At 71.4% G+C, this 45,842-nt stretch carries 37 protein-coding genes and 2 pseudogenes (1 of these 39 cut by a window edge); 30 read left to right on the top strand and 9 right to left on the bottom strand.

Annotated features, from left to right (window positions below):
* Nucleotides 1–1,328 precede the first annotated feature (1,328 nt).
* Together IG86_RS0112015 and IG86_RS0112010 are read left to right on the top strand one after the other, a co-directional pair.
* On the top strand, nucleotides 1,329–2,408 hold the full coding sequence (locus IG86_RS0112015; RefSeq protein ID WP_030896677.1) for an alpha/beta hydrolase: 1,080 nt from the start codon (nucleotides 1,329–1,331) through the stop codon (nucleotides 2,406–2,408).
* A gap of 59 nt (nucleotides 2,409–2,467) precedes the next feature.
* Nucleotides 2,468–3,196 (top strand): trypsin-like serine peptidase, encoded by a 729-nt coding sequence (locus tag IG86_RS0112010; protein WP_234316118.1) that lies wholly within the window; start codon nucleotides 2,468–2,470, stop codon nucleotides 3,194–3,196.
* 29 nt (nucleotides 3,197–3,225) lie between these two features.
* Here the strand turns inward: IG86_RS0112010 and IG86_RS0112005 are convergent, their stop codons facing one another.
* The 3 genes from IG86_RS0112005 to IG86_RS0111995 form a co-directional block, all read right to left on the bottom strand.
* Nucleotides 3,226–4,170, bottom strand: a complete 945-nt coding sequence (locus tag IG86_RS0112005) for an EamA family transporter (RefSeq protein ID WP_030830790.1) — start codon at nucleotides 4,168–4,170, stop codon at nucleotides 3,226–3,228.
* Nucleotides 4,171–4,214: 44 nt separating this feature from the next.
* Nucleotides 4,215–5,045 (bottom strand): isocitrate lyase/PEP mutase family protein, encoded by an 831-nt coding sequence (locus tag IG86_RS0112000; protein WP_051785097.1) that lies wholly within the window; start codon nucleotides 5,043–5,045, stop codon nucleotides 4,215–4,217.
* Nucleotides 5,046–5,219: 174 nt separating this feature from the next.
* Nucleotides 5,220–6,332, bottom strand: coding sequence for a threonine synthase (locus tag IG86_RS0111995; protein WP_030896674.1), 1,113 nt, complete (start codon nucleotides 6,330–6,332; stop codon nucleotides 5,220–5,222).
* A gap of 197 nt (nucleotides 6,333–6,529) precedes the next feature.
* Between IG86_RS0111995 and IG86_RS0111990 the strand changes: the two genes are divergently transcribed.
* From IG86_RS0111990 to IG86_RS0111950, 8 genes are all read left to right on the top strand, one after another.
* Entirely contained in the window at nucleotides 6,530–8,104 is a 1,575-nt protein-coding gene (locus tag IG86_RS0111990; RefSeq protein WP_030896673.1) for a S8 family peptidase, read from the top strand.
* Nucleotides 8,105–8,281: 177 nt separating this feature from the next.
* Nucleotides 8,282–9,448, top strand: coding sequence for a DUF4190 domain-containing protein (locus IG86_RS0111985; RefSeq protein ID WP_030830802.1), 1,167 nt, complete (start codon nucleotides 8,282–8,284; stop codon nucleotides 9,446–9,448).
* 137 nt (nucleotides 9,449–9,585) lie between these two features.
* Nucleotides 9,586–10,338, top strand: a complete 753-nt coding sequence (locus tag IG86_RS0111980; RefSeq protein WP_030830805.1) for a GntR family transcriptional regulator — start codon at nucleotides 9,586–9,588, stop codon at nucleotides 10,336–10,338.
* A 483-nt stretch (nucleotides 10,339–10,821) separates the two neighbouring features.
* A complete protein-coding gene (locus IG86_RS0111975) occupies nucleotides 10,822–11,007 on the top strand; it encodes an SPOR domain-containing protein (RefSeq protein WP_030664389.1) in 186 nt (61 codons plus the stop codon).
* Between the two features lie 39 nt (nucleotides 11,008–11,046).
* On the top strand, nucleotides 11,047–11,511 hold the full coding sequence (locus IG86_RS0111970; RefSeq protein WP_051785096.1) for a (deoxy)nucleoside triphosphate pyrophosphohydrolase: 465 nt from the start codon (nucleotides 11,047–11,049) through the stop codon (nucleotides 11,509–11,511).
* A gap of 154 nt (nucleotides 11,512–11,665) precedes the next feature.
* Nucleotides 11,666–12,106: an ATP-binding protein gene (locus IG86_RS0111965; protein ID WP_030830817.1), complete on the top strand. Its 441-nt coding sequence runs from the start codon at nucleotides 11,666–11,668 to the stop codon at nucleotides 12,104–12,106.
* Between the two features lie 205 nt (nucleotides 12,107–12,311).
* Complete coding sequence (locus IG86_RS0111960) at nucleotides 12,312–14,933, top strand: SpoIIE family protein phosphatase (protein WP_208864256.1); 2,622 nt, start codon at nucleotides 12,312–12,314, stop codon at nucleotides 14,931–14,933.
* Between the two features lie 129 nt (nucleotides 14,934–15,062).
* Nucleotides 15,063–16,292, top strand: coding sequence for a hypothetical protein (locus IG86_RS0111950; protein WP_157854809.1), 1,230 nt, complete (start codon nucleotides 15,063–15,065; stop codon nucleotides 16,290–16,292).
* Here the strand turns inward: IG86_RS0111950 and IG86_RS0111945 are convergent.
* The 6 genes from IG86_RS0111945 to IG86_RS0111920 form a co-directional block, all read right to left on the bottom strand.
* Entirely contained in the window at nucleotides 16,289–17,008 is a 720-nt protein-coding gene (locus tag IG86_RS0111945; protein WP_030830827.1) for a PspA/IM30 family protein, read from the bottom strand. The genes IG86_RS0111950 and IG86_RS0111945 overlap by 4 nt on opposite strands.
* Nucleotides 17,009–17,065: 57 nt before the next feature.
* Nucleotides 17,066–19,207 (bottom strand): TPM domain-containing protein, encoded by a 2,142-nt coding sequence (locus IG86_RS0111940; protein ID WP_078905870.1) that lies wholly within the window; start codon nucleotides 19,205–19,207, stop codon nucleotides 17,066–17,068.
* A 65-nt stretch (nucleotides 19,208–19,272) separates the two neighbouring features.
* A complete protein-coding gene (locus IG86_RS0111935) occupies nucleotides 19,273–20,043 on the bottom strand; it encodes a succinate dehydrogenase/fumarate reductase iron-sulfur subunit (protein WP_030830833.1) in 771 nt (256 codons plus the stop codon).
* Nucleotides 20,040–21,950, bottom strand: a complete 1,911-nt coding sequence (locus IG86_RS0111930) for a fumarate reductase/succinate dehydrogenase flavoprotein subunit (protein WP_030830837.1) — start codon at nucleotides 21,948–21,950, stop codon at nucleotides 20,040–20,042. Before IG86_RS0111930 ends, IG86_RS0111935 begins: the two co-directional genes overlap by 4 nt.
* A 1-nt stretch (nucleotide 21,951) precedes the next feature.
* A complete protein-coding gene (locus IG86_RS0111925) occupies nucleotides 21,952–22,776 on the bottom strand; it encodes a hypothetical protein (RefSeq protein ID WP_030830840.1) in 825 nt (274 codons plus the stop codon).
* A 112-nt stretch (nucleotides 22,777–22,888) separates the two neighbouring features.
* Nucleotides 22,889–23,107, bottom strand: coding sequence for a hypothetical protein (locus IG86_RS0111920; protein WP_030830843.1), 219 nt, complete (start codon nucleotides 23,105–23,107; stop codon nucleotides 22,889–22,891).
* Between the two features lie 348 nt (nucleotides 23,108–23,455).
* Between IG86_RS0111920 and IG86_RS0111915 the strand changes: the two genes are divergently transcribed.
* From IG86_RS0111915 to IG86_RS0111820, 20 genes and pseudogenes are all read left to right on the top strand, one after another.
* Nucleotides 23,456–25,789 carry an ABC transporter family substrate-binding protein gene (locus IG86_RS0111915; protein ID WP_030896662.1) on the top strand — a complete coding sequence of 778 codons (2,334 nt, stop codon included), beginning with the start codon at nucleotides 23,456–23,458 and terminating at the stop codon, nucleotides 25,787–25,789.
* A 334-nt stretch (nucleotides 25,790–26,123) separates the two neighbouring features.
* Nucleotides 26,124–28,028 carry a translational GTPase TypA gene (typA, locus tag IG86_RS0111910; protein ID WP_030664340.1) on the top strand — a complete coding sequence of 635 codons (1,905 nt, stop codon included), beginning with the start codon at nucleotides 26,124–26,126 and terminating at the stop codon, nucleotides 28,026–28,028.
* 472 nt (nucleotides 28,029–28,500) lie between these two features.
* Entirely contained in the window at nucleotides 28,501–30,156 is a 1,656-nt protein-coding gene (locus tag IG86_RS0111905; protein ID WP_234348842.1) for a peptide ABC transporter substrate-binding protein, read from the top strand.
* 231 nt (nucleotides 30,157–30,387) lie between these two features.
* Entirely contained in the window at nucleotides 30,388–31,281 is an 894-nt protein-coding gene (locus tag IG86_RS0111900; protein WP_234308675.1) for an ABC transporter permease, read from the top strand.
* A gap of 23 nt (nucleotides 31,282–31,304) precedes the next feature.
* Nucleotides 31,305–32,231, top strand: a complete 927-nt coding sequence (locus tag IG86_RS0111895; RefSeq protein ID WP_030830858.1) for an ABC transporter permease — start codon at nucleotides 31,305–31,307, stop codon at nucleotides 32,229–32,231.
* 9 nt (nucleotides 32,232–32,240) lie between these two features.
* Nucleotides 32,241–33,332, top strand: a complete 1,092-nt coding sequence (locus IG86_RS0111890) for an ABC transporter ATP-binding protein (RefSeq protein WP_078905869.1) — start codon at nucleotides 32,241–32,243, stop codon at nucleotides 33,330–33,332.
* Nucleotides 33,325–34,322, top strand: a pseudogene (locus tag IG86_RS38605) (ABC transporter ATP-binding protein). Before IG86_RS0111890 ends, IG86_RS38605 begins: the two are co-directional and overlap by 8 nt.
* A 339-nt stretch (nucleotides 34,323–34,661) precedes the next feature.
* The gene (locus tag IG86_RS0111875; protein ID WP_051785093.1) at nucleotides 34,662–35,162 is read left to right on the top strand and encodes a DUF2690 domain-containing protein; all 501 of its coding nucleotides are present in this window, start codon (nucleotides 34,662–34,664) and stop codon (nucleotides 35,160–35,162) included.
* A gap of 52 nt (nucleotides 35,163–35,214) precedes the next feature.
* Nucleotides 35,215–35,640 (top strand): DUF2690 domain-containing protein, encoded by a 426-nt coding sequence (locus IG86_RS0111870; RefSeq protein WP_051785092.1) that lies wholly within the window; start codon nucleotides 35,215–35,217, stop codon nucleotides 35,638–35,640.
* A 14-nt stretch (nucleotides 35,641–35,654) separates the two neighbouring features.
* Entirely contained in the window at nucleotides 35,655–36,068 is a 414-nt protein-coding gene (locus IG86_RS0111865; protein WP_051785091.1) for a DUF2690 domain-containing protein, read from the top strand.
* Nucleotides 36,069–36,128: 60 nt separating this feature from the next.
* Nucleotides 36,129–37,193, top strand: a complete 1,065-nt coding sequence (locus IG86_RS0111860) for a peptidoglycan recognition protein family protein (RefSeq protein ID WP_030896655.1) — start codon at nucleotides 36,129–36,131, stop codon at nucleotides 37,191–37,193.
* 55 nt (nucleotides 37,194–37,248) lie between these two features.
* Complete coding sequence (locus IG86_RS0111855) at nucleotides 37,249–38,259, top strand: penicillin-insensitive murein endopeptidase (RefSeq protein ID WP_051785090.1); 1,011 nt, start codon at nucleotides 37,249–37,251, stop codon at nucleotides 38,257–38,259.
* Between the two features lie 53 nt (nucleotides 38,260–38,312).
* Nucleotides 38,313–38,594 (top strand): annotated as a pseudogene (locus tag IG86_RS45315) (peptidoglycan-binding domain-containing protein); the annotation flags it as partial.
* On the top strand, nucleotides 38,568–39,233 hold the full coding sequence (locus IG86_RS45490; protein ID WP_385873646.1) for a peptidoglycan-binding domain-containing protein: 666 nt from the start codon (nucleotides 38,568–38,570) through the stop codon (nucleotides 39,231–39,233). The pseudogene IG86_RS45315 and the gene IG86_RS45490, both read left to right, overlap by 27 nt.
* 136 nt (nucleotides 39,234–39,369) lie before the next feature.
* Complete coding sequence (locus tag IG86_RS0111845; protein WP_051785089.1) at nucleotides 39,370–40,356, top strand: helix-turn-helix domain-containing protein; 987 nt, start codon at nucleotides 39,370–39,372, stop codon at nucleotides 40,354–40,356.
* A 53-nt stretch (nucleotides 40,357–40,409) separates the two neighbouring features.
* The gene (locus tag IG86_RS0111840) at nucleotides 40,410–41,336 is read left to right on the top strand and encodes a GNAT family N-acetyltransferase (RefSeq protein WP_030896646.1); all 927 of its coding nucleotides are present in this window, start codon (nucleotides 40,410–40,412) and stop codon (nucleotides 41,334–41,336) included.
* A gap of 107 nt (nucleotides 41,337–41,443) precedes the next feature.
* Nucleotides 41,444–43,075 carry a peptide ABC transporter substrate-binding protein gene (locus tag IG86_RS0111835; protein ID WP_030896645.1) on the top strand — a complete coding sequence of 544 codons (1,632 nt, stop codon included), beginning with the start codon at nucleotides 41,444–41,446 and terminating at the stop codon, nucleotides 43,073–43,075.
* Nucleotides 43,076–43,145: 70 nt separating this feature from the next.
* Complete coding sequence (locus IG86_RS0111830) at nucleotides 43,146–44,069, top strand: ABC transporter permease (RefSeq protein ID WP_030830893.1); 924 nt, start codon at nucleotides 43,146–43,148, stop codon at nucleotides 44,067–44,069.
* On the top strand, nucleotides 44,062–45,081 hold the full coding sequence (locus IG86_RS0111825; RefSeq protein WP_030830895.1) for an ABC transporter permease: 1,020 nt from the start codon (nucleotides 44,062–44,064) through the stop codon (nucleotides 45,079–45,081). Before IG86_RS0111830 ends, IG86_RS0111825 begins: the two co-directional genes overlap by 8 nt.
* 12 nt (nucleotides 45,082–45,093) lie before the next feature.
* A protein-coding gene (locus tag IG86_RS0111820; RefSeq protein WP_030830898.1) for an ABC transporter ATP-binding protein crosses the window boundary here: on the top strand, nucleotides 45,094–45,842 show its 5' portion. It continues 235 nt past the right edge of the window; the window shows 749 of its 984 coding nt (coding positions 1–749); it begins with the start codon at nucleotides 45,094–45,096; its stop codon lies off the right edge, out of view.

Genomic DNA, 45,842 nt, shown 5'->3' with positions numbered 1-45,842 from the left:
GGTGTGGGGGAGCGGAAGCTCTGGCGAGCGGGGGCATGCCGTGCGGGGAGGCTTCGGGGGCGGGGGTTCGCGTTGGTCGGGATCAGGGACGGTTTGGGGGTTTCCCGTCAGTCCCATCGTCTCTCCGCGTCGGGCCGGCCCGTCAAGGGCGCTCCTTCGTCGCGTCGCTTCGCGATGTCGCTGCGCTCCACCCTTGACCGCCCGTCCCGCCACGGAAATCCGAAAGACTGCCGGGAAGCCCCCAAAGGAACGGGCAGGGTGTTCCGTTTCCGAGACGGGGCGGTCAGCGATGCGCGGGCGGAGCCCGGGGCGCCCCAAATCGCTACGCGCGCCTGCCCGGTGGCGTCTGCGAGCCCCTTGGGCTGGACATAAGCCGCCCCAAATCGCTACGCGCTCCTGACGGACGGCGTCTGCGAGTCCCTTGGGCTGGGCATAGGCCGCCATCGATCGCTACGCGCTTCTCGCTGACGGCGTCCGGCCCTTGTCGGGGGCTGATGCGGGCGATATCGGGGGCGGGAGGGCGATTCATCGGCTCAGCCGATGCCAACGTGGCGGAAGGTTTCTGCGGCTTGCGACCAGCCCCGGACGGCTTGCGGACGCGTGATGGAGGAGCGGGCAGCGATCGATGGCGGCTTATGTCCAGCCCAAGGGTCTCGCAGGCGCCGTCCTTCAGGAGCGCGTAGCGATTGGTGGCGGCTTATGCCCAGCCCCAGACGGACCGCGGACGCGTGATCGAGAAGCGCGTAGCGAACGATGGCGGCCTATGTCCAACCCAAGGGGCCCGCAGGCGCCGTCTCGCGGGAGCGCGTAGCGATTACCGGCCCGTTCCTTTGGGGGCTTCCCGGCAGTCTTTCGGATTTCCGTGGCGGGACGGGCGGTCAAGGGTGGCCGAAGGCCATCGCGTAGCGACGCGACGAAGGAGCGCCCTTGAGGGGCCGGTCCGACGCGGAGAGACGATGGGACTGACGGGAAACCCCCAAACCATCCCTGATCCCGCCCGGTGGCTTCCGCTCTCCCGGCCCCCCTCCTCTTTCCGGCGCCGGCCGGGCGGCTCCCGCCCAGCACGGCTCCCGCCCCGAGCGGCTCCCGCCCAGCACGGCTCCCGCCCAGCACGGCTCCCGCCCCGCACAGCTCCCGCCCGCCGAAGCTCCCGCGCCCGTCCTGCTCCCGTCGGGCGTCTCATGCCCCCGTGGCGTGGTGCTCGCCACGTCACCCCCGTCCCAGGCAACCCGCGCCGTCGTTCATACCTCTGTAAAGGGTGTAAGGGGGACCGATCGGTCCGGCCCGCGCTCCGAGGTGAGCGCCGGAGAAGGAACGGGACAACAACCGTGCAGCATGACCAGCAAGGCGAGGGCGGCCCCATGACCACGGGCCGCCGTCGCCCCCACCGCCTGCGCCTGCTTCTGATCAGCGGCGGTCTCGCGCTCACCCTCGCCGGGGGCGCGGCAGCGTACAAGTTCGGCCTCTTCTCGGACATAGGGGATCCGGTTTCCTTCGGCAAGGTCCAGGAGAAGACGGCCACCGCCTCCGAGGCCCTGCCGGAGGTGCTCATGCCCACCGGCCCCGCGGCCTCGTTCGTCCGGACCAGCCGCCTGCCCGACGGCACCCAGATCGGCAAGGCCACCCTCACCGGCAAGAAGTCCGGCTTCACGGGCGACGTGTGGGTGTGGGTGCCGAAGGAGTACGACGACCCGAAGTACGCCCAGAGCGGCTTCCCGGTCCTGATCTCCCTGCCCGGTGGCCGCGGCTACCCCACGAACTACTGGGGCACGGGGCCCGGCCTCGGCCTCCAGCAGGCGGTCAGCGACGGCGCCAAGTCGGGCAAGAGCCTGCCCTTCATCCTGATCATGCCGGTGACCAACGCGGACACCAAGCACCACTTCGACGGATCGGACATCCCCGGCCAGCCCAAGATGGGCACCTGGATGGCCGATGACGTCCCCGATTTCGCGAAGGCCAATTTCCGGACCTTCACCTCCCGCGACGGGTGGGCCTTCATGGGCTCCTCGGCCGGCGGGTTCAACGGCTTCAAGCAGCTCCTGAAGTACCCCGACCGGTTCAAGGCGGCCATCGCCAGCGGGACCGACATCGTCCCCGACTCCCCGCTCTGGAACGGGAACACGCAGGCCATGGACGAGAACAACCCCGAGAAGCTCGCCGCGAAGCTGATCGACGCCGGCGGCCCCGAGGTCTACGTCAACTTCCAGATCGGGACCAAGGAGACCGGCCGCGAGCAGGCCGAGAAGTTCATGAAGGAGTACGGCAAGGGCCCCGTGCACACCTCGCTCCAGGTGATCCAGGATGGTGAGCACAACGGAAAGTCGTACGTGCGCGGCATGAGGGAGGGCTCCCTGGAGTGGATCAGCAAGGTGATGAAGGGACCGACACCCGCTCCCGGCGTGCGATGAGCACGGTGGCGAAGGGGGCATCGGCGGCTGCCGCCGCGGGGATCGCCGCGGTGTGTGCCATGGCCTTCATGAAGGCCCCCGGCGAGCGGCCGGTGCTTCCCTTCCCCACCGTCGGCGTACTCATGGCGGGTGGCGAGCACTGGTGCACGGCCAGCGTCGTCGACAGCCCGAAGGGCAACGTCGTCGCCACCGCCGCGCACTGCGTCGCCCCCGCCGGCGAGGACGGGCAGCCCGGCGAGGTCGCCCACGACGGCCTGGCCATCGGCGAGCTCTCCTTCGCCCCGGCCTTCTCCGGTGAGGGCGACGGGACCCAGCCCCTGGGGGTGTGGAAGGTCAAGGCGATCCACGTCGACGACCGCTGGACCAAGTGGGGCGAGGACACCGCCGACTTCGCCTTCCTCACCATCGAGCCGGACGACGACGGGCGCAGCGTCCAGGAGGCCGTCGGCGGCCGCGCCGAGGCCCCCAGGCCCGAATGGACCTCCGGCTACGAGCGGGACGTCACCGTCGTCGGCTACCCGGAGTCCGAGCACAACCCGCAGAACAGGCCCGTCTCCTGCACCACGCAGACCCGCCACGACGAGGAGGACCCCGACATGCTCTACATGAGCTGCGCGGGCTTCTGGACGGGCACCAGTGGCAGCCCGTGGATCGCCGACCGGGGCGGGCCGGACCCCGCCGGGCACCTGATCGGGGTGCTGAGCGGCGGGGACACCGACGTGGACTCCACGGCCGCGCTGTTCGACGAGCGGGCGAAGGCGCTGTACGAGCGGGCCGCGAGGGGCTGAGCGCGCCCCGTCGCCCCGGCCCGCCGCCGCTACTGCTTCTTCTTCCTGCGCTCCGTGCTGACGATCACGACCACCGCCGCGACGACCACCGCGCCGCCGACGACGATCGGCCAGGTCAGGGCCTCGTCGAGGATCAGCGAGCCGAGCGCGACGGCGACGACCGGATTGACGTAGGCGTACGTGGCCACCAGGGACAGCGGCGCGGCCTGGAGGAGCCACACGTACGCGGTGAAGGCGACGAGCGAGCCGAAGAGGACGAGGTAGCCCAGGGCCAGCCAGGAGGCGGTGGAGAAGGACGCCGGGTCCAGACCGCGGTGTTCGCCGCGCAGCATGCCGACGACCACGCCCCCGATCCCGCCGGCGAGCATCTGGTAGGCGCTGCCCGTGAAGGGGTTGCCCGGCAGGGGCAGCTTCGAGGCGGAGAAGGAGCCCAGCGACCACAGCACCGACCCCGCCACCACCAGCAGCACACCCGACAGCCGTACGGCGCCGCTGAGTCCGGGACTGGTCAGTACCGCGAGACCCGCGAGGCCGACGAGGACCCCGGCCAGGGTGCGGGCCGGGGGCCGGTCCCCGGTGGCCGTGCGCAGCACCACCACCCACATGGGCACCGCCGCCACCAGCAGTGCGGCCAGCCCGGACGGCACGGAGGTCTCGGCGAGCACGACCAGGCCGTTGCCGCCGAGGATCAGCAGCAGGCCGACCAGGACGGCCGAGCCGAGCTGCGCGCGGGTGGCCCGGAGCGCGGCCGTCCCGTAGCGCCAGGCGACCACGGCGGCGAGCAGTACGCCGGCGGTGATGAACCGGGCTCCGGCGGACAGGAAGGGCGGCATCGTCTCGACGACGATCCGGATGCCGAGGTAGGTCGAGCCCCACACGACGTAGACGAGGGCCAGCGCGGTCCAGACCGCGCCGGTGAGCCTGCCGTGCGGGGTGAGCGTGGGCCTGCCGTCCACGGGGGTTGAGGTGCTCATGCCCGGATCCTATGGTCGTTGGCCCATGCAGACATCTGGTCGTCTCACCCCTTGAGCAGGTCGTTCAGCTCGCCGTACGGGAGCGAGTGCGCGAGCGCCCCGTACGTCCCGCCGGTGGCCAGCTCCTCGGCGGCGCGGCGGACCACGGCGTACGCGGCCTCGGCCACCCAGGAGCCGAGGCTGACGCGGGAGACGCCGAGCGCGCCGCAGGCGGCGACGGTCGGGGCGTCGGGGCCGAGCAGGATGTTGAGGGGTGCGTCGATGCCCTTGGCCAGCTCGGCCACGGTGGCCGGGTCGAGGACGCCGGGCACGAAGACGCCGCTGGCTCCGGCCCGGAGGTAGGAGGCGGCGCGGGCGAGCGTCTCGTCGAGGCGGGCGGCGGGCTCGCCCAGGCCCTTGAGGTAGGTGTCGACGCGGGCGTTGATGTAGAGCGGGACCCCGGCGGAGTCGGCGGCGGCGCGGGCGGCGGCCAGGCGCTCGGCCTGTTCGGCGGGGTCGCGGGTGCCGTCCTCGATGTTGATCCCGACCGCGCCGGCGGCGATGACGCCGGCGACGGTCTCGCCGACGGCGGCCGGGTCGGTGCCGAAGCCGCCCTCGATGTCGGCGGTGACCGGTACGGACACGGCGGCGGTCACGCGGGCGATCAGGTCGAGGGCGCGGTCGCGTGCGAGGGCGTCGCCGTCCGGGGAGCCGAGGGACCAGGCGACGCCCGCGCTGGTGGTGGCGACGGCGGGGGCGCCGGTCGCCTCCACGATGCGGGCGCTGGCGACGTCCCAGGCGTTCGCGAGGGCGAGGGGAGCGGTGGGGGTGTGCAGCGCGGTGAAGGCGGTGGCCTTGGCGGCGAGGCCGATGGGGGTGCGGGTGTGGGTGCTCATGGGGTCAGTTGAGCAGACGGGGTGGGGCGGGGGCTCGCGGATTTCCGACCTCGGCGTTGACGTTCTTGCCCTGCCGTTCGTCGCCGGGTGCGGCGCCGTTGCGGGGGCGCCGCCCCCGAGCCCCCGCGCCCCGAACGCCGGCGGGGCCGGGGTGAGCGGCGGGGCTGGGAGAGATTACGGCGCCAGGCCCGTCTTCGCCCCCGCGCCGCAGAGGGGGATGACTGCCGTGCGGCCCTGCAAGGGGTCGGTGGGGGAGGTGGGGGAGACCGCCGCCCAGCAGGCCGCGGCCGTCGGTTCGACGAAGAGGCCGCGGCGGGCCAGGTCGCGCTGGGCCTCTCGCAGCCGGGCGTCCGGGACCGTCACGAAGGTGCCGCCCGACGCCCGGACGGCGGCCAGGATCTGGCGGGCGCGCGGCGGCGCCGGGATCGCGATCCCTTCGGCCAGGGTCGGCCGCTGTTCCACCGGGGTGGCGTCCTCCGCGCCCGCCGCGAACGCCTGCGCGAGCGGGGCCACCGCCTCCGACTGGACCGCGATCAGGGCCGGCGGGCGCACCCCGCGCCGGGCCAGTTCCTGCGTCGCCAGCGCGGCACCGAGCAGCAGGGTGCCGTTGCCCACCGGTACCACCAGCGCCTCCGGCAGCCGCCTGCCCATCTCCTCCCACACCTCGTACACGTAGGTCTTCGTCCCGTGCAGGAAGTACGGGTTGAACACGTGGCTGGCGTAGAAGACGCCGGGGGCGTCCGCCTCCTTGCGGGCGGCCAGGGCGGCGGCCTCGCGGCCGCCCGGGACCACGCGCACGACCGCCCCGTGCGCCCGCATCTGTTCGGTCTTCTTCTCCGACGTCCCCTCGGGAACGAAGATTTCGCAGTCGAGTCCGGCACGTGCGCAGTACGCCGCCACCGACGTCCCCGCGTTGCCGCTGCTGTCCGCCACGACCCGCTGCGGCGCCAGCCGCCGGGCGAGTTCGACGAGCATCACGGCGCCCCGGTCCTTGAAGGACAGCGTCGGCATCAGGTAGTCGAGCTTGGCGTGAATCCGCTCCCCCAGCGGGATCAGCGGAGTGTGCCCCTCCGCCAGGGAGATGGAGAACGCCCCCGGCAGCGGCAGTACCGGCCCGTACCGCCACAGGGAGTTCGGACCGGCGGACGGTTCGAGCACCGCGTCCGGGTCCGGCGTGAAATCGAGGTCCCAGGGGCCGCCGCACAGAGGGCACCCCCAAGGCGCGGTCCGGACGTCCGCGCGTGTACCGTCCTCGGAGCAGACGTAACCGGGGGGTGCGTGCGTCATGTGCGGAGCGCCTTTGCTCGGGCATGGCCGTCGTATGGCACGGATGTTACGCGTTCGTCGTCCTCCAGAGGGCCGCGCCGAGGGTGGGTCAACCTTTCGGAGGCGGCAGCCCGTTGGGCCATCTGCTTTGTCATGGTCACGCTTGTGCGTGGCCCCGCTGCCCCTGCAGTGCACCACCTAGGAGGAGGACCCGTCACATGCCAGTGATGCGTCATACGCGCCGGAAGATCGTCGGTATCAGCGCGACCGCGGTCGTCGCCCTCGCGCTGGGCGCGGCCGCCGCACTGCCCGCCTCGGCCGTCGGCAGCGATGCGCGCGGCGTGGTCCAGAACGCCGGCGCCCCGGGGACCGTGCCCAACAGCTACATCGTGACCCTCAAGGACACCGCGCCCCGCTCGACCAGCGCGAGCGGCAAGCTCGTCGCCAAGAAGTACGGCGCGAAGATCGACCGGACCTACAGCGCGGCCCTCAACGGCTACTCCGTCGAGGTCTCCCAGGCCCAGGCCGAGAAGCTCGCCGCAGACCCGGCGGTCCAGTCGGTCGTGCAGAACCGCACCTTCACCGTCAGCGCCACCCAGCCGAACCCGCCGTCCTGGGGCCTGGACCGCGCCGACCAGCGTGCGCTGCCGCTGAACCAGAGCTACACCTACCCGGACAAGGCGGGCGAGGGCGTCACCGCGTACGTCATCGACACCGGTGTCCGCATCACGCACCAGGACTTCGGCGGCCGTGCCTCCTACGGCTACGACGCCATCGACAACGACTACACGGCGCAGGACGGCCACGGGCACGGTACGCACGTCGCCGGCACCGTCGCGGGCGGCGCGTACGGCGTGGCCAAGAAGGCCAAGATCGTCGGCGTCCGCGTGCTCGACAACACCGGCTCCGGCACGACCGCGCAGGTCGTCGCGGGCATCGACTGGGTGACCCGCAACGCCGTCAAGCCGGCCGTGGCCAACATGTCCCTCGGCGGCGGCGCGGACACCGCGCTCGACACGGCCGTGCGCAACTCCATAGCCTCCGGCATCACCTACGCCGTGGCCGCGGGCAACGAGTCGGCCAACGCCTCCACCAAGTCCCCGGCGCGCGTCGCCGAGGCCATCACCGTCGGCGCCACCACCAACACCGACGCCAAGGCGAGCTACTCCAACTACGGCCCCGCCCTGGACATCTTCGCGCCGGGCTCCGCCATCACCTCCGCGTGGGGCACGGGCGACAGCGCGACCAACACCATCAACGGCACCTCGATGGCCACTCCGCACGTCGCGGGCGCGGCCGCCGTCTACCTCTCGCAGAACCCGTCCAGCACCCCGGCCCAGGTGACCACCGCGCTGATCGGATCCGCCACCCCGGACAAGGTGACCGGCCCCGGCACCGGTTCGCCGAACCGCCTGCTGTACGTCACCGCACTGGGCCCCGTCCCGCCGGGCAAGCGCTTCGACAACACCACCGACCACGCGATCAACGACAACGCGACCGCCGAGTCCTCGATCGCCGTCAGCGGAGTCGTCGGCAACGCCCCGACGACGCTGAAGGTCCCGGTCGACATCAAGCACACCTACATCGGTGACCTCAAGATCGACCTGGTCGCGCCCGACGGCAGCGTGTACACCCTGCACAACCGCTCGGGCGGCGACGCCGACAACATCGTCCGGACCTTCACCGTGAACGCCTCCTCCGAGGCGGCGCCGAACGGCACGTGGAAGCTCCGGGTGAACGACAACGCCAACGGCGACACCGGCAAGATCGACTCCTGGGCGCTCCAGTTCTGAGGAGCGGGCCGGGGGCAGTGACCGAGCCGTGAGGAAACAGCGGGGGCGACCGAGTGACGGTCGCCCCCGCTGCGTACTATTCGCGCATCCGTTCGCGCCCTCCGCGGTGCCTCCCGGCGCCCCGCGATGCCCAGCCACCCGCGATGCCCTCTGCCACCTGCGATGGAGTACGACCCCTTGAGCATCCCGCCGAGCCCTCCTCCCGGACCGGGCCACTCCTGGCCGCCGCCGACACCGCGGCCGGGATGGGGACCGCCGCCGGGTTACGGGTCGCAGCCGCCGGCGCTCAACGGCTTCGCGCTCGCCTCGCTCCTGGCCGGGCTCCTGTGCTTCCCGCCGCTCGGCGTCGCCTTCGGCATCGCGGCCCTCGTGCAGATCGCGAGGAAGGGCGACCGGGGCAAGGCCCTGGCGATCACTGGGCTCGTGGTGTCCGTCGTGATGACCGGCGTGATGGTCTTCGCCGTCGGCCGTTTCACGGAGGCGGTCGGCGGCCGGCTCGACGGGCTGAGCGAGTACACCGAAGTCGAGGGCGAGCTCAGGGACATCGGCGACCTGAAGGCGGGCGACTGCTTCAACGTCCCGGGCGGGGACCTCTTCGACGAGCGGCCCCTCGCCTACGCCGTCGACTGCTCCCGCGTGCACCACGGCGAGGTCACCGCGTCGAGGACGGTGGGCGCCGCGGACCCCGATTCGGAGGAGGCCGACCGGGCGGCGGAGGACGCCTGTTGGAAGGCCCAGGACGACTACGCGATGGACACCTGGGCACTGCCCGAGTTCGCGGAGATGTTCTACTTCGCGCCCTCGCAGGAGTCCTGGCACCAGGGCGACCGGACGCTGCTCTGCGTGATCGGGACGACGGAGGAGGAGTGGCGCGGCAGCCTGCGCCGGGACGCCGGGATGCTGAAACCCGAGCAGGCGGCCTTCCTCCGGGCGGTCAACGGCGTCGAGTTCGTCCTGAGCCGGCCGCCCGACGAGGACGCCGGCGACGCGCTCCAGAAGCACCAGGCGTGGGCGCGCGAGATGCACGCGGCGCTCGGCGAGGAGGCGAAGGTCCTCCAGCAGGACGCGGCCCGGCCGGGGCTGGAGACGGCCGTCCCGGCGCAGCTCAAGGAGATCGAGGTGGCCCGCGCGGCCTGGCAGCGCGCCTCCCAGGCGCGGTCGGGGGCGGAGTTCGACCGGCTGTGGGACCGGGCCCTCGCCGCGATGTCGCTGGAGACGGAGAAGGCGCTGCGCGGCGCGTACGGGCTTTCGACGCAGATCCCGCAGTGGCTGCAGGACAGTCAGGGCAGCACGCGGGACCCGGAGGACGGGCCGGGGCGGGGGTCCTCGTCCGAGGCGGTGTGACGTCGCCGGGGTAACGCGCGGTAGCGGGTTTGAGTGACCTGGCTTCATCACTTCGGGTGAAACTCTGGCCCTTGCTTGCGGTCTTCAACCGTCGGTTGCCAGGGTGTAGCTGTCTGTCAACCTGATGGGAGTGGCCAGTGACTTTCGGTGAGCAGCCGGCCTATCTTCGCGTGGCCGGGGATCTTCGACGCCAGATCGTCGACGGTTCTCTGCCCCCGCACGCCCGGCTCCCGTCCCAGGCCCGCATCCGCGAGGAGTACGGGGTCTCCGACACCGTGGCCCTGGAGGCGCGCAAGGTCCTCATGGCGGAGGGGCTGGTCGAGGGCCGGTCCGGGTCCGGTACGTACGTGCGCGAGCAGCCGGTGCCGCGGCGGGTGGCCCGCTCCGGCTACCGCACGGGCGGCGCCTCGACGCCGTTCCGGCAGGAGCAGGCCGACTCCGGCGCGCGGGGGACGTGGGAGTCGAGCAGCGAACAGACGGGCGCGCCCGCGGAGATCGCGAAGCGGCTCGGCATCGAGCCGGGCGAGCGGGTGATGCGGACGCGGTACGTCTTCCGCGACGCGGGCGAGGCGATGATGCTCTCGACCTCCTGGGAGCCCCTTGCGGTGACCGGGCGGACCCCGGTGATGCTGCCGGAGGAGGGCCCGCTGGGCGGCTCCGGCGTCGTCGACCGGATGGCCGCGATCGACGTCGTCGTCGACAACATGGTGGAAGAGGTCGGCGCCCGCCCCGGCCTGGCGGAGGAGATCCTCCTGCTCGGCGGCGTCCCGGGGCACGTGGTGCTGGTGATCGGCCGCACCTACTACGCCTCCGGCCGCGCGGTGGAAACGGCCGACGTCGTCGTCCCGGCGGACCGCTACCGCCTCTCCTACCACCTCCCGGTGCGCTAGGGGGCGTCCCGCCGATCGTGCCGCGCTCGCCGGGGCACCCCTGGAGGGCGTCCGGCCGATCGGCGAGACACCCCCTGGGGACCCGGCGGGTTTCGGCGCGATGGTGATCGCCCCCGGCCGCCCTGAAGGACGCCTTCCGCAGGCCCGCCGACGGCCGCGCCGCCCACGGTGACACCTCCGCGGCGGCCGGAACCACCCTGCTCCCGGGCCCCTGAAGGGCCCGGACGACGCGTTCCCCCGAAGCTACCTGCGGGTATACCGGTCCGTAGGACCGCCGGGGGCGCGCGGTCTCGTTTTCCGGTGCCCGAGCGCGCCCGGTCCGGACCGGAGTGCGCGGCGCACTCGTACGCATGGCCGGATGCGTACGCCTGCCAGGTATCTCTTCGTGAAAAACCGTATCCGCTCCGTAAAGGTCGGGCGTAAGGTCGGGCATATGCGCAGTGCGGTTTCCCGGGCAGATACGTCGGCGGAGGGTGAAACGCGATGAACGACAGCGGTGCCCTGCTCCCGTGGCTGGTCATACGTCAAGACGACAACGGCAACCGCTACCGGGTGGGCCGGTACGCCACCCGGGCCGAGGCCCAGAAGGTCGCCGACAGTCTCGACGACCGAGGACACAAGCAGCTCTACTGGGTCGAGCGGATCGGCCAGACCGCCACGATGAACTGAGCTGAGCGGCGCCTCACGGCGCTGGCATAGGCTCCGCCCATGACTGTACGAGTGGTCGTGGGCGGAGCCCTTTGTCATGAGGGGCGCCTGCTGGCCGCCCGCCGCAGCGCACCGCCGGAGCTCGCCGGACGCTGGGAGCTGCCGGGCGGGAAGGCCGAACCGGGTGAGTCCGTCCCCGAGGCGCTGGTGCGCGAACTGCGCGAGGAGCTCGGTGTGGAGACCGAGCCGCTGGAGCGGATCCCGGGGGAGTGGCCGCTGAAGCCCGGGCTGGTCCTGCACGTGTGGACGGCGCGGCTGCTCTCCGGGGTGCCGGCGCCGCTGGAGGACCACGACGAGCTGCGCTGGCTCGGGCCGGAGGAGCTGGAGTCGGTGGACTGGCTCGACCAGGACCGCCCCGCCGTGGCCGAGGCCGGCCGCCGACTGCGCGCGGACGGGCGCGGTGCCCGGCCGGACGGCTGCGGGGGCGGCGACGACGAGGGCGGCGACGGCGGCAGGGGCGCGTGACGCTCGCGGTCTAGGCCGTATGCGCCACAGTGCGCCGGTGGGTTCGGGATCGGGTGGTACGGCGCCCTGAATATCGGGTATGTCGCTATTAATCCCTATCTCGTCCCCCTTTCGTCCCAGACGAACCGGACTGGGGTCGCTGCTGGCCCGGGAAGTGATCGGCGTGATCGACACAGACGGTGAGAGCGCCGAGTGGGCCTTCCCCGCCGAGCCCGGCGCCGTCCGCACCGCCCGCCACGCCGTGCGCGGAACCCTGCACGAGTGGGGCCTCGAAGCCGTCGGTGACGTGACCGTCCTGCTGGTCAGCGAGCTCGTCACCAATTCCCTGCGCTACGCCTCCGGCCCCATCGGCGTCCGCCTGATACGGCGCAATCCAGCCGCCGGCGGCCCCTCCGACACCCCTGCCGCAGGCCCCGCGCTCCTGGTGGAGATCTCCGATCCGCTTCCGGATCCGCCCCGGGAGCGGGTGGCCGACTCGGAGGACGAGGGGGGCCGCGGACTGCACCTCGTGGCCGTCTCCTCACAGCGATGGGGAACGCGTCACGGGAAAACAGGGAAGACTGTGTGGTTCGAGTTGGCTCTTCCTGGTGAGTAACAAGGTGAGCGGTGGCGGGAGAACCCCCGTGGCCCTTCCGGCGGTGGCCGGACAGGGGGCCGGGGGAGATCGCGCGACATGGCTCGAAATCATCGAGACCGTGCTGTGATCGTGAACGCCGTGCCGTCCGGGGTCGTGGTGCTGAATACTGCCGTCATGGCCGGTCCGGTTGCGGTGAGCTGGAGGGGACGGTCGCGTGAGCGAAATACCTGCGCAGGCACATCAGGCCGACGTGCCTCGGGAGACATGGCACGACGCCCTGTGGCACAGCAGTCCGCCTGGCTCGATATATGACTACATAAAGGTCGCATCATTCTCGATCGGGCCCGACGGGTACATCGACCAGTGGAGCCTGCGCGCCGAGGAACTCTTCGGGCTGACGGCCGCCCAGACGGTGGGGCGTGACCCGGTCGACGCCTTCATGCCGCCCGAACTGCGCCCCGACGCCCACCGCAAGGTCGCCGAGATCCTCGACGGCAAGGAGTGGACGGGCCTGATCCCCTTCCGGATCCCCGGCGGCAACGGTGCGCACGGCGTGGCCGAGATCTATGTGATGCCCACCCAGACCGAGACCGCGGAACGGGCCGCCCTCTGCGTCGTCGTCGACGTACGCGCGCTGCGCCGCATCGAATCCGACCTCGCCGCTTCACAGGCCATATTCGGCCAATCTCCCTTCGGCTTCCTGCTCTTCGGCACGGACCTCACCGTGCAGCGGGCCAACCGCCGCTTCGCCACCGTCTTCGGCGGCAACGCGGAAGAGCACCGCGGCCGCACCGTGCACGACTACCTGCCGCCGCACGAGGCCGACCGGATGGCGGAGGCCCTGCGCCGGGTGCTGGACACCGGCGACGCCGTCACCGACCTGCGGATCACCGGAGCCACCCCCCGCAGCCGCGAGAACCGCCACTGGTCCATCAACCTCTACCGCGTGCACGGCGGCAGCGGCCGCCCCATCGGCGTCGCCGGCATCGGCACGGACGTCACCCGCCGCCACCTCGCCGCCCGCGAGGCCGCCGGAGTACGGCGCAATCTCGCCCTGCTCAACGAGGCCGGGCACCGCATCGGGAACTCCCTCGACCTGGAGACCACCGCCCGGGAACTCCTCGACGTCACCGTTCCGGGCTTCTGCGACCTCGCCGCCGTCGACCTCTACCAGGGGCTGTTGCTCGGCGACGACGACCGGCCCGCGCGGCCCCAGGGGCCGGGCGTGCCCAGCCTGCCCGGCCAGGGCCCGGCCCGCACGCCCTCCGCTGCGCTGCGCCGGGTGGCCTTCTCCTCCGCCGTCTCCGACGCGCCGCTGTCCGGCCCCGGCGCCCTCGTCGCCGTCGGCGACATCCACCGCTATCCCGCCGCCTCACCGGGCGCGCTCGCCCTGCGCACGGCGCGGCCGCGGCTGATCGAGGGAGGCGGCCCGGAAGACCTCGTGCAGTCCACCCTGGTGGTGCCGATGGTCGCCCACGACACGGTGGTCGGACTCGCGCAGTTCTCCCGCACGAAGGGCAGCGAGCCCTTCGGCGAACGGGACCGGGCGGTGGCCGTGGAACTCGCCGCCCGGGCCGCCGTCTGCATCGACAACGCACGGCTGTACCGGCGCGAGCACGAACGGGCGCTGATACTGCAACGCAGCCTGCTGCCCCCCGGCGACCCGGAGGCGGCCGGCCTGGACATCGCCTGCCGCTACCTGCCGGGCAACGCGGCCACGGAGGTCGGCGGCGACTGGTTCGACGTCATCGAACTGCCCGGGCACCGCACGGCGCTGGTCGTCGGCGACGTCATGGGCCGGGGCCTGCGGGCCGCCGTCGCCATGGGCGAACTGCGCACCGCCGTACGGACCCTGGCCCTGCTGGACCTCGAACCGGCGGAGGTGCTGACCGCGCTCGACGAGATCGCGCGCGGGCTCGGCGCACCCGGAGGCTCCCAGCAGGCCTCCCGCGCGGCACTGCACTCGCGGGACTCCGACCGCTCGGAGGTGTACCTCGCCACCTGCGTGTACGCGGTCTACGACCCGGTGACGCGGCGCTGCACCATCGCCAACGCCGGTCACATGCCGCCGGTCCTGGTGTCGCCCAACCACACCGGGCCGGGCGAGGACCGCGAGCCGATGCCCGCCCTGCTGCTGGAAGTGCCGCCCGGGCTGCCGCTCGGGGTGGGCGGGGAGCCGTTCGAGGAGGTCGAGGTCGAGCTGCCCGAGGGCGCCCTGCTCGCCCTGTACACCGACGGACTCGTGGAGTCCCGCGACCATCCGCTGGAGGAGGGCCTGCGCGGCCTGCGCGCCGCGCTCGCCGACCCCGTCCGCCCCCTGGAGGACGTCTGCGACCACGTGCTGAACACCCTGGACACCCGGCACGGCGAGGACGACATCGCCCTGCTGATGGCCCGGGTGCAGGGGCTGCCCCTCGACGCGGTCGGGGACTGGCAGCTGCCGCGCGAGCCCCGGTCGGTGGGCCGGGCGCGGGAACTGGCCCGGGCGAAGCTGCCGGCCTGGGGTCTTGAGGGCCTGCTGGACACCACCGAGCTGCTGGTCAGCGAACTCGTCACCAACGCCCTGCGCTACGGAGAGGGCGAGATCCGGCTCAGGCTGCTGCTGGACCGGACGCTGGTGTGCGAGGTGTGGGACGCGAACCTGGTCCAGCCGCGCCGCCGGCGCGCCCGCGACACCGACGAGGGCGGCCGGGGCCTCCAGCTGGTGGGCATGCTGTCCGCCGGGTGGGGCACCCGGCGGACCCACCGCGGCAAGACGGTGTGGTTCGAACTCCCCCTCCCCGGCGCGGCGGAGGAGGCCGTCTCGGAACTCTCGGCGGAGCAGCTGCTGAACATGTACGGCTGACACCGGGCGCGGCCGCCGCGTCGCCGCCCGCCTCCGGAAAACCTGCACCCGCAGGGGCCCGGGGGCGGGCGGACCCGTCCCGGTAAAACGGTTGGTGGCAGGGCGTCCCGTCCGGCATCGTGCCCGGGGATGACGTACCGAACCCCCTCATACGCGCCGCCCGACTCCCTCCGGGGACTCCTGCAACGAGGCCGCGGGCTCGGCCACCTCCGCGCCCTCGACGATCCCGCCGCGGCCGCTCCGCACGTGTACGACTGCATCCGGCAGGAATGGCGCTGGGACAGGCAGTGCGACGCGCGCGCCCGCTACCACGCCCGGCTGTTCCGCGACCTCGGCCTTCCGATCGGGCCGCTCCTCGACCAGCTGGCCGGCGACGAGGAATCGGTGTGGCGCGCGAGTGGCGTACTGGAACTGCTCGCCCTGGCCGGGGACGGCGAGGCCGCGGAAGGCCTGCGCGACTACGTCCGCCACGGCGAACACTGGGTCGACGTACTGGAGTCCATCGCCTCCGAATGGCCCCGGGCCTGGTGGGAAGGGCTGCGCGAGGTGGCCCTCGAACGGATCACCGGTGAAGAGGAAGGACCCGGGGCCGGGGAACCCTGGGAGCACTTCGGCGTCACGCGGGACCCCGCGACACGGCAGGCGCCGCAGCCGGACCCGGACCGCGAGCGGCTCAGGACGGACGCCCTCCTCGCCCTGATCGCCGAACCCGCTACCACCGCGGTCGACAAGGTGGGCGTGCTGCGGCTCCTGGCCCGGCGCGGCCCCCAGCCCGGACTGGTTCCCCTCGTGCCGCTGCTCGGCCTCCCCGGCGCCGACCGGCCGCTGCCCGGGGTCCGTGCAGCCCTGCGGCGGCTCGGAGTACGGGCGGTGCCCGAAGCCCGGGCCTGGGCCCGGGACGAACGGCCGTGGCTGGCCGCCCTCGGCCGTGAGGTGCTGGACGACCACCCCGGCCCCGAGGCCCTGCCCGGGCTGCTGCGGGAACTCGCCGACCTCCGGCACCAGGAGGAATGGTGCGGCCCCGACGCCACCGCACGGCGCCTGGCCCACATCGGGCCGCCGGCCGCCGACGCGGTCCCGCCGCTGCGCGCCCTCCTGCGGGAGACGCCGCACAGCTACGAGCGGGCCGACTACCTGCGGGCGATCGCCGCCATCGACCCGGGCGCTGCCGAGGACCTGTACGAGGAGTGCCTCTGGGACTGCGAGGAGCGGACCCTCCTGATCGCCGTCGCCGCCGCGCCCGCCACCGACCCGGAGGTCCGGGCACGGGTCGTCGCGCTGCGCGACGACCCGCTGGAGGACCCCGATGTCAGGGCGGCCGCGGCGGAACGCGCCGAAGGGTTCGCGGACACGACCTAGGCGGCCCGGCCCTGCTTGAGGGCGGCCAGGCGGGCCTCGATCTCCGAGGCCTTGCCGAGGTCCTCCAGGGACTCGAACTGGGCGTCCAGGGAGGACGCGGCCAGCTCCTGCTTGCCCAGGGCCATCGCCTCCTCCCGCCGCACCTTCTCCTCGAAGCGGCCCAGGTCGCTCGTCGGGTCCATGACGTCGATGTTCTTCACCGCGTCCAGCATCGTGTTCTGCGCCTGCGCGGTGCGGGCCCGGGCCACCAGCTCGTCCCGCTTCGCCTGGAGCTCCGTGAGCTTGTTCCGCATCGACTCCAGGCCCGACTTGAGCTTGTCGACGACGACCGTCTGCGCGGCGATCGTCGGCTCGGCCGTCGTCGCCTCCTTCTCCGACTGCAGCTGCCGCCCCAGCGCCACCTTCGCCAGGTTGTCGAACCGGTCGGCCTCAGCCGTCGCCCCCGACGCCCTCAGCTCGTCCGCCTTCCGGCTCGCGGCCAGGGCCTTGGAGCCCCACTCGGCGGCCGCGTCCACGTCCTCCTTGTGGTCCGCCTCCAGCATCCGCAGGTTGCCGATCGTCGTCGCGACCGCCTGGTCCGCCTCCGAGATGTTGTTGCTGTAGTCCCGGATCAGCTGGTCCAGCATCTTCTGCGGGTCCTCCGCCTGGTCCAGCAGTGCGTTGATGTTGGCCTTGGCGAGCTGGGTGACCCTGCCGAGGATCGTCTGCTTGCTCATGATGCGCCTCTCCTGGTGAGGGATGGTCTGTCCGGTACGGACCGCGCCCCGGGCGGTTCAGAAGCGGCCGCCGCCGCCCATGCGGCCCCGGGTGCCGCCGCCGCCGAAGGATCCCGGGCCGCTGCCCCCGCCGCCGCCGAAACCGCCGAAGCCCCCACCGCCCCTGCCGCCACCCGCGAAGCCGCCCCGCAGGATCTCGCCGAGGATGATCCCGCCCAGTACGGCGCCGCCCTGCCCGCCGCCGCGCCGGCCCGCGTACGGGTCCTGGTACGCCCGCACGTCCTGCTCCGCCAGCTGCTGCGCCTGCCGGGCGAGCGCGTCCGCCTGCTGGGCCTCCGCCAGCGCCGCCGGCGGATCGCCCGCCGCCAGCGCCCCCGCCCGATCCAGCCGCCGGCCCGCCTCCGCGAGCCGTGTGCGGGCCTGGCTGCCCACCGCGCCCCGGGTGGTGGTGATGTAGTCCGTCGCCGCGCCGATCGCACTGCGCGCCGACAGCATGGCCTGGTCGAGGAGGGCCGAAGCCCGCTGCCGGCCCGACTCCCGCTCCCGGGCCCCGGCCAGGGCCTCGTCCAGGGCCGCGTCGGCCTCCTCCACCCGGCGCAGGGCGTCGATCGGGTCGTACCGGCCGGCCGCCTCCTCCCGCCGCACGTCGGCCAGCACCGACTCGGCCCGGCCGATGCGCCCGCGCAGGTCCGCCGTCGAGGTGCCCTCCGCGGTACCGGTCAGTAGCCCGCGGGCGTCCGCGAGGTCGGTCTCCGTCTCGGTCAGAGCGCCGGGCAGCTTCCCGGCCGCCTCCGCCAGCTCCTGCGCCCGCCGCTCGACCGCGTCCATCAAGGTCGCCGCCTGGTCCACCGCGGCCTCGGCGGACCGTACGTGCACGGCCGCCGTGCCGTTCTCGCCGGCGTCGACCGCCGCGTGGCCCAGGCCCAGGTTGGTCGCCGCGAACAGCAGCCGGTCCTTGGCCTGTTCGGGATTGGAGGAGACCGGTGCGGCGGCGGAGTCCGCGTACCGCCGGGTCAGCGCGGTCAGCGTCGCCTCGGCGGTGGTGGTGCGTCCGGTCAGCTCCAGGTAGCGCCCCTCCACCGCCGCCAGGGCCTGGGGGGCGTTCTTCTCCAGGTCCCGCAGCCGGTCGAAGTCCGCCGCCTGGGCGTCGAGCCGCCCGTTCGCCCCGGTGCAGCGGGCCACGATCTCGTCCAGCATCCGGCGCCGGGTCGCGTCGTCCTCCGGGTAGGCGTCGTCGAGCTGCTGGCGCAGTCGGAAGGCGAGCGTCAGCTCGCCCTTGGCGTACTCCACGGCCGCCGTGAAGGGGGCCGCCGCCTCCTCGCCGAACTCCGCGATGGCGAAACCCAGTTCCTCGGTGCTGGTGCGGACCGCGTCGTCGGTCTCCACCAGCAGGGACTTCGCCCGGCCGTCCAGTTCGGGCAGCGGGAGGCGGTCCGGTGCCCCTTCGGGCCAGCCCGGCCCGGTCGTCGTCCCGCGGCCGCCGGCCGCGGTGTCCCCGCGCCTGCGGCGCCGGTACGCGTACACGCCGAGCGCCCCGGCCGCGCCCACCGCGATCACCGGGAGCACGAAGTCGCCGGCGCCGGCGCCGTCGCTGTCGCCGCCGGGGTCGGGCGGGCCGGGCGTGATGGTCGGTGCCGGTACGGGCTGTCCGCCGAGGACCGCGTTGTAGCCGTTCGCCGCGCCGATCGCCGCGCCCGCCCAGTCGTTCTGCCGCAGCGCCGGCTCGATGGCGGTACGCGCCACCTCCGCCAGCTGCGCCTCCGTGAAACCGGAGTCGACATCGGCCGAATAGGCGTACTGGCGGGCCCCGGTGGCCACCGCCAGCAGGACGTCGTCCCGGCCGAGGCCGTTGCGCTGCGCGGTGGCGTCGGCCCAGCTCTGGGCGGAGCGCCCGGAGAAGTCCCGCACGTACGCCACGAAGAGCTGGATCTTTCGGTCGGCGTACAGCTCGTCGAGAGCGGCGGTGACGGCGGGCTTGCGGTCGCCGAGCGCGCCCACGAGGTCGGTGATCTGCCCTTGCTGCGACAGGGCGACGGGGTCCTCGGCCCGCGCGCCCGGCGCCTCCACGACGCCCCAGCCGCCGAGCGCCAGCAGTCCGGCGGCCAGGGCGAGCCCGGCCCGTGCGAGTGCTCTGCGGCGCGGCGCGGTTCTCGGCGGGATCACATTTGGGAGGGTATGAGCGGTTCCCGGTGCCCGCATCCGGAGCAACGCGCGGCACCCCGGGACCCCGGGGTCCTCGCGCGGAGGACCCCGGCCGTCGTCCCTCAGCCCTTCCGGCGTCCGATCTTGCTGCCCAGCCAGACCAGCGGGTCGTACTTGCGGTCCACCGCCCGCTCCTTCAGCGGGATCAGGGCGTTGTCGGTGATCTTGATGCCCTCGGGGCAGACCTCCGTGCAGCACTTGGTGATGTTGCAGTAGCCGAGCCCGTGCTCCTCCTGCGCGGTCCGCTTGCGGTCGAGCCCCGCGTCCGAGGCCGCGTCCAGGGGGTGCATGTCCAGCTCCGCCACCCGCATCAGGAAGCGCGGACCGGCGAAGGCGCCCTTGTTCTCCTCGTGGTCACGCACCACGTGGCAGGTGTCCTGGCACAGGAAGCACTCGATGCACTTCCTGAACTCCTGCGAGCGCTCCACGTCGATCTGCTGCATCCGGTACGCGCCCGGGGCCACCCCCTCCGGCGGCACGAAGGCGGGGACCTCCCGTGCCTTCTGGTAGTTGAAGGACACGTCCGTGACCAGGTCCCGGACGACGGGGAAGGCGCGCAGCGGGGTGATCGTGATCGTCTCGGTCCGCTCGAAGGTCGACATGCGCGTCATGCACATCAGCCGGGGCCGTCCGTTGACCTCCGCGCTGCACGAGCCGCACTTGCCCGCCTTGCAGTTCCACCGCACCGCCAGGTCCGAGGCCTGGGTGGCCTGGAGCCGGTGGACGATGTCCAGGACCACCTCGCCGTCGTGCACCTCGACGGTGAAGTCCCGCAGTTCCCCGCCCTCCGCGTCGCCCCGCCAGACCCGGAAGCTCGCGTCGTACGTGCTCATTCGTACAGCTCCTCTTCGGCGAGGTACTTGACCAGCTCTTCCTTTTCGAACAGTGCGAGCAGGTCGGGGCGGATGGGTTCGGTGCGGGTCCGGACCAGTTCGATCCGGTCGGCCGCCGGGTCCGCCGGTACGGGGTCCACCGGCCGGCACAGCAGGTTCACCGGGCGCCAGGTCCGCTCCATCGCCGGGCAGTCCTCGCGGGTGTGCCCGCCCCGGCTCTCGGTGCGCTCCAGGGCCGCGCGGGCCACGCACTCGCTGACCAGCAGCATGTTCCGCAGGTCCAGGGCGAGGTGCCAGCCCGGGTTGAACTGCCGGTGGCCCTCGACGCCGGCCCGGGCGGCCCGTACGCGCAGGGCGGCGAGCCGCTCCAGGGCCTCGGCCATCTCGCCCTCCCGGCGGATGATGCCGACGAGGTCGTTCATGGTCGTCTGGAGTTCCTGGTGCAGGGTGTACGGGTTCTCCGCGCCCTCGGCGGCGTGGAACGGGGCCAGCGCCTCCGCGGCCGCCGCGTCGATCTCCGCCTGGGACACGGCCGGGCGTCCGGTGGGGGAGGCGCCCCGCGCGGCGTACTCGGCGGCGTGCAGCCCGGCCCGCCGCCCGAAGACCAGCAGGTCGGAGAGGGAGTTCCCGCCGAGCCGGTTCGAGCCGTGCATCCCGCCGGCGACCTCGCCCGCCGCGAACAGCCCCGGCACGCCGACGGTGGCCGCGGTCTCGGAGTCGACCGCGATCCCGCCCATCACGTAGTGGCAGGTGGGCCCGACCTCCATCGGCTCCGCCGTGATGTCGACGTCCGCCAGCTCCTTGAACTGGTGGTACATGGAGGGCAGCCGCCGCTTGATCTTCTCGGCCGGCATCCGCGTGGACACGTCGAGGAAGACCCCGCCGTGCGGGGAGCCGCGGCCGGCCTTCACCTCGGAGTTGATCGCCCGGGCCACTTCGTCACGGGGCAGCAGCTCGGGCGGGCGCCGGTTGTGGTCCGGGTCCTCGTACCAGCGGTCGCCCTCCTCCTCCGACTCCGCGTACTTCTCCTTGAAGACGTCGGGGACGTAGTCGAACATGAACCGCTTGCCCTCGGAGTTGCGCAGCACCCCGCCGTCGCCGCGCACGGACTCGGTGACGAGGATCCCCTTCACCGACGGCGGCCAGACCATGCCGGTCGGGTGGAACTGCACGAACTCCATGTTGAGCAGCGGCGCGCCCGCGAGCAGGGCCAGGGCGTGGCCGTCGCCGGTGTACTCCCAGGAGTTGGAGGTGGTCTTGAAGGACTTGCCGATCCCGCCCGTGGCCAGCACCACCGCCGGGGCCTCCAGGACGAAGAACCGGCCGGACTCGCGCTCGTAGCAGAAGGTCCCCGAGACCCTCTGCCCCTCCTTCAGGACCCTCGTGACGGTGCACTCCTGGAAGACCTTGAGCCGGGCCTCGTAGTCCCCGTGTTCCTTGAAGTCCTCCTGCTGCAGGGCGACGATCTTCTGCTGGAGGGTGCGGATCAGCTCCAGGCCGGTGCGGTCGCCGACGTGCGCGAGGCGCGGGTACTCGTGTCCGCCGAAGTTGCGCTGGGAGATCCGCCCGTCGGGGGTGCGGTCGAAGAGCGCGCCCCAGGTCTCCAGCTCCCAGACCCGGTCCGGGGCCTCCTTTGCGTGGAGTTCGGCCATCCGCCACTGGTTGAGGAACTTCCCGCCGCGCATGGTGTCGCGGAAGTGCACCTGCCAGTTGTCGCCGTCGTTGACGTTGCCCATGGAGGCGGCGATCCCGCCCTCCGCCATCACCGTATGGGCCTTGCCGAAGAGGGACTTGCAGATCACGGCCGTACGGGCGCCCCGCTCGCGGGCCTCGATCGCGGCCCGCAGCCCCGCGCCGCCCGCGCCGACGACGACCACGTCCCACTGCTGCCGTTCCACTTGAGCCATCTCAGAAGATCCTCGGGTCGGTGAAGGCGCCGCTGGCCAGCAGGTAGACGTAGAAGTCGCACAGGGCCACGCTGATCAGGGAGGCCCAGGCCAGTTGCATGTGGCGGGAGTTGAGCCGGCTGACCCAGCCCCAGAGCCGGTAGCGCACCGGGTGCTTGGAGAAGTGCTTGAGCCGGCCGCCCATGATGTGGCGGCAGGAGTGGCAGGACAGCGTGTAGGCCCAGATCAGCGCGATGTTGACCAGGAACAGCAGGGTCCCGAGGCCCATGTGGCCCCACGCGTAGTGCTCGTCGCGGAAGGTCAGCACGGTGTCGTAGGTGAGGATGCCCGCGACGGGTACGGCCGCGTAGAAGAAGTACCGGTGCGCGTTCTGCAGGATCAGCGGGAAGCGGGTCTCGCCGGTGTACCTCGTGTGCGGCTCGGCGACGGCGCAGGCGGGCGGGGAGGCCCAGAAGCCGCGGTAGTAGGCCTTGCGGTAGTAGTAGCAGGTCAGTCGGAAGCCGAGCGGGAAGACCAGGATCAGCAGCGCGGGGGACAGGCCCCACCAGCTGCCGAAGAGGTCCCAGTTGGGGCCGCCGCGCATCTCCGCGCAGTTCTCCGCGAGACACGGGGAGTAGAACGGGGAGACGTAGGGGGCCGCGTAGTAGTCGGCGTTCGCGAAGGCCCGCCAGGTCGAGTAGACGATGAAGGCGAGCAGCCCGGCCGCGGTGACGGCGGGGGCGAGCCACCACCGGTCGGTCCGCAGGTGCCGGGCCGCGATCGCGGCCCGCGAGGCGTCGTGGACGCCGCCGGGCCGCTGCTGGGGTCGTTCCGTGCCTGTGGCCAAAGAGGACTCCGGGAGGAGTGATGGGGGGACGCCCCCGCCGGACCCGGCCGCGGGGCGGCCGGGCCTTGCGGGGGTGCGGGGTGGACGGCGTGCGGGTCGCGTACGGGCGGCGTCAGGGCGCGCGGCGGTCGCGGGCGCCCAGGCCCTCGTCGTCGGAGTCCGTCCACAGCGTGCTGTCGTAGGGGGTGTCCGGGACCGTCACCATCCGGGACGGGTCCGGCGCGGCCGACGCGGGCTTCTGGCGCGCGGCCTGCTGCTCCAGCCGCTCGACCTTGCGCGTCAGCTCGTCCAGGTTGCGTCGTACTGCGGTCAGATCGTCGTTCAGGGACATGATTTGCCCTCATTTCCGCCAGGGTGCGGTGGCAACGCTCATGTGCGCCTGCGAGTGTCGCGCCTCGTGTCCCCGGTTGTGAAGGGACGTGCAGCGATTGCGGGCGCGCAGGCGCGAACTGTGCGCCCCTCCCCGCCCCCCATTCTCATCCCTCTCCCGGGGGAACGCCCTCCCGCCCCGCAAGCGGGATTGGTCCGCACGGGTGGGGTTCGCGGCGTGGCGAGAGGCGGCTGCGAAGGGTACGGAGCGCCGTCGATTTCAGTGGAGTCCGGCAACCGGTGTGATCAGCTCCATATACCGCCGAACGTGATCATGCTTCCCCCAAGCCCCGCCCCGGAGGTACCACCCATGTCCCAGAGAAGGCGCAGGTCCTTGGCGCTCCTGACCTCGGGAGTCCTCGCACTGCCGCTGCTCACGGGCTGCGGCGCGGGTGACGACGAGGGCGGCCCGGCCGCCGCAGGACAGGACATCGCCACGACCACCCGCGACAAGGTCGCGGACGGGGGTGTGCTGCGGTGGGCGGTGGACAGCCTTCCGGACACCCTCAACGCCTTCCAGGCCGACGCGGACGCGACCACCAGCAGGATCGCGGGGGCCGTGCTGCCGCAGCTGTTCGTGCTGGACGCCAAGGGGCGGCCCGTGGCCAATCCCGACTACCTGGAGAAGGCCGAGGTCATCGAGCGGGAGCCCAAGCAGGTCGTCCTGTACAAGCTGAACCAGCAGGCCGTGTGGAGCGACGGGCGGGAGATCGGCGCCCCCGACTTCGTGGCCCAGTGGCGGGCCCTGAACGGCAAGGACTCGGCGTACTGGACGGCGCGCAACGCCGGCTACGAGCGGATCGAGAAGATCGAGAAGGGCAAGACCGACCTGGAGGTCAGGGTCACCTTCGCCAAGCCGTACGCGGACTGGCGCTCGCTGTTCTCCCCGCTCTACCCCAAGCAGGTCACCGGCACCCCGGACGCCTTCAACGAGGGCGCCCGCGGCACCCTGAAGGTCACCGCCGGACCCTTCGCCCTCGGGGCGATCGACAAGAAGACGGGCACCGCCGCCCTGACGCGCAATCCGCGCTGGTGGGGCAAGCAGGCCAAGCTGGACACGCTGGTCCTGACGGCGGTGCCGCGCGCCGAGCGCCCGGCGGCACTGGCCGCCGGGAAGGTCGACCTGGCGGAGATCGACCGCTCCGGGGCCGAGCGCATCGCACTGGCCCGCCGGGACGCCGCAGGCAAGGACGCCGCCGGCAAGGGCGGCGCGGGCGCGGGCGGGGCCCCGGCGCACGGCCCGGGCGCCGCGGTGACCCCGGCGCAGGCCACGCTGTCCTGGGCGAACGCCTACGGCACGGACGAGGAGAAGGCGGCGCAGGAGAAGGAGACCCGCACCAAGCACACCGAGGCGGTGAAGCGGTACGCGGACGAGCAGGCGGCCCTGCGGGGCTTCACGGTCCGCAAGTCCCTGGAGCCGGCCTACACGCAGCTGGCGATGAACGGGGCGTCCGGCCCGCTGGCGGACGAACGGGTGCGCCGGGCGGTGGCGCGCGCCCTGGACCGCCAGGCGCTGGCCGACCTCGTACTGAAGCCGCTCGGCCTGCCCGCGAAGCCGGTCGGCAGCCACGTGGCCCTGGCCGGGCAGCAGGCGTACGCCGACAACAGCGACGCCCTCGGCGGCCAGGACGCCAAGGCGGCCCAGGCCCTCCTCGCCGACGCCGGCTGGCGCCGGGGCGGCAAGCTCACCGAGCCGGCCGGGGCCAAGGCCGGACCGGAGAGCGCGCCGCAGGACGACGGCAAGACCCCCGCGGGCCCGGGCACCGGCAACGACGGCCTGTACATCGTGGGCGAGGACGACGGGGCCAACGGCGAAGCCGCCGAAGAGGGCTCCGACACCCGTGCCGCCGACGACGCCGACGACGCCGCCGCGCCCGACGGCGAGCAGGACGGCGTCTCCCCGGTCCTGGCCCCCGCCCCCTTCGGGGCCCAGCAGAAGGCCTCCCTCCTCGCCCAGGCGGCCACGGCCCGCACCGCCGACGACGCCAAGCGCAGCGCGGCCCGGGACGGCGACGCGGCCGACCCCGCCAAGGGGTCCCCGGCCCCGGCCCCCGCCAAGCAGGCCGCCCGCACCTCGGGCAACATGCTCGCCAAGGACGGCAAGGCGCTCACCCTGCGCTTCGTCCTGCCCGCCGGACCCGGCTCGGAGTCCCTGCGCGCCGTCGGTGAGCGGATCTCCCAGACGCTCCGCAAGCTCGGGGTGAACACCGAGACGACCAAGGTGGCCGACGACAGCTTCTTCAAGGACCACATCGCCTCGGGCCAGTACGACCTGGCGCTCTACTCCTGGCCGGCGACGGCCTTCCCCGCCACCGACGCCCGGCCGATCTTCGCCAAGCCGGAGCCGGCGGCGGACGGCTCGCTCCTCGTCGAACAGAACTACACCCGGGTCGGCACCGACCACATCGACCAGCTGTTCGACCAGGCGGTCGGGGAGCTGGACGAGGCGCAGTCCCGCGAGCTGGTGCGCAAGGCCGACGCCCGCATCTGGGCCGCGGCCGGTTCGATCCCGCTCTTCCAGCGCCCCGAGCTGGTGGCGGTCAAGCCCAGCCTGGTCAACGCCGGCGCCTTCGGCCTCGGCGCCCCCCGCTACCAGGACATCGGCTGGAAGAAGGCACCGAAGGCCAAGGAGAAGAAGAAGTAGCCCGGGCGAAGATGTGGTGACAAAGGGGTGCCTGTCAGGTTGACCCGCGGGTCACAAGCTCAGATGTGACTCAAGTCCCTTGCCCGCCGGAACTCCGGCGGGCAAGGTCGTGCATACCCGTTGACCCGCATGTATTCCCGCAGGAACGGCGGCCCGGGCACCCCACCTCACGCTCGGCCGCGCTCATTCCTCCGGCCTCTTGACAGACCCCCCGGCAGGCGGTTCCCGCCACGCGACGTACCATGGGGTAAGGCCGTGGCAGGTTTTCGCCCGGTCGAGGCGCGCGTGCCAGGCCGTACGCGACGCCATCCACGATCCCGGGAGAAGCGCCGAAGTGCCCACGCGCCACGACATCCGTAACGTCGCCATCGTCGCCCACGTCGACCATGGCAAGACGACCATCGTCGATGCCATGCTCAAGCAGGCCGGTGCCTTCGCCGCCCACCAGCAGCTCGACGACCGCATGATGGACTCGAACGACCTGGAGCGTGAGAAGGGCATCACGATCCTCGCCAAGAACACGGCGGTGAAGTATCACCCCAAGGACGGCGGGGCCCCGATCACGATCAACATCATCGACACCCCCGGCCACGCCGACTTCGGTGGCGAGGTCGAGCGCGGTCTGTCGATGGTCGACGCCGTCGTCCTGCTGGTGGACGCCTCCGAGGGTCCGCTGCCCCAGACCCGCTTCGTCCTCCGCAAGGCCCTCCAGCAGCGGAAGCCGGTCATCCTCTGCATCAACAAGACGGACCGTCCGGACTCCCGGATCGACGAGGTCGTCAACGAGACCTACGACCTGTTCCTGGACCTGGACGCCGACGAGGACCAGATCGAGTTCCCGATCGTCTACGCCTGCGGCCGTGACGGCATCGCCTCGCTGACCAAGCCGGAGGACGGCACCGTCCCCGCCGACAGCGAGAACCTGGAGCCGTTCTTCTCCACCATCCTGGAGCACGTCCCGGCCCCGGTGTACGACGAGGAGGCCCCCCTCCAGGCGCACGTCACCAACCTGGACGCCGACAACTTCCTCGGCCGTATCGCGCTGCTGCGCGTCGAGCAGGGCGAGCTGCGCAAGGGCCAGACGGTCGCGTGGATCAAGCGTGACGGCTCGATCTCCAACGTCCGCATCACCGAGCTGATGATGACCGAGGCGCTCACCCGCAAGCCGGCCGAGGTCGCCGGCCCCGGTGACATCTGCGCCGTCGCCGGTATCCCCGAGATCATGATCGGCGAGACCCTGGCCGACCCGGAGAACCCGATCGCGCTGCCGCTGATCACGGTGGACGAGCCGGCCATCTCCATGGTCATCGGCACCAACACCTCCCCGATGGTCGGCCGCGGCGGCTCCGGCAAGGGCGCCGACGCCAAGGCCGCGGTCAAGGACCGCAAGGTCACCGCCCGCCAGGTCAAGGACCGCCTCGACCGCGAGCTGATCGGTAACGTCTCGCTGCGCGTCCTCGACACCGAGCGCCCGGACGCCTGGGAGGTCCAGGGCCGCGGTGAGCTCGCGCTGGCGATCCTCGTCGAGCAGATGCGCCGCGAGGGCTTCGAGCTGACCATCGGCAAGCCGCAGGTCGTCACCCGCGAGGTCGACGGCAAGGTGCACGAGCCGGTCGAGCGCATGACGATCGACGTGCCCGAGGAGCACATGGGTGCGGTCACGCAGCTCATGGGCGTCCGCAAGGGCCGCATGGACAACATGTCGAACCACGGCTCCGGCTGGGTCCGCATGGAGTTCGTCGTTCCGTCCCGTGGCCTGATCGGCTTCCGTACGGAGTTCCTGACCCAGACCCGCGGCACCGGCATCGGCCACTCGATCCACGAGGGCCACGAGCCGTGGTTCGGCCAGCTGGTCACCCGCAACAACGGCTCCCTGGTCGCCGACCGCGCCGGTGCGGTCACCGCGTTCGCGATGACCAACCTCCAGGAGCGCGGTGTCCTGTTCACCGACCCCGGCACCGAGGTGTACGAGGGCATGATCGTCGGCGAGAACTCGCGCGCCGACGACATGGACGTGAACATCACCAAGGAGAAGAAGCTCACCAACATGCGCTCCTCCTCGGCCGACACGTTCGAGGCGATCGTCCCGCCGCGCAAGCTCTCCCTGGAGCAGTCCCTGGAGTTCTGCCGCGACGACGAGTGCGTCGAGGTGACCCCGGAGGCGGTCCGCATCCGCAAGGTCGTCCTGGACCAGAAGGAGCGCTCGCGCACCGCGTCGCGCGCCAAGTCCGCCAAGTAGTAACCGCGTTCGGGCCGCCGGCCCCGGGTTCGCCCGGGCGGCGGCCGTGGCGGTCGTCACCGGCCGCACGCGCGTGGTAAAACAGCAGCCCCTTCCCGCACGGACCCCGTGCAGGAAGGGGCTGTTCGCTTTTGTCAAGCGGATTTTTGCGTTCAGGTGTCCGCATACCGACCGTGACACTCCGGATGATGAGCTAACCGTCCGTTTCGCACGTGTCTGTCTCCTATCCGTTTGTCCGGATTTCGGGTTTCTGCCGCGGATCGATGTTGTGAAAACGAGACCACTTAAGTGTGGTTTACGGCCTGGCGGTCCCTGAGGATGGCTCCATTGAGCTCGGGTCAATGGGTCACGCGATGTGGGGATCGCGCCGACTCACGAGCACACTATGGGCAGGAAACCATTCGCCGTCAGGGGTGTCGGCGAGGTTTTCATGCCCCTCAAGTCGATCAGTGGACTCATGAGGAGGAAACCCATGCGCGGTGCCAAGAGCGCCAAGTGGGTCGTGGGCGCGGTTCTCGTCGCCCTGGCCGCTACCGCCTGTGGCGGCGGTGACGGTGACAGCAAGGACAAGGGCAACACTGCCGGCGGCGGCACGTTCCGCCTGGGCAGCACGGAGCCGGACACCATCGACCCGGGGCGTGCCCACGAGTCCACGGGCATCCTGCTGTCCAACGCCCTGTTCACCGGCCTGTACTCGAACACGCCGGACGGCCTGGCCGAGCCCGCGCTGGCCGAGTCGGCGAGCTCGGACGAGGGCTGCACCACCTGGACCTTCAAGGTCAAGGCCGACACCAAGTTCTCCAACGGCGAGGTCGTCGACGCCGAGGCGTTCGCCCGCGGTTGGGCGCGTTCCGCGCACAAGGCCGCCGCCTCCGACGTGGCGTACCACTTCGCCGGCATCAAGGGTTACGACCAGCTGCAGGACGGCTCGGCCAAGACCTTCTCCGGTGTCACCACCCCGGACGCGCACACCATCAAGGTCGACCTGACCAAGGCCGACTGCGAGTTCGTGCTGAAGACGGCGCACACCGCCTACAGCCCGGTCCCGAAGGCCGCCAAGGTCGGCGAAGAGGACAAGGCGTTCGGCGAGGCCCCCATCGGCAACGGTCCGTTCAAGATGGACGGCAGCTGGGAGCACAACAAGGCCATCAACCTCGTCCGCAACGACGAGTACGGCCTGGAGAAGGCGAAGCTGGACAAGGTCCAGGTCACCCTCCTCAACGACAAGACCGCGCAGCAGCTCGAGTACGACGGCTTCCAGGCCGGCACCTTCGACTACGCGCACATCCCGACGCCGATGCTGAAGACGGCCGAGGCGAAGTACAAGCCGCAGAACAAGTGGTTCGCCAAGGACACCAACGGCATGAACTACGTTCTGCCGATCGGTGACAACGGCCCGACCAACAGCAAGGACGCCCGTCTGGCGATCTCCTACGCGATCGACCGTCAGGCCATCGCCAAGGGTGTCTTCCAGGGCTACCAGACCCCGTCGACGACCATCGTGCCGCCGGCGTTCCCGAAGGCGTACCAGAAGGACCTGTGCACCTCCTGCGTCAAGCAGGACGTCGCCAAGGCCAAGGAGCACGCCGAGAAGGCGGGCCTGAAGCCGGGTACCGAGATCAAGTTCTCCTTCAACACCGGTGCGGGCCACGAAGAGTGGGTCCAGGCCGTCGCGCGTCAGCTCGAGGACGTCCTCGGCCTGAAGGTCAAGCTGGACGGCAAGGACTTCCCGGGTCTGCTCAAGGAGCAGCAGGGTGCCCAGGCCTCCGGCGTCTACCGCTTCGCGTGGGGTGCCGACTACCCGACCCCGGAGAACTTCCTCTTCCCGCTGCTGCACTCGGCCTCGATGAACAAGGACGCCGAGGGCAACGTGGTCGGTGACAACCGCGCCCGTTACAACAACCCCGAGTTCGACAAGCTGGTCGACACGGCTCGCGCCACCAAGGACGAGGCCGCTCGTACCGCGATGTACAAGCAGGCCGAGAAGATGGCCATGGACGACATGGCCCTCATCCCGACCTTCAACCGTTCCCAGTTCCGCCTGATGGCGACCGACAAGTTCAACGGTCTGGACGACATCAACTTCAACGAGGACCCGATCCTCGAGAAGATCTCGCTCAAGAAGTAATCGGTTCGGACGGTATATCCGTCAGGAGCGAACGTGCCGCGGCCCCCGGGTGACCGGTGGGCCGCGGCCCCGCTCGGCAGGCCGTTTTTACTTCGGCACCCCTCACATCCGCGGGCAATCCCCGCAGGCCGAGAGCCGGCCCGTTCCTTGGGCCGGAGGCCGCTGCTCCCAGAAGCGGCCAGGTAGAGAGGCACAAACATGGGAAGGTACGTCGCCCGTCGCCTCGGGCAGATGGTCATAGTCCTCATCGGCGCGACCATGGTTCTGTTCGCTTGTCTGTTCGTTCTCCCCGGTGATCCCGTGGGTTCGATCGCGGGCAGCGACAAGGCACGCGACCCAGCCGTGGTCGCGGAGCTCAAGGCGCGGTACGGGCTCGACAAGTCGCTGCCCGAGCAGTATGTGAACTACGTGTCGAAGGTCGCGACCGGAGACCTCGGCGAGGACTTCATCCAGCGCCGCGAGGTGTCCGAGATCCTCGGCCCCAAGCTGGCGAACACCGCCAAGCTGGCCCTGCTGGCCATCACGCTCGTGACGGTGTTCGGTATGGGCGTGGGCATCATCGCCGCCCTGTACAGATACAGCATCTTGGACATGGCCACGACATTCTTTACGACCATGGCCGTCGGCTTCCCGACGTTCGTGATCGGCATGCTGCTCATGAAGTGGTTCGCGGTCGAGCTCCAGTGGTTCCCGCAGCTCGGCGGCGACAAGCTCGAAGGCATGGTCCTTCCCGCGGTCACCCTCGCCATCACCGACATCGCGTTCGTCGCCCGCCTGACCCGCGGCACGATGCTCGAGGTGCTGCGAGCCGACTACGTGAAGACCGCCGTGGCCAAGGGACTCCCGCGTCGTCGCGTGCTCTTCAAGCACGTGCTCCGCAACTCGTCCATCCCGGTCGTCACTTACCTGGGCATCTCGTTCGGCGCTCTTCTCGGTGGCGCGCTCATCACTGAGGCGATCTTCAACTGGGACGGTGTCGGTCTGGCACTGGTTCAGGCGATCCAGCAGCAGAACAACCCGATCGTGATCGGCGTCGTGACCTACAGCGTCGCCATCTTCGTCGTCCTCAGCCTCATCGTGGACCTGCTGTACGCGGCCCTCGACCCGCGTATCCGCCTCAGCTGACCGCCCCCAAGGAGGATTTCCTCATGTCTGAGCTCGTCAAGAGCCCGGCGATCGGGGACGAGAGCCCCGTGTCGGCCACCGCGGCCGCCGCCCCTGAAGCAACCCCCAAGCAGCTCACCCAGTGGGCCGAGATCCGCCACCGCTTCGTCCAGAACAAGCTGGCCGTCGTCGGTCTCGTGATCATCTGCCTGCTGTTCCTGACCGCGATCTTCGGCAACATGTTCGCGCCGTTCGACCCCGGTGCGCAGGACCTGGAGAACACCCTCGCGTCGCCGAACGGGACGCACTGGATGGGCACCGACGCCCTGGGCCGCGACATGTTCTCGCGCCTCATAGCCGGTACCCGCGTGGCCATGTTCGTCGGCCTCGCCTCGATCTTCTTCGCCGTGCTGATCGGTGTCGCCCTCGGCGCCATCGCCGGTTACTTCGCCGGCTTCGCCGACACCCTCGTCATGCGCATCGCCGACGTCTTCCTGGCGTTCCCGCTGATGATCGGCGCCGTCGTCATCATCCTGGTCACCGGCCGCGGCATCACCCCGGTGATCATCTCGCTCGCGGTGTTCTCGTGGGCGACCGTCTCCCGACTGCTGCGCAGCTCGATCCTGTCGGTGCGCGAGATGGACTACGTCCACGCGGCCAAGGCGCTCGGCGCCAGCGGCTGGCGGATCGTCCGCACGCACATCCTGCCCAACTCGCTGACCCCCGTTCTGGTCTACGCGACGTTCAACGTCGGTACCACGATCATCGGCGTCGCGGCCCTCTCCTTCCTCGGCGCCGGTGTCCCGGTCGACGTCCCGGAGTGGGGCAACATGCTGGCGGCCGGTCAGGCCTTCATCGGCGTCCACGACTACCTGTGGCTGTACCCCAGCCTCTTCGTCGTCGTCACCGTGCTCGGCTTCGCCTTCGTCGGTGACGGCCTGCGCGACGCGCTCGACCCGAAGCTGCGGTAGGGCCGCCCGATGCTCCGAGACAACATCAGCAAGCAGGACGAAGGTGGCGGCGTGACGACGTCGGAGATTCTCAGCGTTGCGGAGACGGGTGGCGGTACCGGCGTGCCGCTGCTGGAGGTGGACAACCTCCAGGTCGAGTTCAAGACCCGTGACGGGGTCGCCAAGGCCGTCAACGGCGTGAGCTACAGCGTCAGCGCCGGCGAGACCCTCGCCGTGCTCGGCGAGTCCGGCTCCGGCAAGTCCGTGACCGCGCAGGCGATCATGGGCATCCTCGACAGCCCGCCCGGACGCGTCGCCGGCGGCGAGGTGCGCTTCCACGGCAAGGACATCCTCAAGATGTCCGACGAGGAGCGCCGCAAGCTCCGCGGCGACAAGATGGCGATGATCTTCCAGGACGCGCTGTCCTCCCTGAACCCGGTCTACTCGGTGGGCGACCAGCTCGGCGAGATGTTCCGGGTCCACCGCGGCATGTCCAAGAAGGACGCCAAGGTCAAGGCCATCGAGCTCATGGACCGCGTGAAGATCCCCGCCGCCAAGGCGCGCGTGGGGGACTACCCGCACCAGTTCTCCGGCGGTATGCGCCAGCGCATCATGATCGCCATGGCGCTGGCCCTGGAGCCGGACCTGATCATCGCCGACGAGCCCACCACGGCTCTCGACGTGACCGTCCAGGCCCAGGTCATGGACCTGCTCGCGGAGCTCCAGCGCGAGATGAACATGGGTCTGATCCTGATCACCCACGACCTCGGCGTCGTCGCCGACGTCGCGGACAAGATCGCGGTCATGTACGCGGGCCGGATCGTCGAGACCGCGCCGGTCCACGAGATCTACAAGCGCCCCTCGCACCCGTACACCCGGGGCCTGCTGGACTCGATCCCGCGCCTGGACCAGAAGGGCCAGGAGCTCTACGCGATCAAGGGCCTGCCGCCCAACCTGCTCCGCATTCCGGCGGGCTGTGCCTTCAGCCCCCGGTGCCCCAAGGCGCAGGACATCTGCCGTACGGAGATCCCGGTCCTGCACCCGGTCACCGAGCAGGACGGCACCGAACTGCCCGGCCGCGGCAGCGCGTGCCACTTCTGGAAGGACCAGATCCATGGCTGAGCTCAGCAAGACGACCACCGAGCGCGAGCCGATCCTCCAGGTCCGCAACCTGGTCAAGCACTTCCCGCTGACCCAGGGCATCCTGTTCAAGAAGCAGGTCGGCGCCGTCAAGGCCGTCGACGGCGTGTCCTTCGACCTGTACCAGGGCGAGACCCTCGGCATCGTGGGCGAGTCCGGCTGTGGCAAGTCCACGGTCGCCAAGCTCCTGATGAACCTGGAGCGCGCGCGCTGAAGGCCGTGCGCCGCAACATCCAGATGGTGTTCCAGGACCCGTACACCTCGCTCAACCCGCGCATGACGGTCGGCGACATCATCGGGGAGACCTTCGAGATCCACCCCGAGGTGGCTCCGAAGGGCGACCGGCGCCGCAAGGTCCAGGAGCTCCTGGACGTCGTGGGTCTGAACCCGGAGTACATCAACCGCTACCCGCACCAGTTCTCCGGCGGCCAGCGCCAGCGCATCGGCATCGCCCGCGGCCTCGCGCTCAACCCGGAGATCATCATCTGCGACGAGCCGGTCTCCGCGCTCGACGTGTCGGTGCAGGCCCAGGTCATCAACCTGATGGAGAAGCTGCAGGACGAGTTCAACCTGTCCTACATCTTCATCGCGCACGACCTGTCGATCGTCCGGCACATCTCGGACCGCGTCGGCGTCATGTACCTCGGCAAGATGGCCGAGATCGGCACCGACGCCGAGATCTACGAGCACCCGACCCACCCGTACACGCAGGCGCTGCTCTCGGCCGTCCCGGTCCCCGACCCGGCCGCCCGTGAGGGCCGCGAGCGCATCATCCTCACCGGAGACGTCCCGTCCCCGGCCAACCCGCCGTCGGGCTGCCGCTTCCGCACCCGCTGCTGGAAGGCCCAGGACAAGTGCTCCACCGAGGAGCCGCTGCTGGCGATCCCGGAGCGCTTCAAGGGTCAGGACACCCCGGCCGCGCACAACTCCGCGTGCCACTTCGCCGAGGAGAAGGCCATCCTGGCCGTCTGACGCACCCGCTCGACCCACGGCCGGCCCCCGGCGCCCCACGGCGCCGGGGGCCGGCCCTTTTGCGTGCGCCGCGGGGCGCGCCGCCGTCCCGGGGGACGGGGCGCGGGACACCCGCCCGTCCCTGGGCGGGGGCCGGGCCGCACGCGCGGAAGGCGCCCTCCCCGCGGGACGGGCGCCTTCCGCGTGCGGCGCCGCGGTCCCACGTCCCGGCGGCCCGTCCCAGTGCCGTTCCGGCCCGTCCCGGGGTGGGCGGGACAGCCGGGACGGGACCGCGGGCCTGGGAGTGTTTGCCGCGGCGGGACACCGTCCGCCGCCCAACCACCAGACACGGGAGCCGCTTTGAAGACGTACGCCCGCAGATTCGCCACCGCCGGTTCGGCGCTGGTGCTGGCCGCTTCGGGCCTGTTCATGGCCTCGACCCCGGCGTCCGCCGCGACGTCCTGCCTCGGCAGCACCTGCACGGGCAAGGACCCGTCCACCACCACCTGCCAGAACGACGCCAAGACCGTCACGACCTCCATCCTCGGCACCGAGCTGCGCTACAGCCCGTCCTGCCGGGCCGCGTGGGCCCGCTACCCGGGCGGCACCGACTGGGTGCACACCATCAAGGTCGAGAACTCCCAGGGCAACGCCTACAGCACCCGCTTCAACGGCGGCGGCGGTGGCGCGGTCTGGACGCGCATGGTGAACGACAAGGACATCGTCTCCCGCGCCTGCGCCACCGACGACGGCGGCTACGCCTGCCGCATCGGCTCCCTCCTCCGCCTTGCGATCGCACGCACCGGACCCCGCCGCGCCCGCCCTCCGGGCGGCCGACGCTACTTTGCGGACACTCCCTAGGCCATATCCGCACGGTCCCGCCCCGCCCCAACACCCGCCCACGGAGCCTTCCTTGAGCATCACCGCCCGCAAACTCGCCCCCACCGGACCGGTCCTGGCGCTGGCCGCCTCCGGCCTGCTGTTCGCCTCCACGCCGGCGTCCGCCGCCACCTCCTGCCTCGGCAGCACGTGCACCGGCAAGGACCCGGCCGCCACCACCTGCCAGAACGACGCCAAGACCGTGTACTGGGACGGCTGGCTCAACGTCGAACTGCGCTACAGCCCCAGCTGCCGTGCCGCATGGGCCCGTTGGCAGGGCGCCGGGGGCACGACGGAGCCCCTGAAGGTCCAGATCGAGAACAACCAGGGTGCCACCTACTCCGTCACCACGACCGGCGCCACCGTCTACACGCGCATGGTCAACGACAAGGACGTCCTCGCCCGCGCCGCCGGCTTCAAGAACGGCGGCGCCCAGTACTCCTACACCGCCTGGTACTAGGGGGTGTCCTGCCCGTGAATCCCCTCCTCCGCAAGCTCGCCACCGCCGCGTCCGCATGCGCCCTCGCCGCTTCGGGCCTGCTGATGGCCTCGTCCCCGGCGTCCGCCGCGACCTCCTGCCTCGGCAGCACCTGCACCGGCAAGGACCCCTCCACCACCACCTGCCAGAACGACGCCCGCACGGTGAAGACCGCGAGCTGGGGCGTCGAGCTGCGCTACAGCCCCTCCTGCAGGGCCGCCTGGGCCCGCAAGACCTCCGGCGCCTCCTTCGACACCGACATCAAGGTCGCCAACTCCCAGGGCGCCTCCCACTCGGCGTACTACGGCGGCAACGGCACGGTGTTCACCCGGATGGTCAACGACCTGGACATCACCGCCCAAGCCTGCGAGCAGCGCGAGTTCGGCTACTCCTGCACCGACTGGTACTAGGTCGCGTCCGCAAAGTCCCGCACCGCACCTCGCCACCCCGGAACAGCGAAGGAACCCCACATGAACCCGGTCGAAGGACCGCGTCCCCACCGCCGTGCCCTGCTCAAGGGCGGTCTCGTCCTCGGGGCGGCCGCGGCGTTCCCGCTCGGCGGTGCCGGCCTGGCCCGGGCCGCCTCCGGGCCGGCGATCGCCGACTGCTCCGCCTGGGGCGCCCGTCCATCGGCCGGCCCCGTCAAGATCCTCACCGCACCGCCGCAGAAGATCATCGTGCATCACACGGCGACGCCGAACGTCACCGACCTCGGCCAGGCCCAGGCCTTCGCCCTCGCCCGGTCCATGCAGAACTGGGCCATGGACACGAACCACTGGATCGACACGGGCCAGCACTTCACCGTCAGCCGCGGCGCCCACGTCATGGAAGGCCGGCACAACAGCCTGGCCGCGCTCCAGGACGGCGCCCACACCGTCGAGGCGGCGCACTGCGCCGGCCAGAACACCGTGGCCATCGGCATCGAGAACGAGGGCACCTACACCACCGTCGAGCCCGGCAGCAGCCAGTACGCGGCGCTGGTCGAACTGTGCGCGCACATCTGCCGCCAGTACGGACTGCGGGCCTACCAGATCTACGGGCACCGGGACTTCAACGCCACCGCCTGCCCGGGGGACCGGCTGTACGCGATGCTGCCCCGGCTGCGCCGCGACGTGGCCGCCCGCATCGGCGGCGACGCCACCGCCCCCGTGTGGCCGCTGCTGCGAGCCGGCGACTCGGGCGACCGGGTGCGGGCGCTGCAGCACCTGCTCGCCAAGCGGGGCGCGGCGATCACCGCCGACGGGGCGTTCGGGCCGGCCACGGAGAAGGCCGTGCGCGACTTCCAGACCCTGGTGACCGCGACCGCCGACGGCTACGCCGGCAACCAGACCTGGCACCAGCTCGTCGCCCCCGTCCGCCAGGGCGACACCGGCGAAGCCGTGAAGGCCGTACAGCTCCTGCTGACCGCGCGCGGCGTCCCGACCGGCGCCTTCGGCCCCGGGACGGGCGCAGCGGTGACCGCCTTCCAGAACACCACCGGCCTTCCCGCGGACGGCGTCGCGGACGCCCGCACCTTCAGCCGACTGCTCGGCTGACCCCCGTACGCCCCGCCCTCCCCACCACCCCCACCGACAGGAGAAGCGCACCGTCATGCCGTCGACCACCCGGCCACCGGCCTCCACACGGTCCCGGACGCCCGCCACCCGCTGGGCGGTCCTCCTCGCCGCCGTCCTCTCGCTGCTGATCGGCCTGGGGGCGCCCGCCCACGCGCTGCCCGGCGCCTTCGTCCCGACGCAGAGCAAGGGCAACCGCGGCTCGGACGTCGTCGCCCTCCAGCACCTCCTCAACGCGCGGGGCGGGAACCTCACCGCGGACGGGGTGTTCGGAGCCGGCACCGACACCGCCGTGCGCGAGTTCCAGAGCGCGAAGGGCCTGGACGCCGACGGCATCGTCGGCCCCGGCACCTGGCAGGCACTGGTCGTCACCGTGCGCGAGGGTGACAGCGGTGAGGCCGTCAAGGCCGTCCAGTACCTGCTCAACGCCAAGCGCGGCGCCGGCCTGACGGTCGACGGCGCCTTCGGCCCCGGCACCGCCGCGGCCGTCCGCACCTTCCAGGGCCACGCCGGCCTCGGCGCCGACGGCATCGTCGGCCAGGGCACGTGGACCCACCTGCTCTGGCACTACGAGTACGCCGACTACACCGCGGGCACCCTGTGCAACCAGAGCCCCGACGGCAACGCCTCCGCCGACTGGGGCACGGCCGCCGCCGTGGCCCAGCTCGAAGCAGCGGCCCGGGCGTTCGCCGCCACCGGCAACGGCAGGCTGCCGGTCGGTGACATCGCCTTCGAGCACGGCGGGTCCATCAACGGCCACGCCAGCCACCAGGCGGGCCTCGACGCCGACCTCTGGCCGGCCCGCACGGACTCGGCGCAGTGCACCGGCTCCCGCATCACCTGGGAGTCCGCCTCCTACGACCGCGCCGCGACCCGCGAGCTGGTCAAGGCGCTGCGCGCGGCCGCCCCCGGACACGTCAAGTTCGTCTACTTCAACGACCCCCAGCTGATCGCCGAGGGACTGACGGTCCAGTACCCGAACCACGACAACCACCTGCACATCCGCTACTGCGAACCGGTCCACCCGAACAGCAGCTACCAGTGCTGAAGCCGCAGTCCGAGATCCCCGCAGAGGCAGAGGCAAAGGAAGAGGAACACGCAATGAGAAGACTCCCGGGCATGGCGGCCGCACTGTTCGCCACCCTGCTGGCCGCCCTCGTGGCGGGCCTGCTCACCGCCCCCGCCGCGCAGGCCGCCGACTGGCCCCTGGTCAGGAAGGGCGCCACCGGTGCCCAGGTCACGACGATCCAGCAGCTGCTGACCGCCCGCGGCCACAGCACCGGCGCCGACGGCGACTTCGGCGACGGCACCGAGGCCAAGGTGAAGGCCTTCCAGAGCGCGAACGGCCTGTCCCCGGTGGACGGCATCGTCGGCGGCGACACCTGGTCCAGGCTGATCGTCACGGTCGGCAAGGGAGCGAACGGCCCGGCCGTCAAGGCGGCCCAGGTCCAGCTCAACCGCTACGGATACGGACTGGCCGTCGACGGCGACTTCGGCGACGGCACCGACGCCAAGGTGAAGAGCTTCCAGTCCTCCAAGGGCCTGGACGCCGACGGCGTCATCGGCCCCGACACCTGGCAGGCCCTGGTCACCGGCTCCTCCGGCAGCAACGGCGGCGGCACCAGCACCGTGCTGACCCACTCCCAGGCCGCCGCGATCTTCAACGCCGCGGGCATCGGCTGGACCTCGTCGGGCAACTGCTCCAACCGCAACAGCACCAGCTGCACCTCCTTCGACGGCCTGCGCCGCGCCTCCGCCGACGGCGCGGTCGCCCTGCGCCGCGCCTCCAACTGCGCGCTGACCATCACCGGCGGCTCGGAGACCGGCCACGCGGGCGGCACGTACAGCCACTGGAACGGCTACAAGCTCGACTTCAGCCCCACCGGCTGCCTGAGCAACTACATCACCGGCACCTTCCCGCGCACCGGCACCCGCGGCGACGGCGCGGCGCTCTACACGGCGCCCTCGGGCAACGTCTACGCCCGCGAGAGCAGCCACTGGGACGTGACCTTCCTCAACTGAGCAATTGGCTGGATAGTGCACGGATTTACGGGGCATCCGAGTCCGACTCGGGTGCCCCGGCCGTCGTTTCCAGAGGCGATGTACCCTCCCCGTTCAGTACGCAGTATTGGATCAGCAGGGGACCGAGGTACACCAGATGGTGGTCGACAAGGGGGGCGACGGCGGCTCGCCGCCGTTCAGAGAACAGCTCGCGGAGGCAATGCGCGGGATGAAGGAGGAAGCCAGGCTCAGCTACGGCAAGCTGGCCGAAAAGACGCACTACAGCCGCTCCTCCTGGGAGAGGTTCCTCAACGGCAAACAGCTGCCGACCACGGTCGCCGTCGAGGAGTTCGCCGCCGCCACGGGAGCCGACGCCGACGTCCTGCTCACGCTGCTGGCGAAGGCCACCGCGTACGAGGAGCTCCGCGCGGCCCGGCTGCAGCAGGCGGCGGCCCCGCACCCGGCGCCGGAACCCGCCGCGCGGCCCGCGTCCACGCACACGTCCTCGCCGGCGCCGGTGCCCGCGACCACGACCGGGCCGGCGAACGTGCCCGCGACCGCCCACGCACCGCAGGCCCCCTCGGCCGCCCCGGCCCGCCGCCCGCGGCTGCGGGAGTGGAGGGGCCACGCCCGGACGGCGGCGCTGGTCGTCGCCGGGGCCCTGGTGGGCAGCATCGCCACCGTCGTCATCGGCGGCGGTCCCGGCGGAGGCGCGGCCGCCGACTCCAGCCGGGCCGGCGCCCAGCCCTCCGGATCCGCGGCCGCCGCCCGGGCGTCGTCCCCGCGGCCGCCGGCCTGCTCCGCGGACACCTGTCTGCGGCGTGAGCCCCAGGCGATGGACTGCCAGTGGGACGGGACCACGGTCCGGGAGACGTGGCTGCGCGGGCTGAAGATCCAGCTCCGCTACAGCGCCGCCTGCCGGGCCGTCTGGGGACGGATCGAGAACGGGACGGTGGGGGACTCCGTCACGATCAAGGACAAGGGCGGCCGGGAGGAGTCGGCCACGATCCGCGTGGACAACGACACCTACACCCGGATGCTGGCCGTCAGCGCGGACGCACCGCCCGACTCGGTGATCATCTGCGGTCAGATACCCCGGTACCAGGAGTCCGAGTGCTCGCCCCTCGGGGCGGTCCTGCCCTGACCTGTCGCGCAAACCGGTTGCGACCCCGGGATCCCGGGCCCGAGAGTGACGCAATGACCATCACCGTACGGCCCGCCGGTCCCGGGGACGCCACCGACATCTGCGCCCTGCTCAACGCCGTGGACATGATCGAGATCGGCCGGCCCGAAACCGACCTCGGCACCGTCGAGTCCGACCTCAACGCCCCCGACGTGGACCTGGCCACCGATTCCTGGCTCGCCTTCGAGGGCGGCCGGCTCCTGGCCTACGCCATGGTCTGGGCCGACTCCGGACCCGGCCGCGTCGACGGGGACCACTACGTCCTGCCCGGCCACGACGAGGCCGCGACGCTGCTGCTGGAACGCATGGAGGCGCGGGCCCGCGAGATCACCGGCGGGACGGGCACCCTCAAGATCCAGCTCAACGTGGCACCCACCATCGACCTCGCCCTCCTCTCCGGGCGCGGCTACCGCACCGTCCGCCGCTACCAGGTCATGACGCGCTCCCTGTCCGCGGCCGCCGACTCCGCGCCCACCCCGCCCGCCGGACTCGTCCTGCGCCCGTGCGGCGAGGACGAGGCCGACCGCCACCGGGTCCACGCCCTGGTCGAGGAGACCTTCGCCGCCCACTTCGGCCATGTGGACCGCCCGTACGAGACCTGGCTGGACCACATCGAGGGCCGGGCGCTCGACTGGTCGCTGGTCTGGATCGCGAGCCTGCCCGACGAGGGCGACGTGGCCGTACTGCTCACCCGGGACGACCGGACGAGCATGGCCTGGATCAGCCACATAGGCGTACGCAAGGACGTGCGCGGCCGGGGCGTCGGCGGCTTCCTGCTGCGCCACGGCTTCGCCGCCTACGCGGCGCGCGGCCGCGACACCATCGGCCTCGGCGTGGACACCCACAACGCCACCGGCGCACTCGCGCTCTACGAGGCGCACGGCATGGCCCTGCACTACGGCGTCGACGCATGGGAGCTGGCTTTGCACCCCCAGGGGTGACAGGGGCGTGACGCGCGGGTGCAATCGGTCCAACCATGCGTGTGGGGGACCGCACATAGGGTGACATTGGCCCCTAAGTGAGTCTTGGGAGCCATAGGAGGCACTCCATGCGCGGAGCCACCCACGCCAAGTGGGCCGCAGGTGCAGTGGCCGTCGCCCTCGTGGCGACGGCCTGCGGCGGCGGGAGCGACAGCGGCGGAGGTGGTGGCGAAGCGGGGATCGTCAGCTCGTCGTGGGGTGACCCGCAGAACCCGCTGGAGCCCGCCAACACCAATGAGGTGCAGGGCGGCAAGGTCCTCGACATGCTCTTCCGCGGCCTCAAGCGCTACGACCCCAAGACCGGCGAGGCCAAGAACATGCTCGCCGAGTCCATCCAGACGACGGACAGTCAGAACTTCACCGTCACGCTGAAGGACGGCTGGAAGTTCAGCAACGACGAGCCCGTCACCGCGCAGTCCTTCGTGGACGCCTGGAACTACGGCGCGGACGTGCGCAACAAGCAGAACAACGCGCCGTTCTTCTCCGACATCGTCGGCTACGACGACGTGCACCCGGCGTCCGGCGAGCCCAAGGCCAAGACGATGTCCGGTCTGGTGGTCAAGGACCCCAAGACCTTCACCGTCGCCCTCAAGAACAAGTTCTCCACCTGGCCCGAGACCCTCGGCTACCAGGCCTTCTCGCCGCTGCCCAAGGCCTTCTTCACCGACCACACCGCCTGGCTGGACAAGCCCGTCGGCAACGGCCCGTACCTGGTGGACTCGTACAGCAAGGGCACCGGGATGAAGCTGCGCAAGTGGGACGCGTACCCCGGTGAGGACAAGGCGCAGAACGGCGGCGTGGACCTGAAGGTCTACACCGACAACAACACCGCCTACACCGACCTGATCTCCGGCAACCTCGACCTCGTCGACGACGTCCCGGCCCAGCAGCTGAAGAACGTCAAGAACGACCTCGGCGACCGGTACATCAACCAGCCGGCCCTGATCATCCAGACCCTCACCTTCCCGCTGTACGACCCGCAGTGGAGCAAGCCCGGCACGGAGAAGGTCCGCCAGGGCATCTCGCGGGCCATCAACCGCGACGAGATCACCAAGCAGATCTTCCGGGAGACCCGGACGCCCGCGAAGGACTGGACCTCGCCGGCGCTCGGCGAGAAGGGCGGCTTCTCCGCCACCGCCTGCGGCGACGCCTGCGTCTACGACCCGGCCGAGGCCAAGAAGCTCATCCAGGAGGGCGGCGGACTCCCCGGAGGCAAGGTCACGCTGACCTCCAACGTGGACACCGGCTCGCACCGCGACTGGATGGACGCCGTCTGCAACAGCGTCAACAACGCGCTGGGGGAGGGCCCGGTCTGCACGGTCAACCCGGTCGGCACCTTCGCCGACTTCCGCAACCAGCAGAGCAGCTACAAGCTGACCGGCCCCTTCCGCTCCGGCTGGCAGGCCGACTACCCGCTGATCCAGAACTTCCTGCAGCCGCTCTACTACACCGGTGCCTCCTCCAACTACGGGAAGTTCAGCAACAAGGAGTTCGACGCCCTCATCGACCGGGCGAACCAGGAGAGCGACGCCGCCAAGGCGATCACCAGCTTCCAGGAGTCGGAGAAGATCCTCGCCGAGCAGATGCCGTCCATCCCGCTCTGGTACCAGAACGGCAGCGCCGGCTACTCCGAGCGCCTGGAGGACGTGGCCCTCAACCAGTTCAGCGTCCCCGTCTACGACCAGATCAAGGTGATCTGACCCCCACCCGGATCCCGGCCCCCCGCACCGCGGGGGGCCCGCCGCGCCCGCCAACAGCATGGAGCACTCCATGGGACGTTATGTGATCCGGCGGCTGCTCCAGATGATCCCGGTGTTCATCGGCAGCACGTTCCTGATCTTCTTCATGGTGTACGCGCTCGGTGACCCGGTCGCTGCCCTCTTCGGTGACAAAGCCCCCGACCCGGCCACCGCCGCCCGCATCCGCAAGGACCTCTACCTCGACCAGCCCCTGTGGAAGCAGTACCTCCACTACATGGGGCAGATCTTCCAGGGCGACTTCGGCACCGCCTTCAACGGGCAGTCCGTCACCGAGCTGATGGCCAGCGCCTTCCCCGTCACCCTGCGCCTGACCCTCGTCGCGATCTTCTTCGAGGTCGTCATCGGCATCACCCTCGGCGTGATCAGCGGCCTGCGCCGCGGCAGGACCGTCGACACCTCCGTGCTCGTGCTCACCCTCGTCGTCATCTCGGTGCCCACCTTCGTGACGGGCTACCTGCTCCAGTTCCTCTTCGGCGTCCAATGGGGCTGGGTGCGGCCCACCGTCTCCCCGGACGCACCCCTCAACGAGCTGATCCTGCCCGGCATCGTCCTCGCGCTGGTCTCCCTCGCCTACGTCACGCGCCTCTCCCGCACCTCCATCGCCGAGAACGTCAAGGCCGACTACGTCCGCACCGCCACCGCCAAGGGCCTGCCCCGCCGCCGGGTCGTCACCCGCCACCTGCTGCGCAACTCCCTGATTCCGGTGGTCACCTTCATCGGGACCGACATCGGCGCCCTGATGGGCGGCGCCATCGTCACCGAGCGGATCTTCAACATCCACGGCGTCGGCTACCAGCTCTACCAGGGCATCCTGCGCAACAACTCGCCCACGGTCGTCGGCTTCGTGACCATCCTCGTCATCGTCTTCCTGCTGGCGAACCTGCTCGTCGACCTGCTCTACGCGGTCCTGGACCCGAGGATCCGTTATGCCTGATCCCGAGCGCCCCGAACCGGCCGGCTACGACCCGGTCGGCCCCCGCCCCAAGGAAGCCGTCTCGCCCACGGGCCAGGGGGGACCCATGGATCTCGCGCTCGACGAGGCCGAGAGCGTCGAAGGCATCGAGAAGAGCGCCGGACCGGGCGCGTCCGGACCCAGGGAGCGGGCCCGCTCCCTGTGGTCCGACGCCTGGCACCAGCTGCGCCGCAACCCCGTCTTCATCCTCTCCGCAGCTCTGATCCTCTTCCTCGTCGTCATCGCGATCTGGCCGCAGCTCATCGCGAGCGGCGACCCCCTCCAGTGCGACCTCTCCAAGTCCCAACAGGGCTCCGCCCCCGGCCACCCCTTCGGCTACGACACCCAGGGCTGCGACGTCTACACCCGCACCGTCTACGGAGCCCGCGCCTCCATCACCGTCGGCGTCTGCGCCACCCTCGGCGCCGCCCTGCTGGGCTCCGCCCTCGGCGGCCTCGCCGGCTTCTTCGGCGGCTGGGGCGACTCCCTGCTCTCCCGGGTCGCCGACATCTTCTTCGGCATCCCCGTCGTCCTCGGCGGCCTGGTCTTCCTGTCCGTCGTCACCAGCACCACCGTCTGGCCCGTGGTCGGCTTCATCGTGCTCCTGGGCTGGCCGCAGATCGCCCGCATCGCCCGCGGCTCGGTGATCACCGCCAAACAGAACGACTACGTCCAGGCGGCCCGGGCCCTGGGCGCCGGCAACGCCCGGATGCTGCTGCGGCACGTGGCGCCCAACGCCGTGGCCCCCGTCATCGTCGTCGCCACGATCGCGCTCGGCACGTACATCGCCCTGGAGGCGACCTTGTCCTTCCTCGGCGTCGGCCTGCGCCCGCCCACCGTCTCCTGGGGCATCGACATCTCCAACGCGGCCTCGCAGATCCGCAACGCCCCGCACATGCTGCTCTGGCCCGCGGGCGCGCTCAGCATCACGGTGCTCGCCTTCATCATGCTCGGCGACGCGGTGCGCGACGCCCTCGACCCCAAGCTGCGCTGAGGAGCCCCGCACATGCTGCTCGAGGTCCGCGACCTGCACGTGGAATTCAAGACGCGCGACGGAGTCGCGAAGGCGGTCAACGGAGTCCACTACTCGGTGGACGAGGGCGAGACGCTCGCCGTGCTCGGCGAGTCGGGCTCCGGCAAGTCGGTGACCGCCCAGGCCGTGATGGGGATCCTGGACGTGCCGCCGGGCCGGATCGCCGGCGGCGAGATCCTCTTCAAGGGCCGCGACCTGCTGAAGATGAAGGAGGACGAACGGCGCAGGATCCGCGGCGCCGAGATGGCGATGATCTTCCAGGACGCGCTGTCCTCCCTCAACCCGGTGCTGACCGTCGGCGCCCAGCTCGGCGAGATGTACGAGGTCCACCGCGGCACGTCCCGCAAGGAAGCCCGGGCCAAGGCCGTCGAACTGATGGACCGGGTGCGCATCCCCGCGGCGAAACAGCGGGTGGGGGACTACCCGCACCAGTTCTCCGGCGGCATGCGCCAGCGCATCATGATCGCCATGGCGCTGGCCCTGGAGCCCTCGCTGATCATCGCGGACGAGCCGACGACCGCCCTGGACGTCACCGTCCAGGCCCAGGTGATGGACCTGCTGGCCGAGCTCCAGCGGGAGCTCAACATGGGCCTCATCCTGATCACCCACGACCTCGGCGTGGTCGCGGACGTCGCCGACAAGATCGCGGTCATGTACGCGGGCCGGATCGTCGAGGCGGCCCCCGTCCACGAGATCTACAAGGCGCCCGCGCACCCGTACAC

The organism is Streptomyces virginiae (genome assembly GCF_000720455.1).
In the GTDB taxonomy this organism is placed as follows: Bacteria; Actinomycetota; Actinomycetes; order Streptomycetales; family Streptomycetaceae; genus Streptomyces; species Streptomyces virginiae.
This window is presented reverse-complemented; position numbering and strand designations above follow the sequence as displayed.

Bases quoted from the DNA above. Each gene is read 5' to 3' on its own strand.
- IG86_RS0111900 (WP_234308675.1), top strand. From the start codon at position 30,388: ATGGTCATAGTCCTCATCGGCGCGACCATGGTTCTGTTCGCTTGTCTG.
- IG86_RS0112010 (WP_234316118.1), top strand. From the start codon at position 2,468: ATGGCCTTCATGAAGGCCCCCGGCGAGCGGCCGGTGCTTCCCTTCCCC.
- IG86_RS0111890 (WP_078905869.1), top strand. From the start codon at position 32,241: ATGCTCCGAGACAACATCAGCAAGCAGGACGAAGGTGGCGGCGTGACG.
- IG86_RS0111975 (WP_030664389.1), top strand. From the start codon at position 10,822: ATGAACGACAGCGGTGCCCTGCTCCCGTGGCTGGTCATACGTCAAGAC.
- IG86_RS0111905 (WP_234348842.1), top strand. From the start codon at position 28,501: ATGCGCGGTGCCAAGAGCGCCAAGTGGGTCGTGGGCGCGGTTCTCGTC.
- IG86_RS0111860 (WP_030896655.1), top strand. From the start codon at position 36,129: ATGAACCCGGTCGAAGGACCGCGTCCCCACCGCCGTGCCCTGCTCAAG.
- IG86_RS0111940 (WP_078905870.1), bottom strand. From the start codon at position 19,207: ATGCGGGCACCGGGAACCGCTCATACCCTCCCAAATGTGATCCCGCCG.
- IG86_RS0111950 (WP_157854809.1), top strand. From the start codon at position 15,063: ATGACGTACCGAACCCCCTCATACGCGCCGCCCGACTCCCTCCGGGGA.
- IG86_RS0111830 (WP_030830893.1), top strand. From the start codon at position 43,146: ATGGGACGTTATGTGATCCGGCGGCTGCTCCAGATGATCCCGGTGTTC.
- IG86_RS0111920 (WP_030830843.1), bottom strand. From the start codon at position 23,107: ATGTCCCTGAACGACGATCTGACCGCAGTACGACGCAACCTGGACGAG.
- IG86_RS0111845 (WP_051785089.1), top strand. From the start codon at position 39,370: ATGGTGGTCGACAAGGGGGGCGACGGCGGCTCGCCGCCGTTCAGAGAA.
- IG86_RS0112005 (WP_030830790.1), bottom strand. From the start codon at position 4,170: ATGAGCACCTCAACCCCCGTGGACGGCAGGCCCACGCTCACCCCGCAC.
- IG86_RS0112000 (WP_051785097.1), bottom strand. From the start codon at position 5,045: ATGAGCACCCACACCCGCACCCCCATCGGCCTCGCCGCCAAGGCCACC.
- IG86_RS0111945 (WP_030830827.1), bottom strand. From the start codon at position 17,008: ATGAGCAAGCAGACGATCCTCGGCAGGGTCACCCAGCTCGCCAAGGCC.
- IG86_RS0111995 (WP_030896674.1), bottom strand. From the start codon at position 6,332: ATGACGCACGCACCCCCCGGTTACGTCTGCTCCGAGGACGGTACACGC.
- IG86_RS0111855 (WP_051785090.1), top strand. From the start codon at position 37,249: ATGCCGTCGACCACCCGGCCACCGGCCTCCACACGGTCCCGGACGCCC.
- IG86_RS0111915 (WP_030896662.1), top strand. From the start codon at position 23,456: ATGTCCCAGAGAAGGCGCAGGTCCTTGGCGCTCCTGACCTCGGGAGTC.
- IG86_RS0111930 (WP_030830837.1), bottom strand. From the start codon at position 21,950: ATGGCTCAAGTGGAACGGCAGCAGTGGGACGTGGTCGTCGTCGGCGCG.
- IG86_RS0111990 (WP_030896673.1), top strand. From the start codon at position 6,530: ATGCCAGTGATGCGTCATACGCGCCGGAAGATCGTCGGTATCAGCGCG.
- IG86_RS0111840 (WP_030896646.1), top strand. From the start codon at position 40,410: ATGACCATCACCGTACGGCCCGCCGGTCCCGGGGACGCCACCGACATC.
- IG86_RS0111970 (WP_051785096.1), top strand. From the start codon at position 11,047: ATGACTGTACGAGTGGTCGTGGGCGGAGCCCTTTGTCATGAGGGGCGC.
- IG86_RS0111935 (WP_030830833.1), bottom strand. From the start codon at position 20,043: ATGAGCACGTACGACGCGAGCTTCCGGGTCTGGCGGGGCGACGCGGAG.
- IG86_RS0111825 (WP_030830895.1), top strand. From the start codon at position 44,062: ATGCCTGATCCCGAGCGCCCCGAACCGGCCGGCTACGACCCGGTCGGC.
- IG86_RS0111835 (WP_030896645.1), top strand. From the start codon at position 41,444: ATGCGCGGAGCCACCCACGCCAAGTGGGCCGCAGGTGCAGTGGCCGTC.
- IG86_RS0111895 (WP_030830858.1), top strand. From the start codon at position 31,305: ATGTCTGAGCTCGTCAAGAGCCCGGCGATCGGGGACGAGAGCCCCGTG.